Annotated in this window: 58 protein-coding genes and 1 tRNA gene (1 of these 59 running past the window's edge); 40 read left to right on the plus strand and 19 right to left on the minus strand. The window is 43.6% G+C overall.

Translation table 11 applies throughout. The annotated features are described in order from the left end of the window. The 13 genes from mraY to VRU48_RS08370 all read right to left on the minus strand — a co-directional run. Positions 1 to 330, minus strand: the beginning of a protein-coding gene (gene mraY, locus VRU48_RS08310) for a phospho-N-acetylmuramoyl-pentapeptide-transferase (RefSeq protein WP_330107458.1). The gene continues 918 nt to the left of window position 1, outside the view; 330 of the gene's 1,248 nt are visible here — the first part of the coding sequence; its start codon is at positions 328 to 330; its stop codon lies beyond the left edge, outside the window. After that, positions 330 to 1,787, minus strand: coding sequence for a UDP-N-acetylmuramoyl-L-alanyl-D-glutamate--2,6-diaminopimelate ligase (locus tag VRU48_RS08315; protein ID WP_330107459.1), 1,458 nt, complete (start codon positions 1,785 to 1,787; stop codon positions 330 to 332). Before VRU48_RS08315 ends, mraY begins: the two co-directional genes overlap by 1 nt. 166 nt (positions 1,788 to 1,953) lie before the next feature. Continuing rightward, positions 1,954 to 4,059 (minus strand): penicillin-binding protein, encoded by a 2,106-nt coding sequence (locus VRU48_RS08320; RefSeq protein ID WP_330107460.1) that lies wholly within the window; start codon positions 4,057 to 4,059, stop codon positions 1,954 to 1,956. Continuing rightward, positions 4,049 to 4,477, minus strand: a complete 429-nt coding sequence (locus VRU48_RS08325; RefSeq protein ID WP_330107461.1) for an FtsL-like putative cell division protein — start codon at positions 4,475 to 4,477, stop codon at positions 4,049 to 4,051. Before VRU48_RS08325 ends, VRU48_RS08320 begins: the two co-directional genes overlap by 11 nt. Then, positions 4,474 to 5,379: a 16S rRNA (cytosine(1402)-N(4))-methyltransferase RsmH gene (gene rsmH / locus VRU48_RS08330; RefSeq protein WP_330107759.1), complete on the minus strand. Its 906-nt coding sequence runs from the start codon at positions 5,377 to 5,379 to the stop codon at positions 4,474 to 4,476. The genes VRU48_RS08325 and rsmH overlap by 4 nt, the downstream gene beginning before the upstream one ends. Continuing rightward, positions 5,369 to 5,836, minus strand: coding sequence for a division/cell wall cluster transcriptional repressor MraZ (gene mraZ / locus VRU48_RS08335; RefSeq protein ID WP_199138405.1), 468 nt, complete (start codon positions 5,834 to 5,836; stop codon positions 5,369 to 5,371). Before mraZ ends, rsmH begins: the two co-directional genes overlap by 11 nt. A 230-nt stretch (positions 5,837 to 6,066) precedes the next feature. Further along, a complete protein-coding gene (locus VRU48_RS08340) occupies positions 6,067 to 7,257 on the minus strand; it encodes a phosphoglycerate kinase (protein ID WP_330107462.1) in 1,191 nt (396 codons plus the stop codon). 15 nt (positions 7,258 to 7,272) lie between these two features. Next, the gene (locus VRU48_RS08345; RefSeq protein ID WP_330107463.1) at positions 7,273 to 7,704 is read right to left on the minus strand and encodes a GNAT family N-acetyltransferase; all 432 of its coding nucleotides are present in this window, start codon (positions 7,702 to 7,704) and stop codon (positions 7,273 to 7,275) included. 89 nt (positions 7,705 to 7,793) lie between these two features. Next, a complete protein-coding gene (gap, locus tag VRU48_RS08350) occupies positions 7,794 to 8,804 on the minus strand; it encodes a type I glyceraldehyde-3-phosphate dehydrogenase (RefSeq protein ID WP_330107464.1) in 1,011 nt (336 codons plus the stop codon). Positions 8,805 to 8,951: 147 nt separating this feature from the next. Next, the gene (locus VRU48_RS08355) at positions 8,952 to 10,079 is read right to left on the minus strand and encodes an MraY family glycosyltransferase (protein WP_330107465.1); all 1,128 of its coding nucleotides are present in this window, start codon (positions 10,077 to 10,079) and stop codon (positions 8,952 to 8,954) included. Positions 10,080 to 10,143: 64 nt separating this feature from the next. Further along, positions 10,144 to 10,890 carry a glycosyltransferase family 2 protein gene (locus VRU48_RS08360; RefSeq protein ID WP_330107466.1) on the minus strand — a complete coding sequence of 249 codons (747 nt, stop codon included), beginning with the start codon at positions 10,888 to 10,890 and terminating at the stop codon, positions 10,144 to 10,146. Between the two features lie 104 nt (positions 10,891 to 10,994). Then, entirely contained in the window at positions 10,995 to 11,414 is a 420-nt protein-coding gene (locus VRU48_RS08365; RefSeq protein ID WP_330107467.1) for a hypothetical protein, read from the minus strand. Between the two features lie 299 nt (positions 11,415 to 11,713). Beyond that, positions 11,714 to 12,073, minus strand: a complete 360-nt coding sequence (locus VRU48_RS08370) for a hypothetical protein (protein ID WP_330107468.1) — start codon at positions 12,071 to 12,073, stop codon at positions 11,714 to 11,716. Between the two features lie 1,132 nt (positions 12,074 to 13,205). Between VRU48_RS08370 and VRU48_RS08375 the strand changes: the two genes are divergently transcribed. From VRU48_RS08375 to VRU48_RS08570, 40 genes are all read left to right on the plus strand, one after another. Next, positions 13,206 to 13,967: a polysaccharide biosynthesis/export family protein gene (locus tag VRU48_RS08375; protein WP_330107469.1), complete on the plus strand. Its 762-nt coding sequence runs from the start codon at positions 13,206 to 13,208 to the stop codon at positions 13,965 to 13,967. Continuing rightward, positions 13,967 to 16,369, plus strand: coding sequence for a GumC family protein (locus tag VRU48_RS08380; protein ID WP_330107470.1), 2,403 nt, complete (start codon positions 13,967 to 13,969; stop codon positions 16,367 to 16,369). Before VRU48_RS08375 ends, VRU48_RS08380 begins: the two co-directional genes overlap by 1 nt. 27 nt (positions 16,370 to 16,396) lie before the next feature. Beyond that, positions 16,397 to 16,903, plus strand: coding sequence for a UpxY family transcription antiterminator (locus VRU48_RS08385; protein ID WP_330107471.1), 507 nt, complete (start codon positions 16,397 to 16,399; stop codon positions 16,901 to 16,903). A 120-nt stretch (positions 16,904 to 17,023) separates the two neighbouring features. Beyond that, positions 17,024 to 18,808, plus strand: a complete 1,785-nt coding sequence (gene asnB / locus VRU48_RS08390) for an asparagine synthase (glutamine-hydrolyzing) (RefSeq protein WP_330107472.1) — start codon at positions 17,024 to 17,026, stop codon at positions 18,806 to 18,808. Continuing rightward, on the plus strand, positions 18,798 to 19,943 hold the full coding sequence (locus tag VRU48_RS08395; protein ID WP_330107473.1) for a glycosyltransferase family 4 protein: 1,146 nt from the start codon (positions 18,798 to 18,800) through the stop codon (positions 19,941 to 19,943). Before asnB ends, VRU48_RS08395 begins: the two co-directional genes overlap by 11 nt. Beyond that, positions 19,943 to 20,797, plus strand: a complete 855-nt coding sequence (locus VRU48_RS08400) for an ABC transporter permease (RefSeq protein ID WP_330107474.1) — start codon at positions 19,943 to 19,945, stop codon at positions 20,795 to 20,797. The genes VRU48_RS08395 and VRU48_RS08400 overlap by 1 nt, the downstream gene beginning before the upstream one ends. Positions 20,798 to 20,804: 7 nt before the next feature. Continuing rightward, positions 20,805 to 22,079, plus strand: coding sequence for an ABC transporter ATP-binding protein (locus tag VRU48_RS08405; protein WP_330107475.1), 1,275 nt, complete (start codon positions 20,805 to 20,807; stop codon positions 22,077 to 22,079). After that, on the plus strand, positions 22,066 to 23,169 hold the full coding sequence (locus tag VRU48_RS08410; protein WP_330107476.1) for an FkbM family methyltransferase: 1,104 nt from the start codon (positions 22,066 to 22,068) through the stop codon (positions 23,167 to 23,169). The genes VRU48_RS08405 and VRU48_RS08410 overlap by 14 nt, the downstream gene beginning before the upstream one ends. Next, complete coding sequence (locus tag VRU48_RS08415; protein ID WP_330107477.1) at positions 23,166 to 24,248, plus strand: DegT/DnrJ/EryC1/StrS family aminotransferase; 1,083 nt, start codon at positions 23,166 to 23,168, stop codon at positions 24,246 to 24,248. The genes VRU48_RS08410 and VRU48_RS08415 overlap by 4 nt, the downstream gene beginning before the upstream one ends. A gap of 2 nt (positions 24,249 to 24,250) precedes the next feature. Next, on the plus strand, positions 24,251 to 24,952 hold the full coding sequence (locus VRU48_RS08420; protein ID WP_330107478.1) for a WbqC family protein: 702 nt from the start codon (positions 24,251 to 24,253) through the stop codon (positions 24,950 to 24,952). Continuing rightward, positions 24,949 to 25,914 carry a hypothetical protein gene (locus VRU48_RS08425; RefSeq protein ID WP_330107479.1) on the plus strand — a complete coding sequence of 322 codons (966 nt, stop codon included), beginning with the start codon at positions 24,949 to 24,951 and terminating at the stop codon, positions 25,912 to 25,914. The genes VRU48_RS08420 and VRU48_RS08425 overlap by 4 nt, the downstream gene beginning before the upstream one ends. Next, a complete protein-coding gene (locus VRU48_RS08430; protein WP_330107480.1) occupies positions 25,898 to 26,449 on the plus strand; it encodes a GNAT family N-acetyltransferase in 552 nt (183 codons plus the stop codon). Before VRU48_RS08425 ends, VRU48_RS08430 begins: the two co-directional genes overlap by 17 nt. Further along, entirely contained in the window at positions 26,430 to 27,209 is a 780-nt protein-coding gene (locus tag VRU48_RS08435) for a phytanoyl-CoA dioxygenase family protein (protein ID WP_330107481.1), read from the plus strand. The genes VRU48_RS08430 and VRU48_RS08435 overlap by 20 nt, the downstream gene beginning before the upstream one ends. 11 nt (positions 27,210 to 27,220) lie before the next feature. Further along, positions 27,221 to 27,973, plus strand: a complete 753-nt coding sequence (locus tag VRU48_RS08440) for a class I SAM-dependent methyltransferase (protein WP_330107482.1) — start codon at positions 27,221 to 27,223, stop codon at positions 27,971 to 27,973. Further along, entirely contained in the window at positions 27,963 to 28,862 is a 900-nt protein-coding gene (locus VRU48_RS08445; RefSeq protein WP_330107483.1) for a glycosyltransferase family 2 protein, read from the plus strand. Before VRU48_RS08440 ends, VRU48_RS08445 begins: the two co-directional genes overlap by 11 nt. A gap of 37 nt (positions 28,863 to 28,899) precedes the next feature. Continuing rightward, on the plus strand, positions 28,900 to 29,349 hold the full coding sequence (locus VRU48_RS08450; RefSeq protein WP_330107484.1) for a cupin domain-containing protein: 450 nt from the start codon (positions 28,900 to 28,902) through the stop codon (positions 29,347 to 29,349). Continuing rightward, positions 29,333 to 30,085 (plus strand): class I SAM-dependent DNA methyltransferase, encoded by a 753-nt coding sequence (locus tag VRU48_RS08455; protein WP_330107485.1) that lies wholly within the window; start codon positions 29,333 to 29,335, stop codon positions 30,083 to 30,085. The genes VRU48_RS08450 and VRU48_RS08455 overlap by 17 nt, the downstream gene beginning before the upstream one ends. 1 nt (position 30,086) lies before the next feature. Then, positions 30,087 to 31,199, plus strand: a complete 1,113-nt coding sequence (locus VRU48_RS08460) for a DegT/DnrJ/EryC1/StrS family aminotransferase (RefSeq protein ID WP_330107486.1) — start codon at positions 30,087 to 30,089, stop codon at positions 31,197 to 31,199. 21 nt (positions 31,200 to 31,220) lie between these two features. After that, positions 31,221 to 32,378 carry a hypothetical protein gene (locus VRU48_RS08465; RefSeq protein WP_330107487.1) on the plus strand — a complete coding sequence of 386 codons (1,158 nt, stop codon included), beginning with the start codon at positions 31,221 to 31,223 and terminating at the stop codon, positions 32,376 to 32,378. Positions 32,379 to 32,393: 15 nt separating this feature from the next. After that, complete coding sequence (locus VRU48_RS08470) at positions 32,394 to 33,302, plus strand: glycosyltransferase (RefSeq protein WP_330107488.1); 909 nt, start codon at positions 32,394 to 32,396, stop codon at positions 33,300 to 33,302. Then, complete coding sequence (locus tag VRU48_RS08475; RefSeq protein ID WP_330107489.1) at positions 33,286 to 34,305, plus strand: glycosyltransferase family 10 domain-containing protein; 1,020 nt, start codon at positions 33,286 to 33,288, stop codon at positions 34,303 to 34,305. The genes VRU48_RS08470 and VRU48_RS08475 overlap by 17 nt, the downstream gene beginning before the upstream one ends. Further along, the gene (locus VRU48_RS08480; RefSeq protein ID WP_330107490.1) at positions 34,298 to 35,281 is read left to right on the plus strand and encodes a glycosyltransferase family A protein; all 984 of its coding nucleotides are present in this window, start codon (positions 34,298 to 34,300) and stop codon (positions 35,279 to 35,281) included. The genes VRU48_RS08475 and VRU48_RS08480 overlap by 8 nt, the downstream gene beginning before the upstream one ends. A 6-nt stretch (positions 35,282 to 35,287) precedes the next feature. After that, positions 35,288 to 36,271, plus strand: coding sequence for an acyltransferase family protein (locus VRU48_RS08485; RefSeq protein ID WP_330107491.1), 984 nt, complete (start codon positions 35,288 to 35,290; stop codon positions 36,269 to 36,271). Continuing rightward, complete coding sequence (locus tag VRU48_RS08490) at positions 36,268 to 36,975, plus strand: hypothetical protein (protein WP_330107492.1); 708 nt, start codon at positions 36,268 to 36,270, stop codon at positions 36,973 to 36,975. The genes VRU48_RS08485 and VRU48_RS08490 overlap by 4 nt, the downstream gene beginning before the upstream one ends. Positions 36,976 to 36,985: 10 nt before the next feature. Continuing rightward, positions 36,986 to 37,744 carry an FkbM family methyltransferase gene (locus VRU48_RS08495; protein WP_330107493.1) on the plus strand — a complete coding sequence of 253 codons (759 nt, stop codon included), beginning with the start codon at positions 36,986 to 36,988 and terminating at the stop codon, positions 37,742 to 37,744. Next, positions 37,741 to 38,889 carry a glycosyltransferase gene (locus VRU48_RS08500; protein WP_330107494.1) on the plus strand — a complete coding sequence of 383 codons (1,149 nt, stop codon included), beginning with the start codon at positions 37,741 to 37,743 and terminating at the stop codon, positions 38,887 to 38,889. The genes VRU48_RS08495 and VRU48_RS08500 overlap by 4 nt, the downstream gene beginning before the upstream one ends. Before the next feature lie 8 nt (positions 38,890 to 38,897). Beyond that, positions 38,898 to 39,881, plus strand: coding sequence for a glycosyltransferase family protein (locus VRU48_RS08505; protein WP_330107495.1), 984 nt, complete (start codon positions 38,898 to 38,900; stop codon positions 39,879 to 39,881). Further along, a complete protein-coding gene (locus VRU48_RS08510) occupies positions 39,878 to 40,909 on the plus strand; it encodes a glycosyltransferase family 4 protein (RefSeq protein WP_330107496.1) in 1,032 nt (343 codons plus the stop codon). The genes VRU48_RS08505 and VRU48_RS08510 overlap by 4 nt, the downstream gene beginning before the upstream one ends. Then, entirely contained in the window at positions 40,890 to 41,822 is a 933-nt protein-coding gene (locus VRU48_RS08515; RefSeq protein WP_330107497.1) for a hypothetical protein, read from the plus strand. The genes VRU48_RS08510 and VRU48_RS08515 overlap by 20 nt, the downstream gene beginning before the upstream one ends. After that, the gene (locus VRU48_RS08520; RefSeq protein ID WP_330107498.1) at positions 41,819 to 43,033 is read left to right on the plus strand and encodes a glycosyltransferase family protein; all 1,215 of its coding nucleotides are present in this window, start codon (positions 41,819 to 41,821) and stop codon (positions 43,031 to 43,033) included. Before VRU48_RS08515 ends, VRU48_RS08520 begins: the two co-directional genes overlap by 4 nt. Continuing rightward, positions 43,030 to 44,109 carry an acyltransferase family protein gene (locus VRU48_RS08525; protein ID WP_330107499.1) on the plus strand — a complete coding sequence of 360 codons (1,080 nt, stop codon included), beginning with the start codon at positions 43,030 to 43,032 and terminating at the stop codon, positions 44,107 to 44,109. Before VRU48_RS08520 ends, VRU48_RS08525 begins: the two co-directional genes overlap by 4 nt. Position 44,110: 1 nt before the next feature. Continuing rightward, positions 44,111 to 45,409 carry a glycosyltransferase gene (locus VRU48_RS08530; RefSeq protein WP_330107500.1) on the plus strand — a complete coding sequence of 433 codons (1,299 nt, stop codon included), beginning with the start codon at positions 44,111 to 44,113 and terminating at the stop codon, positions 45,407 to 45,409. Further along, the gene (locus VRU48_RS08535; RefSeq protein WP_330107501.1) at positions 45,393 to 46,208 is read left to right on the plus strand and encodes an FkbM family methyltransferase; all 816 of its coding nucleotides are present in this window, start codon (positions 45,393 to 45,395) and stop codon (positions 46,206 to 46,208) included. The genes VRU48_RS08530 and VRU48_RS08535 overlap by 17 nt, the downstream gene beginning before the upstream one ends. Continuing rightward, positions 46,201 to 47,352 carry a glycosyltransferase family 4 protein gene (locus VRU48_RS08540; protein WP_330107502.1) on the plus strand — a complete coding sequence of 384 codons (1,152 nt, stop codon included), beginning with the start codon at positions 46,201 to 46,203 and terminating at the stop codon, positions 47,350 to 47,352. The genes VRU48_RS08535 and VRU48_RS08540 overlap by 8 nt, the downstream gene beginning before the upstream one ends. After that, a complete protein-coding gene (locus VRU48_RS08545) occupies positions 47,339 to 48,796 on the plus strand; it encodes an exosortase Y-associated Wzy-like protein (RefSeq protein ID WP_431311626.1) in 1,458 nt (485 codons plus the stop codon). Before VRU48_RS08540 ends, VRU48_RS08545 begins: the two co-directional genes overlap by 14 nt. Beyond that, on the plus strand, positions 48,759 to 49,907 hold the full coding sequence (locus VRU48_RS08550; RefSeq protein ID WP_330107504.1) for an XrtY-associated glycosyltransferase XYAG1: 1,149 nt from the start codon (positions 48,759 to 48,761) through the stop codon (positions 49,905 to 49,907). Before VRU48_RS08545 ends, VRU48_RS08550 begins: the two co-directional genes overlap by 38 nt. Further along, the gene (locus VRU48_RS08555) at positions 49,908 to 50,531 is read left to right on the plus strand and encodes a class I SAM-dependent methyltransferase (RefSeq protein ID WP_330107505.1); all 624 of its coding nucleotides are present in this window, start codon (positions 49,908 to 49,910) and stop codon (positions 50,529 to 50,531) included. It abuts the gene before it with no gap. Positions 50,532 to 50,535: 4 nt separating this feature from the next. Continuing rightward, a complete protein-coding gene (locus tag VRU48_RS08560; RefSeq protein ID WP_330107506.1) occupies positions 50,536 to 51,399 on the plus strand; it encodes a glycosyltransferase family 2 protein in 864 nt (287 codons plus the stop codon). A 5-nt stretch (positions 51,400 to 51,404) separates the two neighbouring features. Continuing rightward, entirely contained in the window at positions 51,405 to 52,022 is a 618-nt protein-coding gene (gene xrtY, locus VRU48_RS08565; RefSeq protein ID WP_330107507.1) for an exosortase Y, read from the plus strand. Next, positions 51,997 to 52,551, plus strand: a complete 555-nt coding sequence (locus tag VRU48_RS08570) for a WcaF family extracellular polysaccharide biosynthesis acetyltransferase (protein WP_330107508.1) — start codon at positions 51,997 to 51,999, stop codon at positions 52,549 to 52,551. The genes xrtY and VRU48_RS08570 overlap by 26 nt, the downstream gene beginning before the upstream one ends. Positions 52,552 to 52,672: 121 nt before the next feature. On the opposite strand, the gene obgE is transcribed toward VRU48_RS08570, so the two are convergent. The 6 genes from obgE to VRU48_RS08600 form a co-directional block, all read right to left on the minus strand. Continuing rightward, positions 52,673 to 53,674 carry a GTPase ObgE gene (gene obgE, locus VRU48_RS08575; protein WP_330107509.1) on the minus strand — a complete coding sequence of 334 codons (1,002 nt, stop codon included), beginning with the start codon at positions 53,672 to 53,674 and terminating at the stop codon, positions 52,673 to 52,675. Between the two features lie 71 nt (positions 53,675 to 53,745). Further along, entirely contained in the window at positions 53,746 to 54,315 is a 570-nt protein-coding gene (locus tag VRU48_RS08580) for an adenylate kinase (protein ID WP_330107510.1), read from the minus strand. Between the two features lie 274 nt (positions 54,316 to 54,589). Then, positions 54,590 to 55,486, minus strand: coding sequence for a metallophosphoesterase (locus VRU48_RS08585; protein ID WP_330107511.1), 897 nt, complete (start codon positions 55,484 to 55,486; stop codon positions 54,590 to 54,592). Between the two features lie 193 nt (positions 55,487 to 55,679). Beyond that, positions 55,680 to 55,753 (minus strand) — tRNA-Arg (locus VRU48_RS08590). Positions 55,754 to 55,849: 96 nt separating this feature from the next. After that, positions 55,850 to 56,314 carry a peroxiredoxin gene (locus tag VRU48_RS08595; protein WP_330107512.1) on the minus strand — a complete coding sequence of 155 codons (465 nt, stop codon included), beginning with the start codon at positions 56,312 to 56,314 and terminating at the stop codon, positions 55,850 to 55,852. Positions 56,315 to 56,574: 260 nt separating this feature from the next. Then, complete coding sequence (locus VRU48_RS08600; protein WP_330107513.1) at positions 56,575 to 57,486, minus strand: SDR family oxidoreductase; 912 nt, start codon at positions 57,484 to 57,486, stop codon at positions 56,575 to 56,577. Positions 57,487 to 57,671 lie beyond the last annotated feature (185 nt).

Here is a 57,671-nt window from a genome sequence, read left to right on the forward strand (position 1 = left end):
CATCCAAACCGTGGTAACCAGCATCAAAATCACATACACGTTGGTGATGTTGGCAAACAAGAAAGTCGGAATAAAAATACCCAGCAAAATCATGATACCGCCCATGGTTGGCGTACCTTGTTTTTGCATCTGGCCTTCCAAGCCTAAATTCCTTACGGTTTCGCCCACTTGTTTGCGGTGCAGAAAATCGATGATCCTACGGCCATAAACGGTAGTGATGATCAGCGAAAGGATAATAGACAAAGACGACCTGAAAGTAAGGTATTGGAACAACCTCAATCCCGGAAAGTCATAGTGCTTATGCAGATATTCGAATAATAAATATAACATTAGTTAATGAGGTTAAATTGTTCGTTCAATACTTCTTTATCGTCAAAATGATGTCTAACACCCTTAATTTCCTGGTACTTTTCATGTCCCTTGCCTGCTACCAGGATAATATCGCCGGGCTTGGCCAAATGGCAGGCCGTTTTAATGGCTTCTTTCCTATCGGTGATGCTCAAGGTTTTACGTTGGTTGGTTGGCGACACACCTTTCTCCATTTCGGCAATAATGGCTTGTGGCTCTTCAGTGCGCGGATTGTCTGACGTGAGGATTACCTTGTCGCTCCAGTCGCAGGCCGTTTGGGCCATCACCGGGCGTTTGGTACGATCTCTATCGCCACCGCAGCCAATGACGGTAATCACCTGTTCGGTTCCTTTTCTGATATTGGCAATGGTACTCAATACATTCTGAACCGCATCTGGCGTATGTGCATAGTCTACAATACCGATAATGCCTTGTTTAGACACGATATAATCGAAACGACCTTCGGCTCCGTGCAGGCTGCTCAGCACCGTTAGCACTTTGAGCCTATCTTGTTCCAACAAAATTGCCGTAGCGTAGGCTGCCAACAGGTTATAGGCATTAAATGAACCTACCATTTTGAAGTAAACATCCATATCGTCTACATTCAGGTGAAGGCCACTGAATTTGTTTTCGATGATTTTGGCTTTAAAATCGGCCATTTGCTTTAAGGCATAGGTCTTTTTATGGGCCTTGGTATTTTGCAACATCACCATTCCGTTTTTATCGTCGGCATTGGTTAGGGCAAAAGCATTTTTGGGCAAACCGTCGAAAAATTCCTTTTTCGCTTTGAGATAATTGTCAAACGTATGGTGAAAGTCAAGATGGTCGTGCGTAATGTTAGAAAAAATGCCGCCTGTAAACGTCAATCCCACAATACGGTGCTGTACTACCGCGTGCGAGCTTACTTCCATGAAGCAGTATTCGCAACCGGCATCAACCATATCGGCCAACAACTGGTTAAGCGCAATTGGATTAGGCGTAGTATGCGTAGCCGGTACAATGGTGTCGTTGATGTGGTTCTGAACGGTAGAAACCAAGCCAACGCCATAACCCAGGCCACGAAACAACTGGTAAAGCAGAGTAGCAATGGTTGTTTTGCCATTGGTTCCGGTAACACCTACCAGTTTCAGCTGTGCTGACGGATTGCCATAAAAATTACTGGCCACCATCCCCAAGGCCGCTGAAGAACTTTCTACTTCTACGTAGGTTACTTGGCTATCTACTTTGGCAGGCATGGTTTCGCAAATCACCACCACGGCACCCGCCGCCACAGTTTGCGCAATGTATTGGTGCCCATCAACCACTGTTCCCTTCACCGCAAAAAACAAGGTACCGGCTTTTACCTCCCGCGAATCAAAGGCCAAGGCCTTTACTTCCTGATTGGGTTTACCTACCAAGCTTTTTATTGCTACACCATATAATAAATCTTGCAACTGCATCTTGTTTTAATTTTGAAGGAATGAGTTTTGAATGATTGAATAGTTTACCATTCTTTCATTTTAACATCCCCTCATTCTTTCATTTTTAATTTTGAAGGAGTGAATTGTGGATGATTGAATGGCTTATCATTCTTTCATTTTAACATTCTCTCATTCATTCATTTTATTATTGTAATTCTATTTGCACCATTAAACCTTTGCCAATCTTGCTCCCCGGCTCTATCGATTGCGCCGTTACCTTGCCGCTACCCCTCACTCTTGTTTTTAATCCGGCGTTGCCCAAAAGATACATGGCATCTTTAAGCCCCATGCCTTTTACATTAGGCATTACGCCTTTTACCGGCTCGGCTTCCTGATAGGCAATGCCATTGCTGGTATCAACCGTATTGAAATAGTCGGATTTTGCGGCGTAAAGTGTTTTAATGCCAAAAGCATTGTATACTTTCTTGGTTGCTTTGCTTTGGCCGGCTTTGGCTTCTGGAGGCGTAGTGTTGCCTACCATGCGGTCTTTTACGCTGCCAAACATCTGCACATCGCCTGCATAAATGCGATCTGCCACTTCCCTAAACACGGGACCAGAAACCAACGCTCCGTAATAAGCGCCTTTCGGGTCGTTAATCACTACGATCATCGAATATTTTGGATTCTCGGCCGGAAAATAACCTACAAACGATGCCTGGTATTGTTTTTTGGCTTTATAGCCCAAATTGCCATCGGCAACCTGCGCTGTTCCGGTTTTACCAGCAATTTTATACAAAGGATTGTAAACCACCTGCTTGCCACTGCCTTCGGTTACCACACCTTCTAGCATTGACTTGATTTTGGTCAAGGTTACATCCGAACAGATTTTTTCGTTGATTACCCTTGCCTTAAACTGCTCAATTGGATTGCCCAACCTTCTGATTTCCTTCACAAAAATTGGCGCAATGTACTTTCCGTTGTTGGCTACTGCATTGTAGAACGAAAGCATTTTTAAAGGCGTAAGCTGCATTTCGTAGCCATAAGCCATTTGTGGCAAAGTGAGGTTTTTGTTCCAGCTTTTATTTTTCGGGTTCTTTACTACTGGTCGTGCCTCGCCTGGAATTTGCAGCTTCATGAACTCGTTCAAATGCCAATTGTACAAATGATCGGTAAATTTTGCCTGGTCTTCTTTATAGGCTCTGTTCACCAATTCGGCCACCGCCGCATTCGACGATTGTTCAAAAGCCTTTTTAACGGTCACCGTACCGATGCTACCGTGCGAATCGACTACTATTTTTTTATTGCCCGGAACTTGGTAGCTACCCGTGCCCACCATCGTGTTGGTATCTACATATTTATCCTCAAGCAGGGCCATATACGAGGCCAGCTTGAAAGTAGAGCCCGGATCCTGGTTACCGGCAATGGCATAATTGAATTGCTCCTTATATTCGCCTTCGCCCACCTTGGTGTAATTGGCTACCGCCCTGATTTCGCCAGTGGCCACTTCCATTACAATGACGGCACCATGATGCGCATCGCTCTTGATCAATTGTTTTTTAAGAGCATTTTGGGCCAAATCCTGGATATTGATATCAATGGTCGAAATAATATCGGCTCCTTCTTTTGGCGCCACTTCCGCATCGCTGTTTACCGGTTCATACACACCGCCGCTAATGCGCTGCATCAGCTGTTTGCCACTCTCGCCATTGATATAATTGCCATAGGCACCCTCTAAGCCCACGCCATTTTTTACGTTTTCGTTTTTATAGCCGATAGTTCTGGCTGCCAAATCCTTAAATGGCAAAATCCTTTTGTTGCGTTGCGTAACGGTGAGGCAGCTCAAACCATTTTTGGTTTTGATTAGAGGAAAAGTCTTGATTTCTTTCAAATCCTGATAAGAAACCTTTCTTTTAAGCAATAAGCTATGCACGCTATCCTGTCTTGCTTTGCGCAACAGCCGAGAATAGTCCTTGGCGCTTTTGTCGCCAAAAAACTGCGACAGCTTCATGGCCAGCGAATCTACTTTCGAATTGAAAAATTCATTGTCTTGGATGCTACCAGCCACCATATCCATACGCAGTTCGTATTCGGGTACTGAAGTAGCCAACAAACTGCCGTCGTTAGAATAGATGTTGCCACGCGCAGCTTCAATGGTAAATTCCCTAATCGATAAACTATCAGCCTTAGCGCGCCATTTGTGTCCCTGCACATATTGGATATCGCCCAGCCTCAACAATACAGCAAGGGCGAAAAGTACGATGAGCCCGAAGGCCAGGTACACACGCAACAATATGTTTGCTCTAATGTTCATTATCGTTGATTATAATTTTTTTAGGTGGTTCAATCAGCTCTTTAATCCCTAGCGTATCTACTTTTTTAGCTACTTCGGTCAATTTGCTCTTAAACATCAAATCGGCCTTTAGCGACTTATATTCCCAACTCAGTTCTTTTACTTCTTTACTTAACTTATCTATGTTTCTTACGTTCTTTACCGCCATGTGGCTGTTCGCGATGTAAACCATGACCAGCACACAGAGGAAAATCAAAAAAGGCAACATATCGGTAGCCGCCTCCTTGCTCACCACCCCTTCGGTAAACAGCTTTCTAAAAAAAGCCAGCGTACTGCTTTCTTTAGGCGGCTCTTCAGAAAGCCTTGGCTCTTCCTCCTGCTCCAAACGCCCTTGCTCTTCTTCCGGCTCTTCTACCTTTTTTTTGAATTGGTTGTTCATAGCTTTTCTCCAATCCTCAATTTTGCGCTTCTGGCCCTGCTGTTCATCGCCACTTCTTTTTCATCGGCCATTACGGCTTTGCGCGTAATCACCTGAAAAGGCTTTTGCTCATTGCCAAAAAAATCCTTCTCCACTTCGCCCTGAAATTTGCCTTTGGCCAAAAAGTTCTTTACCGGCCTGTCTTCCAAAGAATGGTAAGACATTACCACCAAACGACCTCCTTTTTTGAGCACCGAGGCACTTTGTTCCAAAAAGTTTTCCAGCATATCGATTTCGGCATTCACCTCGATTCGCAGGGCCTGAAAAACCTGGGCCATGTATTTATTTTCTTTTCCTTTCGGAATATGTTGCGCAATCACCGATTTAAAATCGGCCAAGGTCACAATCGGCTTATCCATGCGAGCCGTTACGATGGTACGCGCCAGCGACTTGGCATTCTTCACTTCGCCATAGATTCCAAAAATCTTATGTAGCTTGTCTTCCGCATAAGTATTGAGCACTTCGGCCGCTGTTAAGGCACGCTGCTTGTCCATACGCATATCCAAATCGGCATCAAAACGCGTAGAAAAACCACGGCTCGGCTCATTGAACTGATGCGAAGAAACACCCAGGTCGGCCAAAATGCCATCCACCTCTTTATAACCCAACAAACGCAGGTTGTTTTTCAGGAAACCGAAGTTCTGATCCACAAACACAAAGCGCTTGTCGTCTATTTTATTTCTTTGGGCATCAGGATCCTGATCAAAAGCGATCAGCACACCGTCTTTATTCAAATGCTTTAAAATTTCGCGCGAGTGGCCGCCGCCACCAAAAGTTACATCTACATAAACACCGGCCGGATTGATAGCCAAGCCATCAATACACTCTTGCAACATTACCGGCACATGGTAATTAGTTTCCATCATCCCTCCTATCTCTGCCGCCCATTACTTCTTCGGCCAGATTGGCGAAGTTTTCAGGCTCGTTGTCCAACAATTGATCGTAGGCATCTTTTGACCATACTTCGATTTTATCGAACTGGCAGGCCAACACCACGTCGCCAGCAATGCCCGCAAACTCCAACAGGGATTTCGGCAAAAGCACCCTTCCTGAAGCATCCAAGCTCAATTCGCTGGCACCACGGGTAAAGAAGCGGATAAACTCTCTTGTTTTTTTCTCGTAGGGATTCAGCTTGCTCAGCTCAGCCACGATTCCTTCCCATACTTTTTTAGGATAAATGACCAAATGCTTCTCAAAACCGCGATTAATAACGAGGCCTTCTTGCTCCACATTAGGCAATTGTTTTTTCAGACTAGAAGGCACCATCAAGCGGCCCTTCTGGTCTAACTTACAATCGAATTCTCCTAACAGTTGAATCATTTTACCACCTACACATTTTATGTAGTGTAAAAATAAATACTTCTACCACAATTTACCACTTCCTACCACAAAAAGTTTTCAACATCTTAGAAATTCCCATTTTGTCCCATTTTTATCGTTTTTTGGGCAATTTTAGGGCATAAAAAAGGTGGGAGCCCAGACCAAAACTGAACTCCCACCTTAAAAATTAGTGCTTTCGAAGCCTAAAAAGCTTCTTAAGCTCGATAAAATTATTCCTGAATTGCCTTCACGCCCGGCAATTCTTTGCCTTCCATGTACTCTAAAAGCGCACCGCCTCCGGTCGAGACATAGCTTACTTGATCTTCGAGGTTGAACTTGGCAATAGCCGCCGCCGAATCGCCACCGCCAATTAAAGAAAATGCTCCATTTTTGGTGGCTTCTACCACGGCCAAGGCAATGGCTTTGGTGCCTTGCTCAAAGTTCTCCATTTCGAAAACGCCCATCGGGCCATTCCACAACAATGTTTTTGATTCTTTGATGGTTTTGCTGAACAACTCTACCGTTTTCGGACCGATATCCAAGCCCATCCAGCCTGCCGGTATCTGACCGGTATCTACCTGGCTTTTAGCAGCTTCATTATCAAACTTATCGGCAATTACCGTATCAACCGGCAAAATCAGGTTTACGCCTTTGGCTTTGGCTTTCTCCAGCAATTCCAAACACAAAGGCATCCTGTCTTCTTCCAGCAACGAGGTTCCGATTTCTCCGCCTTGCGCCTTGGCGAAAGTATAGGCCATGCCACCACCAATAATCAGGTTATCAACCTTTTCTAACAGACTTTCAATCAACAAAATCTTATCAGAAACCTTTGCCCCACCCATAATCGCCGTAAACGGCTTAGCAGCGCCATGGTTTACCTTTTCGGCATTTTCAAGCTCTTGCGCCATCAGGTAACCGAAATATTTATTGTTTGGAAAAAACTGCGCGACGATGGTAGTTGAGGCATGCGCACGATGCGCGGTGCCAAAAGCATCGTCTACATACACATCGCCCAATTTGGCCAATTTCTCGGCAAAGGCTACATCGCCTTTTTCTTCTTCGGGATGGAAACGAAGATTTTCCAGGAGCAATACCTCGCCAGGGAACAAGTTTTTGGCTTTGTTTTCGGCTTCTTCGCCGATGCAGTCGCTGGCAAACTTAACGGTAAGGTCAAGCATCCTCGACAAATCGCCCAAAATGTGTTTCAAAGAATATTTATCGTCGGGACCGCCTTTTGGCCTGCCCAAATGCGACATCAAGATCACCGAACCGCCATCGTTTAATATTTTATTGATGGTTGGCAATGCTGCACGCATCCTTTTGTCGTCGGTAATGTTAAAGTCTTTATCTAACGGCACGTTGAAGTCTACCCTGATCAGGGCTTTTTTATCCTTGAAATTACATTGGTCGATTGTCTTCATCTCTTTAGTATAGCTTTAGTATAAATTTAAAATCATTTCGTAATGTGGTCCCACGCCCGCTATTTCAAACTCCTCGCCCATAAGCTGAAAGCCTAGCTTTTGGTAAAATCCGGTAGCCGATGTACGGGCGTTGCACCAAATATACTGTGCATTTGTGTTTTTAATGTAAGCAATTGCAAATTTAACAAGCTCGGCACCGTAGCCCTTGCCTCCAAAGCCCTCATCGGTAGCCATGCCACGCAGCTGATAGCCATCCTCCTTGCCGTCTTTATAGTTTTTCGGAAAAAAAGAGGCAATGGTGGCAATTTCATCACCCATATAATAAGCCAAGTGGAAAGCACCTTCTACGTGATCTGTAGGAAAAACACACTCGGCTGGCGCTATGCCGTTTCTCAATATCTTGCTCCTGAGCCCCAAAGTAAGCTCGGCGGGAATAAACTTAATCATATCTTTAATTTTGAGTGGATGAATGAGTGAATTTTGAATGATTGAATGATTGAATGTTCAAAAACTCACCCTACCACTCACCCATTCTTTCATTCAACTACCTTAACGTTTTGCGTTTCGCTAATCTTAACAACCAAATCGACCAATCTGTTCGAGTAGCCCGATTCGTTATCGTACCAGCCTACCACTTTTACCAAATCGCCCACGATAGAAGTTAGCTTCGAATCGAAAACGCACGAATAGCTGTTGTCGATAATATCTACCGAAACAATCGGATCTTCGGTGTACTGTACAATGTTTTTTAACTTTCCGCCAGCGGCCTGCCTAAACGCTTCGTTAATTTCGGCGATGCTGGTTTTTCGTTTAAGGATACAGGTAAAATCGGTAAGTGAACCATTCAAAACCGGTACGCGGATACCCGCGCCACCCAGCTTTCCATCCAAGTGTGGGAAGATGTGGGTAATGGCTTTAGCTGCTCCCGTACTGGTGGGAATGATCGATGAGGAAGCCGCCCTCGCCCTGCGCAAATCGTTGTGAGGCGCATCGTGCAGGTTCTGGTCGCCCGTCATAGAGTGTACCGTGGTAATATAGCCATCTTCTATGCCCCAATTATCGTCGAGCACCTTTACCATCGGCGCTACGTTATTGGTGGTGCAAGATGCATTCGACAAAATAGGCGAACTGAGGTCGATTTGTTCATCGTTAACCCCAATTATCACCATCGGAATGCTGGCATCGCTGGCCGGAGCCGAAATAAGCACCTGTTTAGCACCTGCCTGCAAATGCAGGGAAGCATTGGCCTGGTTGGTAAACTTGCCCGTCGACTCGATAACCAAATCAATTCCTAATGATGCCCAAGGCAACTGACTAGGATTTGCCATGGCAAAAACCTTTATTTTTCGGCCATTGATGATCAGATTTTCTTCGTCGTGCGCCACTTCTCCCTTAAAAACACCATGAACAGAGTCGTATTTGAAGAGATGAGCCAAGGTTGCAGGCGCTCCGAGATCGTTGATGGCTTCAACTTCCAGCTGGCGCGCTAAAGCGGTACGCAAGAAAGTGCGCCCAATCCTGCCGAAACCATTAATAGCAATTTTCATGAGAATACAATTTATGCTTGGGTTGCGAAGCCCTATTGGTCCTATTTGCACTGTTCGCAAACAGCCCAGACAATAGTGGTTTCACAGCGCAAAACTACCTATATTCTTTGAAAGGAACTGTCTTTTATCTGTTTTTAATTGCCCTTTTTAACGTTTCGACGACATAAATGTGTCTTTAAAAATCACGTCGGCCAGCTTATAGTTGCTATCGGCCCTTTTGCCAATGGCATAAGTAACAATGGTATTCATCACCACGCATATGGTAATGAGAATGCTGATGAGGATAAAATTTCCAAAACGCTGCATGGCTACGGCAAAAAAGACCATGGCTACGCTAAATGAACCCAATGTCCATACAATTTGGTTGGCACTAAAGCCCAAGCGCTGCAAACGGTGGTGAACATGGTTCCTATCGCCTTTAAACGGAGATTGCCGATGCAACATCCTAATGAAGAATATACGGAGCGAATCGAAGATGGGAACCAACAATACCGCAACCGCAATGGCAGGTGCCGAATAAAAATAAAGCTTTGGAGAGCTTCCTATTTTGTTGAGTTCTATAAATTTAATAGCCAAGGCAACAGACACCAGGCCCACAATCAGCGCGCCGGTATCGCCCATAAAGATTTTTGCCGGCGAATAGTTGAATACCAAAAAGCCGCAAATGGCCCCCATCATGGCAAAAGCGATAAAAGCATAAGGCAAGGCATTGGCCACGGCGAAAAAGATACCAAAGCTCAAGGTAGCCAGCACCCCCAGCGTTCCCGCCAGCCCATCCACCCCATCGATGAGGTTAAAGGCATTGTTGACAAAAATGATGACCACAATGGAAAACAGGCTGCCCCAGAATATATTGACTTCCCATACCAAAAACACGCCGTACAGGCTGGTCAGCCTAAATTCGCCGAGCACCACCAAAATAACAGCCACCACAAGCTGCAACATGAACTTAACCTTGGCACTTACCCCATACAAATCGTCTTTTAGGCCCAAGGCAAACAGCACAATGCTCGAGGTGAGCAAAAAATTAGCCTGCTTGTAATTGACCATTGCCGCAAAAAGCAAGGTAGTGATGGCAAAGCTGCAAAAAATAGCCACCCCGCCCAATCTCGAAATATGGAGCTTATGCGATTTCCGATAGCTATCGGAGCGATCGAACAGGCGATACTTGATGGCAGTAAATATAATAGAAGGAATGCCAGCGATAGAAAGCGCAAACGACAAGCCGACAACGGCAATATAATACATTACATGTGTTTGCAAAATCGCGGTCATAATTTAGGAGCAAGATAACTTTTGTAAATAAAAGATAAAAATATTAATTGACAGTTAAATTCGACTAAATCAATAAAAACTGGGAGATTTTACTCAACTTCTTAAAAGCTAAGGTAAGCAATGATATTGGAACTTGATTGGCTTTAAGCGCCCGATAATCATTAACCAGGGCATGGTAACGATGCTTCATGGAGGCATTGCTCATTCCCCCCACCCGCATGTTGACCATCAATTCATCCAAAAAAACAGCCTTCACCTGATATCGGTATAAAAACCTCAGCATCAATTCATAATCGGCCGCGGTACCAAAATTTAACGAATAGTTGCCATAGCGTTCAAACAATTCGCGCTTCAAATAAAGCGTAGGGTGCGCAGGCATCCAACCCAGCTCGATCGCTCTTTTGGTAAACGGCTTTGAAATCCATTTCCTAATTATCTTCCCTGTTTCGGGATGGATATAATTGAGATTGCCATAAACGCCATCCGCATCAGCAACCACCAAGCGCTCAACCATTTTCGAAATCACCTGAGGACTGGCCAGCATATCGTCGGCATTCAATATGCCCAACACCTCCCCGGTAGCCAAGCTAATTCCCTTGTTCAGCGCATCGTACATGCCTTTGTCTTTTTCGGAAACCAGTTGTGCAATACGATCCCTATATCGGTCGATAATGGTCAAGGTCTGGTCGGTAGAGCCTCCGTCTATCACAATGTATTCGATGTTGCCATAATCCTGCGCCATGACAGAAGACAGGCAATCGTCGATATATTTCTCGCCGTTATATACTACCGTGATAATGGATACCTTCATGAATGCGCCTCAATTTAGAAATATGCGTAAAGATAATTAATGCCGGACAATTCTAGCATCTTACCCAACAACGCCAAGACCGAAGCGCCAAAAACAGCTACTTTTTAGAATTTAAAATTTGTTCTTAGCAGCCAAAAACCGCCCGCACCGAAAGCAAGCAGCAAGAACCAGGTTCCATTATCCAGCGGACAGGGCGTAACTCCCGAATAGGTTCTCAAATCGCCTTGAACGATGACATTGCCAGGCTTTTCAATAAAGCAGATCTGGCCTGTAGAATGCATGTTCGAAGTAGTATTGATAATGCCACAACCCGTCGAGTTTTCGTCCACTTCGTAAATGTAATTGCCGGTATCGTAATAATGATAGGTGCCTCCCCAATTTGAATAGGTGTCATCCTTAAGGTAATGCGTATAAAACAATGATTCCGTATAAGAAAAGCATCCGTAGTTTGAACCTGGATTTCCGGCAAAAAGCTTCTCGGCAAAAAGAATATTGAGGATCAGAAAGAAAATCAGGCGCTTCAAATCAAGTAATGTTTACCCATTAATTGGCAATGGATATGCCATCGACATAGCGCACAAGGCTCCACTGCGCAACGATTCCGGATGCAAACAAGCCCTACTTGGCTAAGGGCTAGATTCTCGATCTGATGCCTTAAAACAACCTAAGCGTTGCTGTTTCCCAATTTTCTGAAAGAATTAAAAACACTCGTGTACTTTTGAGAAAAACAATACACTACAGTACCCCGTTTTTACACGCAAGAACCAAAATCAACATCAAGCCAAAACACAGTAAACCAATCATTTAAACTATAAAATCATTGTTACATTGAAGCAACAGGAAGAATCCGCTTTCTTAAAAAGAACACCCCTACGCCACCAGCCACTACCAACATCAAACCCACATAATCGTCGATAGGGCAATTGTTCACCGTCGAATAGGTAACCACATAGCCCCAAACCGCATCGTCAATCCTGCAAAGCGAAGTACTTACATCCACACAATAAACCGCAGAACTCAGCACCCTCGGCATGTAGGCGTAATTGGGATAGCCCATGTCATTTCCGTCGCGAGTCTGATAGATATAACCTGAAGATTGATAAATACAGCCTGTGGCCGCATAGGCCTGGTTGCCGGCCAATAAAACAAAGGCCACGGCCATGAATTTGATGAGGTTGAGCATAACTTAGATTGATTCTTAGCTAAGCCCAACAAATATGCCTACAGGCCGATTCGGCCACTACGGAAATAAGAAAGCCACTCCAGACACCCTGCGGCGACCACTTTTGCCCAAAACCGTCAAATATTGAAAAAAATCAATTCAACACAAGGGACTTAATTCCCCATAATTACACGTTTTGAGAAAAAAAATACACAACAAAAACAAATGATTAATTTTTACAGAAAAAAATATTCTTTATAATTAATTTTTTACACCTATAAGTTAATCGCAAGAATAAAAAGTCACACACCCAAATGAGCAAGCACACAACACGACGACCGATTGGATTGATTTAGCGAAACAGCAACAGCACTCTCTCACAACCCCGAGCACCAACCCGCAAAAACAAATTAATTATTTATTAAAAAAATTAACCTAAATCAGGTCATCTCACAATTTCCTTAAACAAACCAATAATCAACAGAGAATATATGAGGAAAAAATTACACGTTTATACCCAAAATTCCCCAATTACAAAAAAAATCAAACTAAGCAACAAGTGCTCTATTTTTCAAGAAAAAGAACGAAAACGCCCCAACGATTAAAACCCCAACCCACACATAATCGTCTATTGGGCAATTATTGTAGTTTGTAAAGCTATAAAGCCTATTTTTCGTACTACAATTTCCATTGATGCAACATCTTGTACCAAGATCGGTATAATTCACAAACCGCTCACAATCTGTAGAGGAAGGATCATAAAGCCTTGAAGGCCCTGTATAATTAGCATACGCATAGCCCCCAGGCCCTGCAATGTAATAAACATCGTTATTATTGTCATTCGAGCATCCAGTTATCGTAGAATATTGCGCAGCACTATATAAGGCTGAAAATAAGAGCAATACCAAGAATACAAACTTCTTAAGCCACCCATTTAAATATTCATTTTCCAAGAGCATGTCGATTTATTTACCCATGTAAATTCAACTCGCATGCCAGCTTAATTATTGGTAGTCGCTAAATATTGCACAAGCATACGCCACAACAATTGTTTATTTTGAATTTTATAGCCATCTTTATGCTTGATTAATTCTAGATTATACCATTGAAATATTTAACTAACCTCTTATTGTTTCTTGTCGCATTCACATGCTTGACCTCCTGTGCCGTACGCAAAGGAAAAACGCTCTTCAACGCACCTTCAGACATCGTAACCGACACCATCAAACAGGTTTATGTAGTAAACGACCAGGGGCTTGGAGACCTCTATTACCGCATTAAAGTGAATGATCTTTTGGCGGTACGAAACATCCAGAACAAAGAATTTGGCGCAACAAGCGCAACAGTGGCGGCAACAGTAACCACTACGGGCGCAGTAAACGCATCGGGCAGCAACATTGTTTCTTATCAGGTAGATGCAGATGGCTCTGTAAACCTGCCTGCCATAGGAAGAGTGAATGTTGTTGGGCTTACCCGAAGGGAGGCAACCGCGAAACTGCAGCAGATTTATTCGGAGAAATTATTGGTCGACCCTATCATAGAGCTTACCGTAGTGAATGTTAAAGTAACGCTACTGGGCGAATTCAACAAACAGGGCAATTTTTTGCTCGAACGCGACAATACCACATTAATCGATATTTTGGGAGAAGCTGGTGGAATTTCTAAAAACGCAGACCCGAAAACCTGCAAGATTATCCGTGGCAACAGAAGCAACCCTGAGGTTATTTACGTAAATCTTAACGACATCAACAGCTTGGGCAGTAAAAAACTGGTTTTGCAGAACAACGACATTATTTTGATCCAACCTACAAAAAGTGCCGCTTTGAGCGAAAAACTGCAAAGCTTCAACAACATTGTACAGCCTCTCCTTGTTGTAATTAACCTTGCCGTATTGATCTATACTTTTACCAGATAATGAACAACCCTGAAACTGCACCTAACCCGAAATCTGTAAGACAGGATATTGATTTTTATAAAATATTCAAGGTCTTTTTAAGCCGCTGGTACTGGATTGCCGGTTGCGTAGTTATTGCATTGATTATTGCAAGGATCGATCTTTTATTTACCCCGCCTATCTACCAAACCAGCGGTTCGTTAAAGCTGCAGGAAAGCAATCCGACCATTAATACCATGGCCAACATGCCTTCTACCCAGGTTTACAACTACACCGACAAAATACAGGCCGAAGGCTTTGTAATCCGCAGCAACGACGTGATTATGAACGCCGTATCTAACATCGACTACAAAATATCCTATTATTTAAAGGGAAGGATAAGAACAACCGAGCTCTATCCGCAAAAGCCGTTTAAGATAGAAATACTGCAACAGGATTCGGTAAATTTCGACCGGTCTAAATATTATGCGGAAGCCATCAACGCCAGTACTTTTTCCTTGTCGCTAGGCGAAAAAGGCACTAAAAGCACCATCCGTTATGGCGAACCCATCAAAATGGGCAACATGGTTTTTAAGATCACGAGCCCTATTCCAGCAGGCTCTTATAGCTTTAAGTTCAACACCAAGGAAGATTTTATTGGCCGCGCGAGTGGCATCAGCACCGGCGAGGCCGCCCGTTTTACCAACATCATGTACATTGGCTTAACCGATGCAAACCCTGTTTTTGCAGCCGACATGCTCAATGCCATCATGAAAGAATACGTGGCTTATGATGCGGCCCAGAAAAGAAGATCGGCAAGGCAGACCATTGAATTTATTGACAACCAGCTGAAACTGGTAAACCGCAAGGCCGATACTGCCGGCAATAAACTGACCGATTACAAAGTCAAAAACAAAATCATCGACCTGAACAGCAGCACGCAGGTTGACATGACCAAATTGAGCGATTTTGAAAGGCAAAGATCTGTGATCAACATCGAAATGGTAGGCATTAACCAGCTTGAAAACCAAATCAACAGCAGCAGGGGTAAAATAGACATCAACATGGACTTGGAGGGCAATGTAAGTGCCCTGCTAGGCGGGCTCATTAGCCAGCTTAATACTTTTATTTTAAGCAGAGAATCCAAACTTACCCAGTTTAGGCCCAACTCTCAACCCATACAGGAATTAGACGATCAGATTGCTGCTCTTAAAGCCTCGATCAGGAGCAATATCAATTCGCTTAAAGAACGCAACCTCAAAACGTTAAGGTATATCGATTCGCAGATTGGCCAAGCCAACCAGAACATCAGCAAAATACCAAGCAAGGAAAGAGATTTTGTGCAGTTCCAAACCAATTTCGATGTCAACAACAAGGTACTCACCTACCTTTCTGAAAAGAAACTGGAATCGGAAATGAATGCGGCCGCTATTGTTCCGGGCGCGGCCATTGTAAACCTGGCCTATCCTTCTTATGCGGCAATTTCGCCACAACCGCAACGCCTTTACTCCTTTGCGGCCATGCTGGGGCTTGCCTGTGGTTTTGGACTTATTTTATTGGTTCGCTTCCTCAATCCCTACATCTACGACAAGGAAACTGTTGAGGCTTTAACCAACACCCCGATTATCGGCGTCATCAGGAAATTCCCGGAATACATAGACAAGGACAACAGACAGGCGCTTTCGCTATCGAAACCTAAATCGGTATTTGCCGAATCGGTGCGCTCGGTTAGGACCAACCTCAGCTTTTTGGCCAGCCACAAAAAGAGCAAAACCATTTGTATCACTTCAGAAATCTCTGGCGAGGGAAAATCGTTTGTAACGGTAAACCTCGCAGGAACGATGGCACTCATCGATAAAAAAATCATATTGATTGCGGCGGATTTGCGCAGATCTAAGTTGCATAAGGTATTTGGCAGCAACAACAAAGTGGGCTTGAGCTCTTATTTAGCGGGTCAAAAGACATTAGAAGAGGTTATCATCCACGATGATGTGCACAATATCGATTTCATTCCTTCAGGTCCTGTGCCACCAAACCCTTCGGAGCTATTGCATACCGATGCGATGAAAAAACTACTCGAAATTCTGGCGCCACAGTACGATTATGTGCTGGTAGATACGGCTCCGGTGGGCTTGGTTTCTGATGCCATTCCGCTCATCAGGCAATCTGACGTGAACCTGTTCGTCATCCGCTCGGGCAAATCGCAATACAGGGCCGCCGCTATTCCGGAAAGGCTGTCGAGAGAATATGGATTAAGCAATATGGCCATCGTGCTCAATGCTTTTGGCGACGACGCCCTCCACTCCAACTATTACACTACCGATTATGCCAGAGGAGGCGGCAACAGCACCTATTACTACTCTGATTATTCTGGCTATGCTGGTTCTGGCTATTATGACGACCCTAAAAAATGGTGGCAGTTTTGGAAAAAGAAAGACGAATAAGCGCTTACCGCCTATCTTAACACGTGTATGATAGACAGCACCTACAAATGGTACCCCCTATATACAAGATCAAGGGCCGAAAAAAAAACCCTCGAGGAATTAACCAGGAAAAACATCACTGCGTATTTGCCCCTAAAAAAGGTGATGAAGCAGTGGAGCGACCGCAAAAAAATAGTTGAAGAGCCCCTGCTAAAATCCTACATTTTTGTGTTCATTTCGGCAAAAGAGCATGCCGAAGTGCTGATGACCTATGGCGTAAGTCGTTTTATTTACTTTTCGGGCGAAATTGCCACCATCGCCGAAAAACAAATAGAAGACCTTAAGTTGTTGTTAGCCAACGCCAACGACCTTGAAGTGATTGAACACGACATTGCTTTAGGCGAAAAAGTTTTAATTAAGGCAGGGCCTTTCAAGGGAATTATGGCGGAATTAGTATCTTTAAAGAACAAAAGAAGTATAGTTTTACGTTTGCAAAACCTGGGCTATTCTATCCACATCAACACTTCGATGGCTTTCATACAGCCTTTGAAATAAGCCACAGGAAAACAGAAAGTTACAAAAAACAGCTGTAACTGAGAGGGCGAAGCTGTGCCTGGTCTGCACTTGCCATAAGTTGGGCATGTGTTTTGCATAAGCCTGAGAAACCAAAACTATATGTGTAGAATTGCTGGGGTTATTGCCAAAAACTTCTCTGTTCCTCAATTGCAAAACCATGTGACCTTAATGTGCGAAAGCATGAAACATGGTGGGCCGGATGATTTTGGAGTTGTTGTTGACGAAGAGCGGAAAGTATGCCTAGGTAACCGAAGGCTTTCCATACTGGATTTGAGCCAAGCTGGCCATCAACCCATGCTGAGCGACAATTCGCAAATCGTAATTGCCTATAATGGCGAAATCTACAACTTCAAGCTGCTCAGGAGCGAACTTGCCCAGCACGGATTTAAGTTCAAATCGGAATCAGATACCGAAGTTATCATCAAAGCCTACGAATTTTGGGGCGAAGGCGCTTTTGAAAAACTGAATGGCATTTTTGCCTTCTGCCTGCACGACAAACGCAAGAACTGCGTTTACCTGGTAAGGGACCATAGCGGCGTAAAACCGCTTTACTATAATGCCAACATCAACCAGTTGGTTTTTGCATCGGAAGTAAAAGCTTTTGCCCACTCGGGCTTTAGCCTAAACGAGAACTGGAAGATCTACTATTTGGCGTTCGGGCATATTCCCGAGCCATTTACTACGCTTAAAAACGTATACACCTTGCCAAAAGGCAGTTTTCTGAAATATGAGCTGACCGATGGTTCATTTAAGATCAGTCCTTATTTTGAATTTAGTGCGGCCATTGAAATCATTGATGAAAACGAAGCGATTGTGAGAATTAGGGAAGAATTGACCAAAGCCATCAAGCTGCAATTGATTTCTGATACAAGCATTGGCGTTTTATTTAGTGGCGGCCTTGATTCTTCTATCATTACCTTATTGGCCGACAATTATACGAAAGGAAACCTCACTTCTATTTCGGCCAATTTTAACGAGATAGATTTTTCGGAAAGTCCGCACCGCAGGGCTATTTCTGAACGCGTTTTGGCCGACAAGCACGAACACCTGATTACCTACCGCGATTTTGTGTACAATTTCGAAACGGTAATGAAATGTATGGACCAGCCCACCAACGACGGCATCAATACCTGGTTCATCTGCAAATGCGCCAAAGAAAATGGCATCAAATCAGTGCTTTCTGGCTTGGGTGCCGATGAATTGTTTGGGGGCTACCCTTCTTTTGACCGGATCAGGAAAATACAGAATATGGGCAGCTTGAGCAAGGCGCTGATCAAATCGGCCCGTTTCCTTAAAAACACCAAGCTAAAAAGGCTGTATTACCTAAGCTTTCAATCGCCTGTTGGCGAATACCTGTGCCTGCGCGGGCTGTATACGCCAGACGTTATCGCCGAATTGCTTGGCCTGGATATTCAAACAGTGATCAATTGCCTCCAAAATATTCCGTTAAACGATAGCATCCGCTACTTGAACGACGAAGAAAGGGCAAGTTGGTTCGAAATGAACATGTACATGCAGAACCAGCTGCTCAAAGATACCGATTTTATGAGCATGAGCCATGGCGTAGAAGTTAGGGTTCCGTTTCTTGACGTTAACTTTATCAAATTGGTCAGTTCTATCCATCCTTCCATCCGCTTTGGCGAAAATCAGAAAAAGCGGTTGCTGATAGAGGCCTACAAAGATGAGCTGCCATCTCAGATTTGGAACCGCTCTAAAATGGGCTTCACTTTTCCGTTTCAGGAATGGATCAGGAAGAACAAGGAAATTGCCTCGCCAGACCGTTACCAAAACAAGAAAGCAAAAAAACTGATGCACGCTTTCGGCGAAAATAAATTGCACTGGACCTCGGCCCTTGCACTTTACAAAATATTTAATGCCTCTTAAAAAAGTACTTTTTTTAACATTAAAGGTTTTTGGATTTACCGGTGGCATAGAAAAGGTATGCCGTACCATTTGTAGAACGCTTTACGACCTGAGTGAGGAAGAACTGGTAGACCCCATGACGTACTGCATGTACGACCAGAGCTACGACAGGGACTCGAGGTACCTCAAAAAACATCAATACAGAGGTTTTGGAGGCAACCGCAAGTACTTTGTGGTGAAATCTTTGCTTACAGGCCTCAAATCTGATGTGGTTATCCTAAGCCATATCAACCTGCTTTCTGTTGCCTACCTCATCAAAAGGCTTAGGCCGAGCACCAAGGTTTATCTCATTGCCCATGGCATAGAAATTTGGCGCAAACTGCCCGAAGCCAAGATCAAAGCGCTTAAGCGTTTAGACAAAATTATTGCGGTGAGCCATTTTACCGCCGAACAAATCAAGAGCGCACACCACCTGAGCGAGCAAAAAATAGAGGTACTGAACAACTGCCTCGATCCTTTTTACCATTTCCCATCGATCTTTTCTAAGCCCGAATCGTTATTGCACAGGTATGGGCTGCGCAAAGACCAGGTTATTTTAATGAGCTTATCGAGGCTTGTGGCTACAGAAAAATACAAGGGCTACGACAATACGATAGCCATTTTGCCACGATTGGTCAAGAACAATCCCAACTTGGTTTATCTCCTGGCGGGAAAATCGGACGAAGAAGAACATGCACGGCTCGAAAAACTCATCGAACAACACCAAATCAGAGACCACATCAAACTGATTGGTTTTGTTGATGAAGCCGAAATTACCGACCATTTTCTGCTTTCGGATATTTTTGTAATGCCCAGTAAGAAAGAGGGCTTTGGCATTGTATTTATCGAGGCTGTAGCCAGTGGCTTGCGCGTAGTAGCCGGCAATAAGGATGGCAGCGTTGATGCGCTTAAAAATGGCGAGCTTGGCTATTTGGTAGATCCAGACAATCTCAATGACATAGAGGCTACCTTGAAAAAGATTTTGCTCTCTTTGCCTAACCAGGAGGAGAAAATGGTTTTGCAACAAAAAGTATTCGAAACCTTCAACTACGAAAAATATAGAAACGGCATCAAGAACCTTATTTTTAACGGTGCTGTAAAACCAGCTGATTCTTAATGAACAAAACGCAAGAAAATTGGGAAATCGTTCCTTCCAATAATTTGTTTGACCTGAAACTCGCAGAAGTTTGGGCCTACCGCGATCTATTGGTGCTTTTGGTAAGGAGGGACTTCGTTTCTTTTTACAAACAGACCATTCTGGGCCCATTGTGGTTCTTTATCCAGCCTTTGTTTACCACCATCATTTTCACTTTTATATTCGGCAATTTAGCAGGAATACGCACTGATGATGTACCAAAGCCCTTATTTTACATGGCTGGCATTACGGCTTGGAACTATTTTGCCGACTGTTTGACCAAAACCTCGTCGGTATTCAAAGACAATGCACCCATTTTTGGCAAAGTATATTTCCCGAGGCTCATCATGCCCCTCAGCATCGTAGTGAGCAACTTGGTTCGCTTTGGCGTACAACTGATTTTGTTCTTTATATTTATGGCCTATTATTGGGCCGAAGGCGCACATTTTGGACCGAGTTGGGCTATTTTATTGTTTCCTTTGGTCGTGCTGTTGATGGCTTTACTAGGCTTGGGCCTGGGCATGATCATCTCGGCCATGACCACCAAATACCGCGACCTTTCATTCCTGATCAATTTTGGCGTTCAATTATTGATGTATGCCACCACGGTGATTTACCCTTTGTCTACCGTAGTAAAAAAATACCCTGAGTATGCTTGGCTCATTAAAATCAACCCAATGACTACCTTGATCGAAACTTTTCGCTATGGCTTTTTGGGCAAGGGCACATTTAGCTGGGATGCCTTGAGCTATACCACCCTCAGTACGCTTGTTATCCTTTTGCTAGGCATCGTCGTATTTAACAAAGTAGAAAAAAACTTCGTAGACACCGTTTAATCCATCCATGTCGAACATTGCAATCAAAGTAGAAAACCTGAGCAAAGCCTACCAGTTAGGCCAAATAGGTACCGGCACTATTAGTCGCGATTTGGAGCGTTGGTTTGCGCGTGTACGTGGCAAAGAAGATCCATTTTTAAAAATAGGCGAAACCAACGAACAGCATACCAAAAGTACGAGCGATATTGTTTGGAGCTTAAGAGATATCAATTTTGAAATAGAACAAGGCGATGCGGTAGGCATTATTGGCCGAAACGGCGCAGGCAAAAGCACTTTGCTTAAAATTTTGAGCAAAATTACCGCGCCAACTACCGGCAAGATAAGCGGACATGGCCGTATTGCAAGTTTATTGGAAGTAGGCACAGGCTTTCATCCCGAACTAAGCGGGCGCGAAAACATCTTTTTGAACGGCGCCATTTTAGGCATGCGCAAAAAGGAAATCAAGCGCAAGCTGGACGAAATTGTCGATTTTGCGGGCATAGCGCGTTACTTAGATACTCCTGTAAAGCGCTACAGCAGCGGCATGTACGTACGCTTGGCTTTTGCCGTTGCGGCGCATCTGGAAAGCGAAATATTGATTGTAGACGAAGTATTGGCCGTAGGCGATGCCGAATTCCAGAAAAAATGCCTGGGCAAAATGGGCGAAGTAAGCAAAGGCGAAGGCCGAACCGTACTGTTTGTGAGCCATAACATGCTTGCCGTCAATTCGCTCTGTAACACCGGAATTCTATTAAAAAACGGAACTCTCCAACAAAAGGGCGACATTGCAGACATCATCACACAATACGTTACCGACGTAAAATCGGCTACCTACAAAGATGTTAAAGTTGAGCAGAACAATTTCACCATCGATACCATCCATATCCATCAAGATACCATACAGGGAGAAGAAAACGAGAACCTTGAAATTACTTTAGATACCACTATTTGTATAAAAACACATAGCCATCTCGATTTCGAGCGCATCAACGTTAATTTATTCTTTAAAACAACCGAAGGCATCGTGGTATTTGCCACCTGCTCGGCAGCCGAGCCTTACTACAAGGGCCAAAACACCTATAACTGCGTTATTCCGGCCAATATCTTTAACGACAACGTATACACCATTGATTTAATGGTGGTCGACCATAACTCAAATGCACTGGTAGAAATCAGCGAATTGATCAGCATCGAGTTTACGGAGGCCAAGCGCCAAGGCAGCTGGATGGGGAAATTTCCGGGACTGATGAGGCCTGCTTTCTTTGATTGGGAAAAAACACACGTTTCTTATGACAACATTTGAAGAAGCACTGAAAAACCTGCTTGAGGCAAGCATTTTTAATCAGCATACCGAAAACAATTACGACGAGTTGCGATTTGGCCCGTATAAGCAAATCCCATTCAAGCAAAAAATAAAAAACACCGTAAAAAAGGCCATCGGCTACGGGAAGAAAGAGGCTGTAGACATTAATATTAAAGAAGTACGTCCTTTTATTGCGCAGCTGGAAAAAATCTGGAAAAACCTAGGCCCTACCGATCAGGATTTGTTGGTTCATATTGTAGCTTACCGATTGTTGGGTTACGAAAAAATCGTGTTGCCACTTAACAATGCAGCTTATAAGCAAGCGCTAAAAACCGCCGAAGGCCTTGTTTCGGGTACAGACACCTACAATCCGGATTTTTTGCATTTCATCCTTCAAAAATTTGACCTTAAGCCAATCGGCTATAACATTGAGCTTTTTTTTAGTTCGGTAGCTATCGCCATCGATTTCATTGTAGAACAATATACCTACAAGCTCGAGGGCAAAAATATTGTAGAAGCCGAAGCTGGAGATGTAGTACTCGACGTTGGCGGGTGCTGGGGCGATACCGCTCTATACTTTGCGCATAAAGTTGGATCAAACGGCCAGGTTTTTTCGTTCGAATTTATTCCGCAGAACATCAAGCTCCACAACATCAACACCTCGCTAAACCCGGCATTAAAATCAAGAATCGGTCTGGTTCCGCAACCTGTTTCAGATGTGAGCGACGTGATGGTTTATTACAAGGATTTTGGGCCTGCTAGTACCATCGACTTTAAGCCTTTCCCAGATCAAACCGGGAGTGTAAACACCATCAGCATAGACGATTACGTTCATAACAATGCCATTAGCCGCGTTGATTTTATCAAGATGGATATTGAGGGTGCAGAACCTTACGCACTAAAAGGAGCGATCAACACCATCAGAAAATTCAGGCCTAAACTGGCCATTGCCATTTACCATAGCATGAATGACCTCGTATCTATTCCAAATTGGATTTTAGACCTTGACCTTGGCTATGAGCTCTTTTTGGGCCACTATACCATCCATGCCGAAGAGACCATTATTTTTGCAAAAGTAAAAAGCCAATGATACCTGTTACAAAACCTTTTCTGCCACCAAAGGAAGAAGTTTACCAATTACTTGACCAAGTGTGGGAAAGGCAGTGGCTCACCAATAATGGCCCTTTGGTAAACGAGTTTGAAGACCAGCTCAAAAAATACCTGGGCTTGCCACACCTGTTGTTCGTCAACAATGGTACGCTGGCCTTGCAAATTGCCATCAAGGCGCTGGGGCTTTCTGGAGAAATCATTACCACCCCGTTTAGCTTTATTGCGACCAGCAATTGTATTGTTTGGGAAGGTTGCAAACCTGTGTTTGTAGATATTTGTGCAGATTCCTTCAACCTTGATCCGAGCCTGATTGAAGCGGCCATAACACCTGCAACCACAGCCATATTGGCTACCCATGTTTTCGGCAACCCCTGTGCTATCGACGAAATTGCTAAAATTGCCACCAAGCACAAGCTAAAGGTAATTTATGATGCGGCGCATTGTTTTGGCTCCTCCTATCAAAACCAGTCTGTTTTTGCCTATGGCGATATCAGCATCACAAGTTTTCATGCCACCAAGCTTTTCCATACGGTAGAAGGAGGAGGCCTATTCAGCAATTCGGTTGCCCTGATAGAGAAAATGGCATTCTTGCGAAATTTCGGCTATAATGGCCCACATACCTTTGCCGAAGTAGGCATCAATGGCAAAAATTCAGAATTTCATGCAGCCATGGGCCTGGCCAACATCAAGTATATCGACGAAATTCTGGACAAACGAAAATCACTGAGCAACTATTACCGCGGGCAGCTTCAGGATATGGGCCTTCAGTTTCAGGAATTGAACACCCATAGCAACTACAACCACTCTTATATGCCAGTGGTATTTCAAGACTCAGCAAGCACCTCGAAAGTAGTCGAGGCATTGGAAGCAAACCATATTTTTCCGAGAAGGTATTTTTATCCCTCGCTAAATACCATTCCGTTGTTCAATGCCAGCGAAAGTTGTCAGGTAAGCGAATCCATTGCATCCCGCATTTTATGTCTGCCCTTATACCATACCCTTACACCAGCCGATATCGATTTTATTGTGCTCACCATTAAGCAAAGCTTAAGCAGCTAACGATGCAGCTTGCCATTATGCAGCCTTATTTTCTGCCTTACATAGGATACTTTCAGCTAATGAATGCTGTAGATCAATTTGTAATCTACGACAATATCGAATACACCAAAAAGGGCTGGATAAATAGAAACAGGATATTGGCAAATGGCAAAGACGAATACATGACCATTCCCTTAAAAAGCGATTCTGATTTCCTGTGCGTCAATCAGCGTATGCTTGCCCACTCCTATCCTGACGATGCCACAAAAATACTGCGAAAAATTGAGGCTTCTTACAGCAAAGCCCCTTTTTACAAAGATGCCTCCGAGGTATTGGCCCAGGTATTGACAAGCAGTGAGCGAAACCTGTTTGGCTTTATTCTTAACTCCATTAAAACCATCAATACTTATTTGAACATTGATACAAAACTGGTGATATCATCAGACATTACCATTAATCACGAGTTAAAAGGAGCTGAAAAAGTAATTGCCATCTGCAAAAAACTACAAGCCAAGCACTATCTTAATCCAATTGGAGGATTAGACCTGTACAACAAGGAAAAATTTAAAACCGAGGGCATCGAACTGGCCTTTTTAAAGTCGAATGCCACAAGCTATGCCCAATATGGCAACGCTTTTATACCTTGGCTTTCCATTATCGATGTGATGATGTTTTGTCCCGTTCATCAAATTAAGGAAATGCTGTTGCAATACGAACTGCTATGATTTCAATAGGCGGCTATTTTGAGCTAGAGCTCCAAAAGAGAAAAAAGCAATTACATGCCGATAGCGTAAAGCTGAATACGGGTCGGAATGCCTTGGCATATATTTTAAAAAACCAAGGCTATACCAAACTCTATCTGCCGTATTTTGCATGCGATGTATTATTGCAGCCCCTCAAAGCACTTCAAATCCAATACGAACACTACCCTATCGACCATAACCTGGATCCGATTTTCGATTTCAGCAAGATCGGTCCGAATGAGGCCTTTCTTTACATCAACTATTTCGGTTTAAAAGGCAATCAGCTTGCCGAAATTAAGCAGCGTGTTCCCAATCTTATTGCAGACAACTGCCAAGCCTATTTTGAAAAACCCATGTCTGGCGTCGATACTTTTTACTCGCCAAGGAAATTTTTTGGGGTACCCGATGGAGGCTATGCCTATTGTACAAAAAACACATTCGCCGTTTTGGAAAAGGACATTTCCTACCAGCGGATGGAGCACCTTACCAAGAGGATCGACCTCGGCGCCGAAAACGGCTATGCCGACTTTAGGCACAATGAAATGCTATTAGACCAGGCGCCAATCAGGCAAATGTCTGAACTTAGCGACCGCCTGATGCAGGCTGTTAACCATGCAAAGGCAGGCAAGATACGGAGGCAAAATTTTATGCACCTGCACGAACAGCTTAAGCAAAGCAACCAGTTTCCCATTAGCCTTGGGCAAGAGGCAATCCCCCTGGTTTACCCTTATTGGCCAAAGGCAGACGGCTTAAGAGAACACCTGAACAAGCACAAGATTTATACCGCCCAATATTGGCCAAATGTTTTAAGCTGGTGCGATAGTTCTACTATTGAATACCAGCTTGCCTCAAATGTCATACCTTTACCAATAGACCAGCGGTATAACAAATCGGTTTGCAATACAATCACTCGCATAATATTCGAATATGTTAATAACAGGTAACAAGATTACATTAAGGGCTGTTGAAAATGCAGACCTGGTGCATTTCCATCAATGGGCAAACGATCCTGATATCCAATACATGTTAGGGGGTTGGCATTTCCCGACAAATCTTAACGATCAAGAAAAATGGTTCCAAACCTTAAACTGTAACTCGCTCAACCAGCGGTTTACCGTAACAAACAACGATGGGGTTATCATCGGGATGGCCAATCTGGTCAATATTAACTTTAAAGATGGCAATGCCGAGTTGGGGCTGATCGTCGACAAACGGTTTCAGGGACTTGGCTACGGAAAGGAAATAGTGCTCAGCCTTGTTAAATATGCCTTTAACGAATTACGCCTAAACCGGATAGAAACCACCGTGATAGCCTATAACCAACCTTCGTTAAGCCTATTTGCCAATTGTGGCTGGACCAAGGAAGGCGAGTTGAGAGATTGGTACTACAGAAAAGGCAACTACCATAACAAGGTCGTGCTGTCTATCCTCCACAAAGAATACGCAACTTACCTGCAAGATGGAAAAATATACAGCTGATTTGGGCGTTGATGGCTTTTCGATTGTGCCAAATGTGTTTAGCCATTCTTTTCTAGAAAAAATAAACGAGGCATTTGAAAAAAGCTACCTTGTTTGCAGGGCGGCGCAGGTAAAAAATGGCGTGGCCGAAATTACCGATGGCACCTTGCACCACCTGTTGGTAACCGACCCGATTTATTTGGAACTGTTGCAACAAATTATCGATTCTCCGTTATATCCCGCCATGGAAAGTTTCTTTAACGGTAAATTTGTGCTAAATACTTTTGGCGGGGTAAAAAACCTCAAATCAAAGCCGTCTTATGTGGCAAACATTCATCGCGATATCCGTTTTTTTAGCGGAGATTTCCCTTTGATGATGCAACTGCTCATTATGCTCGACGATTTTACCATCGAAAACGGAGCTACCTTTTTGCTTGGGGGCTCGCATCAGGCAGATGCAAAACCAGGCGAAACCGATTTTTATCAAAAAGCGTCAAGGGCCATTGGCAAACGGGGTGATGTACTGCTGTTCAACTCCAACTTATGGCATGCCGCAGGTATCAACACCACAGATACAGAGCGCAGGGCACTGACCATCAATTTTACCAAGCCGTTTATGAAACCTCAGCTGGATTACTGCAGGGCCCTTGGCTACGATTTTGTAGAAACCCTACCCACTGAACTGCAACAGGTACTGGGCTATTTTGCCAGGGTTCCATCCAACCTTGACGAATGGTATAGAAAACCCGAAGAAAGATTTTACAGGCCTAACCAAAGTTAATATACAGCAGCATGACAACAAGGAATTACAATAGCGAATTAAAAGACACATCTGACCATAAATATGCCTACAACTTCGATTTTGATGTGATGCACCATTTTATGATCAAGTCTTTTGTGCCATTTTTTAAAGACGGCAATTTATTGGAGCTAGGCAGCTTTAAGGGAGATTTTACGCAGAAGCTTCTTCCCTTTTTTAAGGATATTACCTGCGTTGAAGCTTCCAATGAAGCCATTGCAACGGCCAAACAAACAACCCTTGCCGGAACCTCGGTTAACTGCATCCATTCTACATTTGAAGAGGCCTCGCTTCCAACAAAATACGACAACATTGTACTGACGCATGTTTTGGAACATTTAGACAATCCGGTCGAAATTCTTAAAAAAATCAACGACGAATGGCTCTCGGCTACCGGCCGGTTCTTTTTGGTTTGTCCAAATGCCAATGCGCCATCCAGACAGATTGCCGTAAAAATGGGCCTAATATCGCACAATGCAACCGTTACGCCTGCCGAGAAAGAGCACGGCCATAGAATAACCTATACCTTGGATACGTTAGAAAGAGATGCCAGACAAGCAGGGCTTAAAATAGTCCACCGTTCTGGGATTTTCTTTAAGGCCCTGGCCAATTTCCAATGGGACAGGCTACTCGAAACCGACATCATCAGCAAAGAATACCTGGAGGGATGCTATGAATTAGGACAACAATACCCCGATTTGTGCAGCAGTATATTTTTGGTTTGCGAGAAGGGAAATGGAAGATAAGCCATTGCTTTCAGTCTGTCTTTTAACCTATAACCATGCGCCTTATATTGCGCAGGCCATTGAAAGCGTGCTGATGCAACAAACCGATTTCAAATGGGAGCTCATCATATCCGACGACTGCTCGAACGATGGAACCAGGGAAATCATGTTCAAATACAAGGCTGCCTACCCAGACCTGATTACACTCATCTTAAACGAAAAAAACCTGGGCGCCTATCAGCATTGGGTAAACCTGCTAAACACGCCCAAATCTAAATACATTGCCTATTTTGAGGGCGACGATTATTGGACCAGTCCCAGCAAGCTGCAAAAACAGGTCGATTTTCTAGAAGCAAATCCTGCTTACACTTTTGTAGGCCACCATGTTAAAACCCTCGATCAGCAAACCGGAACGCTATCAGATTACATGACTTACGAATCAAATCCGATACGCCTCCGCGATACCATTTTTGGGCCGCCTATCCATACCTGCTCTTATGTGGCCCGCAACGGGATGGGTTTCCCCGAAGGCATAAAAAACCTGCCAGCTGGCGACGATGCCCTGATTTGCCATTGGGCATCGAAAGGACTTGGGCATTCGATACCAGAATTTATGGCGGTTTACCGTCATTCCAGCGCCGGTACCTGGTCTACACTTCAACAGAACGAAAAGGATTTCAGGACCTTTATTATACACCTGTGGATTTTTAAGCACTACAAGCCCTTGCTTAAAACACAAGCCGTACAACTGGGCAAAGAATTTCTTTCCATTAAAAAAAACGAACCTGCCAACCTTAAAAGATTGTCTGTTAAGAATTGGGCCACACTTTTGCTGCCCTTGTCTATTGCTTTCTTTGTCTTGAGTTGGCAAAATCTCAAAAAGTGGTTTGGCATAAAAAAGGCAAGCTAGCTATTAAAACAATCTCAAAAGCGCTTTTTAAACAGCTATGATTGAACAGATTACCCATCACAACAACCTGCTGGCCATTATCATTAGGGCCAATTACAAGAAAGAAGGCATCTCCTTTTTTACGCCTGGCGATTTCTCACAGCAACTGGGCTACATGAACAGGGCAAAGGGCTATGTAATCGATCCGCATGTGCATAACCTCGTCGAACGCAAGGTAACCCTAACCCAGGAGGCGTTATACGTTAAAACAGGAAAAGTCAGGGTAGATTTTTACGACGATGATCGCACCTACCTGGAAAGCAGAATTGTAGAAACTGGCGACGTTATTTTATTGGCCGCCGGCGGACATGGCTTCGAAATGCTTGAAGACACCGAAATGATCGAAATCAAGCAAGGCCCTTATTGCGGCGACGAAGACAAGGTACGATTTGAGCATAAACCCGAAAATATAAACCTGATTTCAAACAAAAATGAGCCAGAACTTTAAGCTTTACAGTCAATATTACGACCTCTTGTATCGAGATAAAAACTATCAGGCAGAGGCCAATTACCTGCACCAGCTCATTAAACAGTACCGTCCTCAAAGTACCGAGTTGCTGGAATTAGGCTCTGGTACGGGCAAGCATGCCTATTTACTGGCCAAATTGGGCTACCATACACTGGGCTTGGAACGCAGTGCCGAAATGGTCGAAATTGCCAACAAAACCCCAATGGAGCATGTTGCCTTTAAAGTTGCCGACATAACCGATTTTCAGCTAAACAAGTCTTTTGATGTGGCGCTGTCGCTTTTCCATGTCATCAGCTACCTTACCGATAATGATAGTCTAATCAATACGTTCAAGAATGTCAATCGCCATTTAAATCAAGATGGCTTATTTATTTTCGATGTTTGGCATAGTCCGGCAGTAAACTTTCAAGTACCAGAAAAACGCAGCAAAACACTTCAAGACGAGCATATTCATGTTACACGCCATGCAGCACCGGTAATTGACCGCGAGCATAACATAGTAGAGGTAAATTACGAGATAACTGTTGAAGACTTGAAAAACGGTCAGAAGACTACCTTTGGCGAGAACCACCCTATGCGCCATTTTAGTAAACCCGAAATAGAATTATTGGCTTATGCCACAGGATTTGAAGTTTTGCATGCCGAAGAATTTTTAAGCAAGGCTCCATCTTCGGTCGAAACCTGGGGTGTTTGCTACATATTAAGAAAAAAGTAAGATGAACCCTATTCCAGTTAATACGCCCCTGCTAAACGGAAACGAGCTCCAATATTTAACGCAATGTATAGAAACCGGTTGGATCAGCAGCGAAGGCCCTTTCATCACTAAATTCGAAGCGCAATTTAGCAACTATATAGGCTGCTCGCATGGCATTGCGGTAAGCAACGGCTCTGCGGCATTAGATATCGCGATTAAAGCCCTGAATATTGGCCCTGGCGACGAGGTCATCATGCCGGCTTTTACCATCATCTCCCCTGCGCAGTCTGTAGTTACTGCAGGGGCATTGCCGGTTTTGGTTGATAGCGATGCCCTGACCTGGAACATGGATGTGAACCAAATAGAAGCCAAAATTACGGCCCAAACAAAAGCCATCCTCGTTGTACATATTTACGGTTTGCCGGTTGATCTTGATCACATACTTGATTTGGCCAAAAAATATAAGCTCAAAGTAATAGAAGATGCGGCCGAAATGCATGGCCAAACCTATAAGGGCAAAATGTGTGGCAGCTTTGGCGATATCAGCATCTTTAGTTTTTACCCCAATAAGCACATTACCACCGGCGAAGGCGGCATGCTGCTCACAAACGACAGCGAGCTGGCCGAAAGGTGCAAAAAACTTCGGAACCTATGCTTTGAGCCCAATGGTCCGCGTTTTGTACACCACGAACTTGGCTGGAACTACCGGATGACCAATCTGCAGGCGGCCCTTGGCTTGGCACAATTAGAGCAAATTGACCATTTTATTGACAAAAAGAGGGCCATGGGCGCTTCCTATCAACAAGGGCTTTTGCCACTCAAGGCCAAAGGCTATCAGCTACCCCTTGAAAAAACCGAGTATAGCGAAAACATTTATTGGGTATTTGGCTTAGTTGCCCCAAGCCCGGAAGAAAAAGAAAGAATGGTTAACCTTTTAACCGAAAACAAAATTGGAACACGTCCTTTCTTTTGGTGCATGCACGAACAGCCAGTCTTTCAAAAAATGGGATTGTTTAAAAATGAAAGCTATCCCGTTGCCGAGAAATTGGCCAGAAATGGCTTTTACGTACCCAGTGGCCTAGGCTTAAGCGAGCCAGAACTGGCAACCGTGGTTTCGATATTTAACCAGTTCTAAAGAGATTACAAGGCAGCAAAAGTGGTAGGCATTATTACACTCAACCAAGATACATTTACCAATCCGACCCTGTATTCGATGATGGCCAAATTGAATGCAAAGAAAATTCCAGTGTGTTTGTTTTGTGGCTACCAAAGCAATCCCATTCCCGAAGCATTGGATCTTACCACTTACTTCGATGCGCCAAAAGGATTAAAACTGCCCAGAAAACCCCATAATCTCTTTAACTATTTGAAGACCTTTTTTAAGGTGGTTTCGCATATTAAAGAGAAAAGAATCAAGCATTTGATTGCGGTTGATGCGGCCGGATTGATTTTAGCCGGACGGATTAAAAGGTTTTCAAAAGACGTAGAACTTCACTACTGCTCTTTCGAAATCTTTTTCGCCGACGAAATCAAGAATTCTCCTTCACTGGTCAGCATGAAAGGCAAAGAGATTTTCTATTCCAACAAACTATCCTCTATCATCATTCAAGATCCCGTAAGGAAGCAGTTGTTGGCCAAAGAAAACCGGATAAGCCCCCAGTTTAAAAACTGGCACTTGATACCCGTAGCCCCTATTGTAATTGCAACTGGCCAAACCAAGTTTACCAAAGCCGATTTTGGCTTAAAAGAAACAGATACCGTCTATATCCATTCGGGCAGCGTGGGCCGCTGGGCCGGTATAAACCTTATTATAAATGCGCTTGAAAAAGGGCTTCCCGAATATACTTATATCTTTATCCACAATAAAGGCAAGTTTAACCCTGAAGACCCAAGCTATATCCAATTGCGCGAACTTCAAGCAAAGGGCGCTCCCGTGGTTTTGCACGACACCCTGTTTGAAAGCTACGAAGCCTACTGCTCTTTTTTAAAGCTATTCGACTATGGCATTGTGCTTTACGAAAGCGACAATGGCGTGCTTACCGGCATGAATATACAGGAAATTGGCCTTGCATCGGGCAAATTTGCCTGCTATATGGCCTTGGGGTTGCCAAGCGTACTTTCCAATTGTAAAACCTATGCCCAAATTTTAGAAAATCATGCAATTGGTGTAATTGCCAATGAGCAACACGATCTTCACTACCACATTGTGCAGCATAGCCTTCAGCAGGTCAAACCGGCTAATTGCCTCAGGTTTTATGATGAAGTGCTCGATCCCGATCGGCCGATAGACATTTTTATAAATACGATAAACTAACAGCACTTGGATCAAATGCCGTTTAAAATCTCTTATGTTTTTTGCACCAGAAACCGCCTGCCTTACCTCAAGTTTACGCTTGGCCGATTGATAGGCCAGTTACAAGCCGATGAAGAAATTATTGTGGTTGACGGCAATAGCACCGACGGAACCCAAGCCTACCTGGACCAGCTGTTTGAGGCAAAAAAAATAAACCAGTATGTTACCGAGCCCGACCGCAACCAGGCCCATGGCTGGAACAAGGCTTTATTAATGGCCAAGGGAACCATCGTCAAAAAAATAATAGACGATGATGTGTTCGACTTCAGGTCGATCAGAAAATGCGCCGATTACATGCTTGCTCATCCTAAGGTAGATGTAGTGATTTCTAACGATTTATCCTCCAGGTTGGATAATCCCACCGAAATTGTCAAGAACACCCGCCTCAGCCAATACACAAACTGGGCAACCAAACAAACAAGCTCTTTTACCTTTGGCGACGTGCACCTGTTGCTTCGGAAAAGTGCTTTGGCGCTCATTGGCCTTTACAATACCGGCTATGTAATGATCGATTGGGAATATTCGCTTAGGATCAGTTATTTGCAGGCAAACATCGTGTACTATACCGGCTATAACGCACTTTCTGTTTTTCAGGAGCAAAGTGTATCTGGACTAAAGAAAAACGACGAAATAGCCATACAAAGCAAAAGGGCCATGTTTTTTTACGACTATGCTGGCGACGATGCGGAAATTACGCTATGGTCTAAAATTAAAATCGCCATTGGCAAGAGGATTTTCTCTGCAAACGCCCCGTCAATGGACCAAAAAGAAATCGACAACATCAAGCAGATTTACGAAAGGCTCTATCAGGCCATCGAACAAATCAACAATGCCGAAGAATTCGATTTTATAACCGCAGCAAAGATCAATGAAACCAAAAGTTAAGATTAAATTCCAAAATGGACTATCATTCGAAACTTTTAAAAAGGATGTTTTCGATGTAAACCTGGTTTCTGAGGAATTTGACTTCATAGAATCGGCAACGCCCGACTTTATTGTTTTCGGCCCTTATGGCAACGACATTCCTCCTGTTGGAGATTATGTCCGGATTGGCTATTTCTGCGAAAACATTACGCCCGACTTCGAAAGTTGCGACTGGGCCTTTGGCATTCCGCTAGAAGAAGAGTTTAACAACCCAAAATACAGTCGCATTCAGTGGCACGGCATTGCGCCCAGCCAGTTGGTCAAGGCACCAAACAGAGATTTAGACGACCTTTTACGCCAGAAGAAACATTTCTGCAATTTCGTATACTCTAACCCGGTGCCATACCGCGAAGAGTTTTTTAGGCAATTGTCTAAATACAAAAAAATAGATTCGCCCGGCAAATCCATGAACAACATGGCTTGGCCTCAAAACAACAATACCGATTTAAAATGGGATGTGAAGCGCGATTTTCTGAAAGCGTATAAGTTTACCATCTCGTTCGAAAACTATGTTTATCCGGGCTACCAAACCGAAAAGCTTTATGATGCCATGTTCTCAGACAGCTTGCCCATTTATTGTGGCAACCCTTTGGTGGGCACCATATTTAACGGCGATAGTTTCCTGAATACCACCGATTACATTTTGCCCAAGCATAGCTCGCTAATCAATTGGCTACAGGCAAATAGCCAAAGCAATTTTGTGGACATCAGGCCTCAGTTTTACAAAAATCCTTACCACCGCCTCTGCAGAAAAGCGAAGGCCATTGGCAGAAACCTAAAAATGAAGCTCCAATTTAACAACCTGGATTTCAGTCCGCTTATCGACAGGATCATCGAGCTCGATCAAAAAGACGACCTCTACCTGCAATACCATTCCAAGCCATGGTTAGCCGATGGTGCCTTTGAGGCCCTTGAACAAACCAGAGCGCGCTGGTCTACAATTTTTTCATCAAAAAATGGCTAATCCCTTAATTTCGGTCATCATTCCGGCTTACAATGCTGAAAAATATATTGGCGATACCTTAAATTCGGTTCTAAGCCAGACCTATGCCCACCTTGAAATCATTGTGGTAAACGACGGCTCTACCGACGAAACCTTGGCCAAGGTGCAGTCATTCAGCGACGATAGGATTAAGATTGTAAGCCAAGTCAATAGTGGCGCCAGCAGTGCAAAACAATTGGGGCTAGCTCACATCCATGGCGAATTTGTACAATACCTTGATGCCGACGACCTTTTAAGCGAGGATAAAATAGAGGTTCAGGTAAAGGCATTGGCCAATCATCCCCATAAAATTGCAGTATGCAGCACCGTGCATTTCCATACAAACGAATCGTATACCGAGCAATTGCCTTCTCCTTATGAAGACGGTTTTCTTTACAGCACCGACGACCCCGCATCTTTTCTGATTAATTTATGGGGTGGCAATGGACAGGGCGGATCAATGATTCAGCCCAATGCCTTTTTAACCCCTGCAGCCGTTATCGAGAAAGCTGGTCCATGGAATTTAACCATATCGCCATGTGCCGATGAGGACGGAGAATATTTTTGTCGGGCGATATTAGCGAGCGATGGCCTGGTTTTTACACCCAAGGCCTTGAATTATTATCGGAAATTCGACAATAAAAATAGCCTCAGCGCCTTAAAAAGCTATCAGTCGCTGTTAAATCTGTATCGTTCTACGTTGCTTAAAGCCGATGCTTTGTTTGCCCATACACGCAACGAAACCGCCAAATTTGTGATAGCCCGCCAACTGATTGAACTTGCAGTGAGTACCTATCCCAAACATGCCTCCTTATCAAAGCAGATTAGGCAGGAAGTAAAAAAACTAGGTAATTATAGCTACACGCCAATAAGTGGTGGACCAACAGCGCGAAAACTATCTTTGTTATTGGGCTGGAAACTGACCCGCCTACTTCAATCGATCATCACTGCTAAATAAACGCTCTTGAGTACCAAACAACCCGACACCAAACTTTTATCGATCGATATTTTAAGAGGCATAGCCGCGTTGGCCGTTTGCTTTTTTCACCTAACAGGGAGCACCGGCCTTTCTAAAAACACGGTTGCGCTTGGCAAATATGGTTTCTTGGGGGTTGAGGTCTTTTTTGTGATCAGTGGCTTTATCATTCCCTACAGCATGTATAAAGCAAAATACCAGTTTAGTCTGTTTGGACGCTTTCTGGCCAAAAGGCTACTGAGGATACATCCTCCGTATTTGGCTACGCTCTTAATGACCATTCTGTTAATCTACTTGGTTAGAAGGCCCTACATGCCCTCGTGGCCCTCAATGATAAGCCATGTCTTTTACCTCGATCAGCTATTCCATTACGAATCCATATCGCCGGTATTTTGGACTTTGGTGATCGAAATACAGTTCTATATTTTTATCGGCTTATGTTTTTTCATCATCAATAATAAATCGACCGCACTATTTGTTGGCTTCATTCAAATTTTATTGCTCATTTTTTACCTTAACAACTGGGGCAATCTTTTTGGATGGATTGGCCTTTTTGTGTTGGGCATGATATTGTTCAGGTTCAAATACCTACAATTGCCCAAGTTTGTTTTTTGGACGCTTATTTTTCAATGTGCCCTATTAATCGGCTATAAAATCGGTATTGCCGAAAGCATCGCGGGTATACTTGCCGTTTTATATATCAATTACATTTCCATTCGCAGCAACGATAAAGCGTGGGTTAAGCCCTTGTTGTTCTTAGGCACCATCAGCTATTCGCTATACCTTATCCATTGGGAATTGGGAAGAACCGTTGTTGCCATAGTCAGACATATTCCTGTGCTGGGAGGCTTCGAGCTTTTCAGGGTGCTGATTGGCGTACTAAGCAGTATCTTATTGGCCTTTATCGGTTATCGCCTCATCGAAAAACCCGCTATCCAACTTTCAAAAACCATACCGCTAAAAACCAAATGATAGCCGTAGTTACTTCTTGTATTTATCCTGTTGCAACAATTGACAATGAAAAGAGAAGCCACGTTTCGTTAAGCGAACGCGAGCAGCAGACCATCCAAAGCATAGCCGAATTGGTGAAAAAAGGATTCTCGAAAATCATTATTGTCGACAATGCTGCCGTGGCCTATGATTTTTCTACAATTAAAGCCTTGGCTCCCCATATTGAGGTTGTTCAGCTCAAACAATACCAGTTTCAGAACAAGGGCATAAATGAATTGCTGATGCTTTTGGCCATTGTTGACGAGCTTCCGGAAAACGAAGTTATTTTTAAACTGAGTGCCAGGTACTGCCCCAATGAACATTTCAGCAAGAAATTTGATCCCAATTGCGACTTTAAGGTTAAAGGATACGATTTTGATCAGAAGAGAGGGACGATTTCTACCAGGGCCTATTTTGTAAAAAACAAAGCGGTTTATAAAGATTTCCTGCTCAAAACACTAAACGAAGTTTTTCTTTACCCGCAGAGGATTGTTGGATTAAGAAGTTTAGCCAACCTGTTTTCAAGCATCTTTAAACCCAGCTTTGCCCCTCGTTTTAATACTTCGATTGAATTTGCAGCGGCCAGGGTGCTTAAACACGAAAAATATAGTATAAAATTGGTCGATAGCATTGGCATTGAAGGCATTGTGGCCGGATCTGACCTCAACAGTCAAATTATTGAATAACCGGCACCCCATGATGAACCGCATAAAAAATTCGTTGCTTTTTAGGTTAAAACGATACTTTAAGCATTACGGTCGCAAAAACAGGATAAAGGCTACGGCCGCTTCCAAATTGAGTATCGGCGAAATAGATTCTTTAGAACTGCTCGAAATCTGCAAAAACTCGGGTCAGGCCATCGAAACTATTTATGACATAGGTGCCCATGTTGGCGTTTGGGCCCTTTTGGCCAAATCTGTATTTCCAAAAAGCAAAGTCGCCTGTTTTGAACCGCTAAGCCAGCACCTTCACCTGTTGCAGGCCAATATCGAACCACTAGAAGGTGTAAAGGTCTATCCTACCGCCCTAGGTGCAGCAAATGCAACACTTAGCATCAATATAGCCAACAGAAGCGATTCTTCGAGCATTATGGAACTTACCGAGCAGCAGTCTAAAATATTTGGCGTTGTTAAAGACACTACCGAAACCATCCAGGTAGCCAAGCTCGATGAATTTGTTAGGCAGCACAACATACCCCTACCCAACCTGATGAAGCTCGATATACAAGGCTATGAACTGGAGGCTTTGAAAGGTGGTATCGAATGTATGAAAGCCTGTAGGTTCGTTATTTTGGAAGTAAGCTTCCTAGAATTTTACAAAGGCCAGCCCCTGTTTGAAGAGGTGATTGCGTTTATGGCATCCCACCAATACAAAACCATCGCCCTTGGCTATAACACGGCCACGGGATGCCGCATTGAACAATGTGATATCTTATTTGAAAATAAAGCATTTTGAAAATATTCCTCTCTTTCCTCCAATCTAAACAGCAACACCCTATAGCCGCCTATAGTTTTTGGGAATACTATATAAAAAACGGAATTGAAGAAGCCGGCCACGAGTGGATAGAATGTGCCGACATAGACTGGGCCAAAGGACTGGTACCCCAACCGAAAGCGGAATTTAACGATTGGAAGAATGCTTCATGGGAAAAAACGATCAAATTCCTGAAACAGAACAGACCCGATGTATGGCTCAGCTACCTCTACCCAGAACAAGTAGATACAGGAGCCATTGAGGAAATAAAGAAAATGGGCATATTTTGTATCAATTTTTTCTGCGACAACATCAGGCTGTTTAAAAAGGCGCCACAAGCCTTTGGCGTATTCGATTTGAATTGGGTACCAGAATATGAAGCCATTGGCATGTACGAAAAAGCCCAATTCAGGCATATCAATCTGCCCATGCCCATGTGGGTAGCCCCCGCCTTTAGAACGGTACCGACAGCAGAAAATGGGCGGGTTTCTTTTATTGGTTCAAAAGACATCCAAAGGCAATTGTTTTTTGAAAAATTAATCGAGCTCAATCCGGCAATAGCACTCGATATTTATGGCCAAGGCTGGCAGGAGGACAAAACCACCAGCCAAAACAGGGTACCAAGCAATACGGTACTTGACAAAATCGGCAATCAGTTCCGCTTTGTGGCCAAACACGGCCTCAAGGCCTATAAAAACAAACTGTCTTTTGGCACGTTTAATCCGCAGGCAAGCACGGCTTTAAAGGCACTGATTAGAACCAAGCCCGATTTTGAACAATACATCCGCATTACAAGAGAAAGCGAAATTACGTTGGGCATTAATCGTTATCCAAGTTTCGACTATCCGCTGTATCGGCCAAATACCTACTCGAGGCTAAGAGATATAGAAGCGCCCATGCTAGGTGCATGCTATTTAACCGAGTGGGCCGAAGGTCTGGACAAGCTTTACGATATGGGCACCGAAATCGAAACCTTTAGAAACGAAGAACAACTGATCGAGAAAATAAAAGAATTGGCAAGCAATCCCTCAAAAAGGGCGATGTTAAGAACAAATGGACAAAAAAGGGCATTGAGCAAAAATTCTATCGTAGAATCGCTGTCCCAGATCAAGAACCTGCTGACCTAACCATTAAAATGCAAGAACGATTATTGCTGTACTTTAAAAAACCCAAATTAACCGATCGTTGGATTTATGGCGACAGGTATTTGAGGCGGTTCATTAAATTTTTGTCTGGAAAAAAGAAGATTGGAAGCCTGGAAAGGGTCTTTTTAAACCTCTGCAAAGGCCTTGAACTGCTCGGCATACCTTACCACAAAAACCTGCCCTTTAGCCAGATCAGGTCAAACGATAGGATCATTGCTTTGGGCATGGGCCCTCAGGTGCTGGCGGGCTACAACCAGCCCAATAAAATAATAGCCGGCATTGGATTAATGACCCATCCTTCCAATTGGCCCACTTTGTTTAAAGACTATCCCATTGCAACCTATTTGCAGCATTCTGAATGGTCGGCAGCAATTTACAACAGATGGTATGGTCCAAACAGCAGCAAAATATGGCCAGTAGGCATTGATACCGCTTATTGGCAACCCCAAAACACAGCAGCTCAGAAGACCATTCTTGTGTATGTCAAATTTTTATGGGATCGGGAGCTGAACGAAGAAAATCTATTGAAGCCAATCCTAAAGTTCTTGACGCAAAATAAAATCGACCATCGGCTAATTACCTACGGCAACTATATCCTTGAGGAGTATAAAGAGCAATTGACCAACAGCAAAGCGATGATTTTTCTGTGCGAACACGAAAGCCAAGGGCTGGCTTATCAGGAAGCCATGGCTATGGATGTGCCCATTTTTGCCTGGAACCAAGGCCTATGGTTAGATAAAAACCTACCCGCCTGGGGCGAAACCGAACCTGTAGCCGCCAGCGCCGTTCCTTATTTTGACGAAACGTGTGGCGATACCTTTAAGAATATAGAGGAGTTTGAACGCAAATTCCCTGCTTTCTATACAAATGTTGAGGCCCATGCCTTTCAGCCCAGAAAATATATCCTTGACCATTTAACACTCGAAAAAAGCACAGCACGAATGCTGGAAATCATCAAAGAAGTATACCAATGAGAATTCTTTTAATCATGGACCCCGGCATTCCTGTTCCTCCCCCAGCCTACGGCGGACACGAGCGTCTGGTTTATATGTTTGCCGAAGAATATGCAAAGCTAGGCCATGAGGTAAGTCTGCTAGCCGGCCCAGATTCGGCTATTTCTGGCAAAACTTATGCTTTCGGACAGAATAACCTGCAAAGATCAAAACGACAGAAACTGAAAGAACTGCTTTTTGTATGGAAGTTCTTGTACCAAAGAAAGAAGGATTTCGACTTGATCCATAATTTCGGCAGACTGGCCTATCTCCTTCCAATACTACAAAGCCCCGTAAAAAAAATCATGACCTACGGCAGGCCCGTTGCACAGCAAGGCATTAAAAAGGTGACTTCCCTGCCAAACCAAAACCTGATTTTTACGGCATGCAGCAATTATTGCGTAAATACGGGCAATGTAGCAGGCAGGTGGGAAACTGTTTACAATGCCATCGATTTTTCAAAATACCAGTTGCAGGAAGCAACAGCTACCGATGCTCCGCTGATGTTTCTGGGTAGGCTAGATCAAATCAAGGGGCTACACACGGCCATAGCAGTAGCCAAGGCAACCAACAATACCCTCTGGATTGGAGGCAATATTCCAGATACGGCCGATAATTACCAATATTATAAAGAAACATTGGAACCCCAATTTGACAACAAACAGATTATATACTTGGGGGCCTTAAACGACGAACAGAAAAACCATTACTTGGGGCGTTCAAAGGCACTGCTCTTTCCTATTGAATGGGATGAACCCTTTGGCATGGTGATGGTTGAGGCTATGGCTTGTGGCACACCTGTAATTGCATTCAAACGGGGTTCTGTACCCGAGGTTATACAAGAAAACACCACAGGTTTTATAGTCCATACCAAGGAAGAAATGATCGATGCCGTCGGTAAACTTGACCAAATAACTAGAAAAGCATGTAGGACCGCTGCTCAACAACGATTCGATTCTCCAGTCATTGCCAAAGAATATTTGCACTTACATGATCAAGAAAATAATTAAAAAAATCAGGTACGAACTCCAGTTTACCAATACAGATTATTACGCCCGGTTTTCTGACAAGTTCAACAAAAATTATTACCAGCGCAAGCTCAGAAACAGGATCGACAAACTCCCTCCAATAGCACTCGATACGGCAAATGCGGTATGTACCATTTGTATGCTTGCCAACCATCGTAATTTTACGGAATCAATGGCTGCGCTTTACAGTTTTTGCTTTTGGGAAAAAAGGGTTCACCTGCATTACCACGAGGATGGTTCGCTTTCGGAGCAAGAGATTTTAAAATTAAGGGAAAAGTTTCAAGGCATCACCATATTCAGAAGAAAGGAGCAAAATGAGCTGGTATCAGCTTACCTGAATGCAAGGGGGCTAACCTATTCGGCCAAGCTGAGGGAACAGTTTGTTTTTGCCTTGAGGCTTTTTGACATGCTGATTGAAAAGAAAAGCAAATATGTGATGCAATGCGACTCTGATGTGCTTTTCTTTAAGCGACCAGACGAAATCCTAAACATTGTGGCCACCAACAGCCATAACGGCTGTTACAATTTGGATGTAGACAACGTGTACACCTTTAAAAAAGATGTGCTTGAAAAATACGTCAAGGTACCCATGGTTAATCGGTTCAATGCAGGACTCTTTCTACACAATTTAGATACCTCCTTTTTCGATTTTATAGAATTGGTTATCAAAAACCAGCCCGAGAGTTTTTCTTCGTGGCACCTAGAGCAGACGCTTTTTGCCATGCAGGTGAGTATTCTGGGTAATTTCTTGCCGCTGCCCATTCAGTACGACCTGGCGCGGAAAGAACATGCCAAAAAAACGCCCCTGGTTAGCGAGCATTACGTGCACAGCACCGGCTACGATTTCCACAAAGATTTTATCTTCAAGTTATATCCGCAATACAGCAAACAGTGATTGTGATCATTACATCGGGCCAGCCTTCGCTCAATCCACGCTTGGTTAAAGAGGCCGATGCACTTGTTGATGCCGGTTATGAAGTAACGGTTATTTATCAATACTGGAATGATTGGGGAACAGCGCTCGACAAAAAGCTATTGGCCGGCAAAAAATGGAAAGCCCATTTGGTAGGCGGATCGCCTATAACCGGAAAGATACAGTATCTGAAATCAAGGTTGAGCTTTAAAATTGCCCGATTCCTCCTTAAAAAATTCGGTTTCAAGAACGCGCTACTAGAACAGGCCATAGGGAGATGCACCCCTATGTTAATCAACAAGGCCAAAGCCATAAAGGCCGATCTTTACATAGCCCACAACCTGGCCGCCTTGCCAGCAGCCGTACTGGCCGCCAAAAAGAACAAGGCCAAATGTGGCTTTGATGCCGAAGATTTCCACAGGAACGAAGTGAGCGACAATCCGTCCGATTTGGATGTTGCGCTTAAAACACGCATAGAAGACAAGTACTTGCCCCAGCTCGATTACCTTACTACGGCAAGCCCATTAATTAGCGATGCCTATAAAAAACTATATCCAAATAAAGCTCCATTAACCTTGCTCAATGTATTTCCCAAACAGCACCTGGTTAAGCAAAAGGCTAACGATTCTCCAGCATTAAAACTGTTTTGGTTTTCTCAAACCATCGGTATCAATAGAGGCCTAGAAAATGTGATAAAAGCAATTGGCAAAAAGAACGTCGAACTGCATCTATTGGGAAATCATGACGATTCTATACGAGCATATTTTACAGCATTGGCCAGTCAAAGCGGCTTAAGCCAAGATCATATCCATTTTTACAAACCTATTCCTGCCGATGAAATCTTCGCTTTTGCCACACGCTTCGATATCGGTTTGGCTACCGAGCTTAGTACCCCCAAAAACCGGGATATTTGCCTCACCAATAAAATATTCACTTATGTGCAATCGGGTTTGGCTGTTTTAGCATCAGCCACCACGGCACAATCGGCATTTTTGCAACAGTTCCCTGCCATGGGTGTGGTTTATGGGCAAAACGATATCCAATCGCTTTCATTGGCCATAGACAACTACGCAAATGACCGTAATCTTTTGGCCAATCATCAAGCCAATGCATCGGCCTATGCGCTCAACACGCTCAATTGGGATTACGAAAAAAATAAATTGCTCACCCTGGTTCATGCTACACTAACTTGAAAAACCATTTAAAAGCTTTGGATGGCGTTAGGGGCTTAGCCGCATTATACGTATTGATCCATCACGCACGTTTGGCACTAACCCAATCTTACCAAAGCGGGCTGGCCATACACCCCGAAAAATATGAGTGGTATGACAAGGTCCTGGTGTATTTTTTTAGCTTGTTCAAATTCGGGCATGAAGCCGTTATCATTTTCTTTGTGCTTTCCGGTTTTGTGATCCACCTCAAGCAAGCCAACAGCAATTACAACTTTAGCGATTTCAAACTGCTTACTTACCTTAAAAAAAGAACCATCAGGATATACCCTACCCTATTGGTTTCCTTTTTATTGTGCGCACTTGTTGACGGTATCATCTTTAAGTTCATCTCCCATGATGTAGGTTTATTTTCCAATTACACGTTCAGCAGTTTTTTATACAACCTGTTTCTCATACCCGATGCACCGATATGGGGCTATAATTTCCCCGTTTGGTCGTTAAAGCACGAATGGTTTTTTTATTTGGTTTATCCGCTTTTGTTGTGGCTTGCCAGTAAAAACTCTTTTTTCTCTTTAGCAGTCATTGCAGGCCTCTATTTCAGTTATTTGCTGGGTTTTAAAATTCCATACATAGGTCCGGTTGCCTACACCCTGCTCGTGTGGTCTTTGGGCAGCCTATTGGCGGTGCTTTATCACAATTCGCCCAAGTTGTTAAAATATATGCCCTACCTGTTATTGCTGTGTGTTGCATATCCGTTTGTAAGCAGGGCTGATAGCAACTATCCGGTTTTAGACCTTTGTTTTGGCTTGATTACCACAGGTTTTCTGTCGTTGATATTATTGGGCAAAGCTCCGATGATGAGCAATTTACTCATCAAAACCACATGGATCGGTACATTCTCTTATTCCTTGTACCTGTTGCACTCTCCGTTGTTAGACTTGTATAAGGCAATGATTATCAATTTGGAGCCCAGCCACAATTTGCCCTATCATTTGTGGTATGTAATATTGGCCATCGTAACCATTGTACCGATTACCTATTTCATCTATTACTTTACCGAACGTATTGCCATTAACTACAAAAAAAGATCGCTTTAACTTGAAACGCCTTTTGATCATTTCTCCGCACTTCCCGCCCGCCAACGCGGCAGATATGCAACGTGTAAGGATGAGCCTGCCCTATTTTGCAAGCCTGGGCTGGGAGGCAGCAGTAATTACGGTCGACCCACAATATGATGATGCGGTAAAAGACGAACTCCTGCTGGCTTCTGTACCTGCCGATATCAAAATCCACAAGGTGAAAGCCTTATCTAAAAAATGGACCAGTAAATTGGGTTTGGGAAGCCTAGCCCTAAGGTCGCTTTGGTTTTTCAGGAAAAAGGGCAATCAATTGTTGAAACAGCAAAAATTCGACCTCATCTATTTCTCTACCACCCAGTTTCCGGTATGTATTTTGGGCAATTACTGGAAAAAAAGATTTGGGGTTCCCTATGTGATCGATATGCAGGATCCATGGCATAGCGATTATTACAAGAATAAACCCAAATCAGAGCGCCCTAAGAAATATTGGTTCTCTTATCGCTTGCACAAATACCTGGAGCCAAAAGCGATGCAACAGGTAGATGGCCTCATCAGCGTATCTGAAAATTATATCCAAACATTGCATCAGCGTTATCCCCAACTCAAAACCAAACCAGCAGCCGTTATTACTTTTGGTGCTTTTGACATCGATTTTGAGATTGCCCAACAAAACAGCAAACAACTCGAGCTGGTTTTTCAACAGGCAACAGACAAAATCAACCTAATTTATATAGGTCGCGGTGGTTTTGACATGAAGCCTGCCTTGCAGACCTTATTTGGCGCATTTAAACAGGGTCTTGCTTTACAACCGGACTTATTTGGTAATGTACATTTTCATTTTATTGGCACCAGTTACGCTCCAAAAGGCAAAGGCGTACCAACAATAGCTCCGGTGGCCACAGCAATTGGCATTGCCGATTACGTAACAGAACATACCGATAGGATAGGTTTTTACCAAAGCCTTAAAAATATGCAACAAGCCGATGGATTGGTGATCATCGGCTCCGATCAGGCGGCCTATACCGCATCCAAGCTGTATCCGTACATCCTGGCCAAAAAGCCTTTGCTGGCCACGCTACATCCCGAAAGCAGTGCAACCAAAATCATGAAAGATTGCCATGCCGGCCATCTATTATACATTAACCAAGCTGTTGATGTGGCTATGCAAACCATGGCTTCGTATTTAGAATCTATCCATCAACATGTTCCTCCTCCTACCCGCTGGGAAGCATTCGAAGCGTTTACCGCGGCGCATACGACCCAAAAACAGGTAGAACTTTTTAATGAGGTTATAGCAAACCATGCAGTTCCTTTATAAATTTATCCTCAGAAGACCTTTCTTCAAAGGACAAGACAGGCTTTTCAACTACCTTTTTACGCGCCATAAACTGGGTAGCCAAACCCTTACGGTAAAGCCTATCGAAGGTAATTTCGAGATCAATTGCGATCCATTAACCTGGATCGGTGCCAAAATCATCTACACGGGCAATTATGAACCGGCGCTTAAAAAGGTCTTCCGCTCCGTTATCAAAAAAGGCGACCATGTATTAGACGTTGGGGCCAATATTGGTTTTCATACACTTTATTTTGCCGAACTGGTTGGAGCAAACGGCCAGGTGCGTGCATTTGAACCAGTTCCTAAAAACTTCCAGGCTTTAACAGCTAATATCGGCCTGAACAGTTTTAACAATATTGAGCCCAATAAAATTGCCCTGAGCAATAAGGAAGAGCAACTTTATATCCAAGCCGATGAAAACAGCGAAAATCCAGGGACTTTTAATCTGTTCGAGCTCAATGGCGATACCTTGATCCATTGTTATAGAGGCGATGAAATTGTAGGCGAAGACAGGGTCGACTTTATCAAAATTGATGTAGAGGGCTACGAAAGCTTTGTGATTGAAGGCCTGCTCGAAACCATTAAAAAAAACCGGCCCAAAATTATATTCGAATACGACAAACATTATCACAAAAAAACTGGTCTGCCCGAAGATCATATCTTTTCATTGCTTCAGGGGCTCGACTATCATTTTTTGCATGTATATAAAGATGGTCCTAAACCGATTGAGCAGTTTAAAAATCTCCAATCAGGTAATATTTTAGCACTTCCCCATGCGTAAAAAACTGGCCATTATCAGTACCCACCCTATCCAATATTATGCACCGGTATTTCAATTGTTGGCCAAGCAGCTTAAGCTGAAGGTTTTTTACACCTGGGGCGAACAGTCGTTGCATAAATACGACCAGGGCTTTAAGCAGCATATCGTTTGGGATATTCCCTTGCTTGAGGGCTATGATTACACCTTTTTGATGAACACGGCAAAAGACCCTGGCACCCATCATTTTAAAGGCATTATCAATCCAGGCTTGGTAGATGCGATACAGGATTTTGCTCCTGATGCTATTTTAATTTACGGCTGGGCCTGGCAAAGCCATTTAAAGGCGCTTAGACATTTCAAAGGCAAAATTCCGGTTTATTTTAGGGGCGATTCTACGCTGCTCGACCAACAAAATGGCCTTAAGCACCTGCTGAGAAAGTTGTTTCTTAGATGGGTTTATAGCCATGTGGATTATGCTTTTTATGTAGGAACAGCAAACAAGGCCTATTTTAGGTATTTTGGCTTGAAAGAACGGCAATTGATTTTTGCCCCACATGCCATTGATAATGCACGCTTTGAGCTTTCGGCGAGTGAAGAAGCCAAGGCATTAAGAGAAAATCTAGGCGTAGGTATCAACGACATACTGATTCTCTTTGCTGGCAAATTGGAAAGCAAAAAAGCGCCTTTGTTTTTATTACACGCCTTTCAACAGCTGAACAATCCAAATCTTCACCTCTTGTTTGTGGGCAACGGACAGCTAGAACAAACGCTAAAAGATACCGTAAAGGCCAATACTATCAATAATGTGCATTTCATGGATTTTCAGAACCAAACACAAATGCCCTCAATTTATCAATGCGCTGATCTTTTCTGCTTACCTTCTCAAGGGCCCGGTGAAACATGGGGCCTTGCCGTCAATGAAGCCCTAGCCAGCGGACTTGCGGTTCTGGTCTCGGATAAAGTAGGCTGCGCTACAGATTTGGTCGATTCCACTGTTGGCGATTGCTTTAAAAGTGGCGATATAGGCGATATCAAACAAAAATTGATAGCTTTAACTGCGCAAAAACAAACCTTAGCCAGCATGGGACAAAACGCCAAGCAAAAAATCCAAGAGTGGAGCTTTGAACATCAGGCTCAAGCCATAGTAGAATATGTTAGCAGATAGATACCAAAACAATTCCAAACAAAAAGTCCTTATCCTGATTTATTTACCCTGGATAATTTCTTTCATTGTGCAGATAGATCCTGTTGTTTCCTACTTAACGGCTTGGCTGGGTTCTTTTTTTATTTTCTATTGGACCCTATTTTCAAGGCTGAGGTTTATTCCATTAGACTTGCCCTTAAGCAAGCAGGTTATGCGGCCTATTGTATTGATACAGCTTATTTTTGCGGGCTTTATGTGCACCACTTCTATTTTTTACTTTTTAGACCATATGGGCTACGAGTATTTTAATAAAGTAAGCATTTTACCTTTTAAGGCTACGCAACAAACTTATTTCATTGCCGAATGCCAGCGTCTTTCCTTATTGGCACATGCCGCATTGGTTACCGGAATGATTCTCAAAATCAAGCAGTACCCCATCATTAAGCATCGGCTCAACATTAATCTCGATTTTTTCCTCATCTGGCTCTGCGTGGCCTGTTATCTTCTGGGCGCCGCTACTTCCCGTATACACAGTATCAGCCAATTTTCGTTCGGTTTGATCAATATTTCCATTACCTGTAGCGCCTTTATATTCGTGAGAGGCATTGTGAAGCGAAAAACCGGCTTCATGCTATTTGGAGGTGGTCTTTTCCTCGTCAACTTCCTGGCCTCAACATTAACCGGCTATAAGGAAAGTATCATTATCAATGTGATCATTATCGGCTTTTTACTCTACCCCTATTTTAAAAAGCTTATTTTAACGCTTGCCATTCCAACAATCTATATCCTGCTGTATATTTTGCCCACATTTGCCAGTATTGTGCGTTCACAATCGTGGTCGGGCCAAAAAAGCGCACAAGAAGCCCGTACGGAAGCATTTAATGCCGTATTGGTTAGCGACGAAGCCGATATCAACGAAACCAATTGGGCCTTTCTTACCTTGCGACTGAGCGAAATAGACATGTTTACACAATTTGCCAAACATGTTCCGGGCGAACGAGACTATTATGGATTCGAGATCATTAAAAATTCTGTATTGGCCATCATTCCCCGAGCAATTTGGCCTAATAAATTCGTCACAGAAACGATTTCGATGGAGCGTGTATACGACGCTGGCGTCGCCAATAGAAACTCTAATGTATCGGCCAAGACCAGACCTGTAGTAGATGGTTATTTAAGTGCCGGAGGCATTGGCGTATTTATCTCTATCTTTCTTTATGGCATGATTGCCCAATCGCTCTGCAACAAGGCCGAAGAATGGTTTGGAGGCTATGAACTGGGCTGTATCGTAATATTCAATGCCATTTTTCAGAATCTTTGGCGGGGTAATAATTTTGAATTCCTGCTCAACAATATCTTTTACGGCTATTTGGCCATGTATGCCATTTATTGGATTCTTAGGCGATCCAATACTTTAATAGAACTCGATGTTTACGAAGATACTGCAGATCAGCGCCGCGTATAAGCCAGCCTATATTTATGGCGGACCAACCATGTCGGTGGCCAAGCTCTGCGAAGCGCTGACAAAAGCGAATGTGCCTATCGAAGTACTCACCACAACGGCCAATGGCCAAACCGAGCTCAAGGTTAAACCCAACGAAGCGCAAAACGTAGATGGTGTAGCCGTGAGCTATTTTAAACGCCTAACCAAAGACCATACGCACTTCTCACCTGCTCTGTTAAAAGCCTTAAAATCTAAAATCAAGCAAGATAAACAGGTGGTTGTGCATATCCATGCCTGGTGGAACCTGGTATCGCTATTGAGTTGCCAAGTGGCCAAATGGAACAAGGTTCCGGTAGTTTTATCGCCACGGGGCATGCTTACCGATTATACTTTGGGCAACAGAAATGCCAGCTTCAAATCCATCATCCATCGGTTTATGGGCAAAAGGCTCTTGCGCTATTGCCATATCCACGTAACCAGCGAAAAAGAAAAACAAGACGTTTTACGTTTCATCCAGCCCAAAAGCACTACGGTTATTCCCAACTTGGTAGAACTAGGCAAAAGTGAGGTGGCAAAGCCAAAAAACATTACTTCAGCACAATTCAGGCTCATCTTTTTGTCGAGGATAGAAGAAAAAAAAGGTTTGGAACTACTACTCAAAGCTTTGGCGAATGTTTCATTCGATTGGTCGCTGAGCCTAGCCGGTTCTGGCACAAACGCGTATGTTGAAAGCCTGCAATTGTTGGCTCAACAACTAGGGATAGCTTCTAATATTAGTTGGATCGGACAGGTAAAACCTGAAGATAAATTCGAGGTATTGGCTCAACACGACCTCATGGCATTGACTTCTTATAATGAGAATTTTGCCAATGTAGTGGTAGAAAGCCTTAGCGTAGGTACACCAGTATTGCTCTCAGACCAAGTAGGTCTGGCCGATTATGTGCTGGAAAAAGAGCTGGGCTGGATCTCGACATTAAACATCGAAAACATTGTCGAGCAATTAACCAAGGCTTATCAAGCCAAAGCACAACGCGAACAGATCAGACAAATTGCACCAGACCTAATCGCAACGGATTTTAATCCGGCCCAACTGGTCCAAAAATACATTTCACTTTACCAAAAAGTACAATAAATGGCAGATTATAAAGATTACGGCTACCAAAATGCTTCGGCCACACACGCCCACCAATATATTGTAGCACCCATTATCAAACTGCTTGACAAAGCCAGCAACTGCTGTATTTTAGACCTGGGTTGTGGCAATGGAGCTTTGGTCGAAACACTGGTTAATCAGGGTTTTAATGCCTACGGAACCGATGCTTCGGCAACAGGCATTCAAATCGCTTCCACATTTTCGGCCGATCGTTTTGCCATCCAAGACCTCTCGAGCGACGACCTGCCCGAAAAATTTGCACAGCTTCGGTTCGATACCATCGTTTCTACCGAAGTAATCGAACATTTATACGACCCGAGAAAATTTATACAATTCTGCAAAACCATTTTACAAAAAAACGGTGGCGGATCGATTATTTTAAGCACGCCTTACCACGGCTACCTCAAAAACCTCTTGCTGGCCATTGCCGGCAAATGGGACAGCCATGCCAACCCGCTTTGGGATGGTGGCCATATCAAGCTATGGTCTAAGGCTACCTTAAGCCAACTGCTGGAAGAATATGGTTTTAAGGTAACCGATTTTGTAGGCTGTGGCCGAATTCCCTATGTTTGGAAATCGATGGTGATCAAAGCAACAATCTAATTTGATGAACAAGGAATTCAGTTTTATCATTCTTACCTTTAACGAAGAAGAGCATTTGCCAAGATTGCTCCAATCTATAGCGGGTTTAAATGCGCAAACTTTTATTCTCGATTCGGGCAGCACGGACCAAACTTTGGCCATTGCCCAACAGTTTGGCGCACTAGTTAAAACCAATGCTTTCGAAAACCACCCTAAACAATGGGATTTTGCCCTAAAAAACTTCGAAATCAGCACGCCTTGGATCATTGGCTTAGATGCCGACCAAATTGTAACGCCAGAGCTTTTTAAACAGCTTGAAAGTTTCCGCGACAGTGATTACGCCAACATCAACGGCATCTATTTTAACCGGAAAAATTACTTTAAGGGGAAATGGATCCGGTTTGGCGGTTTTTATCCCAAATACCTGCTCAAAATGTTCAGAACCGGTGTTGGTTTTTCCGACCTGAACGAAAATATGGACCATCGTTTTATTGTTCCGGGGCAAACCGCCATCTGGAAGAAGGGCCATATCCTGGAAGAAAACCTGAAGGAAAACAAAATCAGCTTTTGGATAGCCAAGCACAACCGCTACAGCGACCTGATTGCCCAAGAGGAAATAGAACGGCTCAACAAACAGCGCGAACAGACGCTGAAACCTAAATTATTCGGCAATCCAGACGAGCGGAATGCCTGGCTCAAAAGATTATGGTGGAAATTACCCTTGGGTTTGAGGCCTTTTTTCTATTTTAGCTATCGCTTAATTTTTAAATTGGGCTTTTTAGACGGGTCTACAGGCATCTTGTTTCACTTTTTACAGGCTTTTTGGTTCCGTTTAATCGTCGATGTGAAGATTAAGGAAATACTAAAGGAAACGCATTCAACAAAATAATCGATATGGAACAGCAGCTTGACAAGAAAAAAGCTAACCGCACGGCCATCTTATTTGTAGTTAAACTCTTGTTCTTCTACTTTTTGTTTAGTCAGGGTAATTTGTACATGAACAGTGCAACCAGTGTAGGCGGACGCTTCTACAATCCGTTTTTAGCCGAGCACCTCAACTATGTTCAAGGCTTAAGAACGGCGCTTATTGCTCCGGCAACCTGGATCATTAAGCTCTTTGGCTTTTATGCCATCCACAATGGCACCGATGTACTGGTAGTTGATGGCCCCTACCTGCGTGTTAACTATGCCTGTTTGGGGCTTGGTGTCATGTCATTCCTCACCGCCTTTGTGATTGCTTTTCCGGCCAAGCTCAAAGCCAAATTTAGGCTCTTGGTTTTTGGACTTATCCTCATTTATGTGCTCAACATGCTGCGCATTGCGGCTTTAGGTGTACTATTGGGCTTTTTCAAATCACAGCGCAATAACTTTACCTACCACCACGAGGTATTCAATATCTTGGTTTACATTATTATTTTCTTTGTACTTTATTATTGGGTAAAGAAAAACACGGTGAGGCCAACTTTATCAAAATCAGATACGCCCATTGAACCAGCAAACCCAGCTTCATAAGAATTTCGACAAAAAGGATTTTAATCCAGGGGCCTCGGCTTTGAAGATCACCTGTTGGTATTTAACCAGCATGCTCTTCTTTCGCTCGGGTTTGATGCCTATCAGTTCGGTATTGGTGTTTTTGTTGCGCCTTTTTGGAGCCAAAATTGGTAAAGACGTCAGGATAAAGCCTTATATCTATGTACATTACCCCTGGAAACTCAGTGTTGGCGATTATTCTTGGCTAGCCGAATGCAGGATAGAAAATCTTGACCAGGTCAATATCGGCAACAATGTGTGCGTTTCGCAACAAGCCATGTTGCTTACCGGCAACCACGATTACAAAAAGACGGGATTTGACCTGATAACCAAGCCTATTACTTTAGAAGATGGGGTTTGGATTGGCGCCAAAGCCATCGTTTGTCCGGGTATCAAAGCCCATTCTCATGCCGTGCTTACCGTAGGTTCTATTGCCACCAAAGATTTAGCGGCCTATTCGATCTATCAAGGCAATCCAGCAGTTAAGGTAAAAGACAGGACTATTAGCTAGCTAATTGGTTCATTAGTTCATTGGTTCATTGGAAACTGTTAACTGCGAACTGTTCAATGGTCATTAGGCATTGGTTCATTCAGAAACTGAAAACTGCCAACTGAGGATTGAAAACCGCCAACTAGCTCTCCGCGTTAATCGCCTCCCAAAGCATATCTTTCAGGCTTACCAAACCTTGTTGCGCTACCGATGAGATAAACACGGTTGGCACCTGAGGCAGTTCGGCCTTCATTTCCTCTTTCAATTCGTCGTCTAACAAATCAGACTTGGTAACTGCCAAGAGATGTGGTTTCTGCATCAATTCCGAATTATATTCTTTCAGCTCTTTTTTCAGGATTTCGTATTCTTCGGCAATGCTTCTGCTGGTATCGGCCGGTACCATAAACAACAATACCGAATTGCGCTCTATGTGACGCAAAAACCTAAAACCCAAGCCCTTGCCTTTCGAAGCACCTTCAATAATGCCTGGAATATCGGCCATGACGAAGGATTTGCCGTTTCTGTAAGATACAATACCCAGGTTAGGCACCAATGTAGTAAAAGGATAATCGGCAATTTCTGGCTTCGCCGCCGAAAGCACTGATAACAAGGTAGATTTTCCGGCATTGGGGAAGCCCACCAAGCCTACATCGGCCAGTACTTTCAGCTCCAGCACCATCCATTCTTCTTTTCCGGGCTCGCCGGGCTGTGCAAAACGCGGGGTTTGCTGCGTAGGACTTTTAAAATGCCAGTTGCCTAATCCACCTCGGCCGCCAGCCGTTAATATTTTGGTTTCGCCGTCTTGGGTAATTTCAAAAAGCACTTCGCCGGTTTCGGCATCGCGTGCAATGGTACCCAATGGCACTTCTAAGATTTCGTCTTTGCCCGTGCGGCCGGTCTTTTGTCCACTGCCACCGCTTAGGCCATCTTCTGCTATGATATGCTTACGGTATTTGAGGTGGAGCAAGGTCCAGAACTGCGAATTTCCTTTGAGGATGATGTGTCCGCCCCTGCCGCCATCGCCACCATCGGGGCCACCGGTTGCCGTTAGCTTATCGCGGTGCAAATGTGCAGAACCTGCCCCTCCTTTGCCAGAACGGCAACATATCTTAACATAATCTACAAAATTTGATCCTTGCGACATAATAGCTCCTTTAAAATAAAAAAGCGGAAAGAACCTAACCTCTTCCCGCTATTCCTTTATCTATTTATAATTTAATACTGATCAATAACCGCACAAAGGCTGTTAAAAATGGTTTCGATTTCGCCGATTCCATTAATTTTGGTCAGTTTTTTTTGTTCATCGTAGTAAGGCAACACCAAAACGATTTTATTGAAATACTCGTCGATACGTTTTTGGATCTTGTCTGCCTGGTCGTCAACCCTGCCGCTTTCCTTTTGGCGTTGCGCCACGCGCTTGGTCAGTTCGTCTTTGTCGACATCAAGGGCAATTACGCCTGCAATTTTGCTTCCCTTGCTCTCTAAAAACTTGTCTAATTCTACAGCTTGCGGAATAGTTCTCGGAAAACCGTCGAACACAAAGCCTTTGGCCTGTGGATTTTTATCTACCTCTTCTTCAAGCATGTCGATAGTGATTTTATCTGGCACCAATTCGCCATCAGCGATCAACTTACTCACTTTTTTGCCTAGCGGCGTTTGATTTTTAATGTGTGCTCTGAAAAGATCTCCAGTAGAAATGTGGACTAACTGATACTTGTCTATCAGTTTCTGAGATTGGGTGCCTTTGCCTGCACCTGGAGGGCCAAAGAGAACTAAATTCAGCATTAAGGTCTAGTTAGTTAAAACTCCCAAAAGGAAGATTATTACTGGTTAAAAAAACATAAATCAACCCGTTTAAGGCTAATCCTTTGCGGCTGCAAATATATAAATATAAATCGGGTGTTCATGTATTTTTTTAAACTTTGGATAGAGCAAACGAGTGCGTGCCAATGGCATAGCCGATAAATACGCTATACTTTACATAGCGAAGACAATAGTGCCGGCATCCGCACCCAGCGTCTTCTGATTGGGAAAACTACCTGGTGTTTTCTGAAATCTTTCAATCAAGCTTAAACTTATATGACTTTGTACGTCCGCTACCCTTGATCTCAAAACTATTGGGATAGAGCTCCAAAATGGCGTATGCGTTTTTATCGGCTGTTTCTACCATGCCTTCAAGCGTTACACAAGGCAAGCCCAAATGGTAGCCAAAAGCTCCGCTGTGGTGGTGGCCTGCTATTAGCGCCTTGATGCAACTGTATTTGGCAACTACCTTCAGTATTTCATCGCTGTTTAAGGCGGTAAGGCCCTTGGCAAAATCGAGCGGGTGATGAGAAAATATCAGTACTTTCTGGTTACGAGCCTGTGCTTTGGCCAATAAACTATCCAACCATTTCAGTTGTCGAGAGCTGATTCCGCCATTGTATTCTTCGGCATTTACACCTTTAACTGCCTTAATACTATCCATCATTGTCTTCAGTTCCTTCTCTTTCCATGTTCCCGAAACATTAGTGTAAGAGGCAACTTCGTTGGTATTTAACATGATAAATAGCCAGTCTTTTTTGGCAAAAGAATAATATTCGGCCGGCATGCGAAGCTTTGCGTACAAGGCCTTGTTTTCTTTGATGCTCTGATAATCATGATTTCCTGTGGTATTGTAAACCGGATTTTTTAGGCCTTTCAAAATGGGCAGTACCGAATCAAGGTCTTTGGGATTTCGGTCTGTTATATCGCCCAAGTTAATAGCAAACTGGACTTTTTGCTTGTTGAGGTCTTCAACGCAGGCCTTGAGTTTACCTAGCGAGTTTCTGTAATAGCGCGAGCCTCTTGTATCGGCATCTGCATATTGAATATCGGCCATAAGGCCAATTTTAAGGATGGGTTTAGGCTGTTGTGCCTTCGCCGTAAAGCTCGCCAAAACGGCCAATACAGCGAAAAGTTGAGTTAGTTTATTCATAAGTAGTTTGGGGGTAGATTTATTCAAATGTGGCCCATAGTTTTGATTTAAACAAATGAATATGTTAAATTATTTAATCGATAAGAAAATAGGCGAATTTGCCCAACAGCACGGCGCCCTAGTGCGAAGCTGTAAAAATTAAGGCACAAAAAAACCGGAACAAAATCTCTAAAAGAATTTCATTCCGGTTAAGTGCACTCGTAGGGATTCGAACCCCAAACCTTCTGATCCGTAGTCAGATGCTCTATCCAATTGAGCTACGGGTGCATTGCCGTTTCTAACGGACTGCAAAAGTAAGGCATCAAATTCAATTTCACAATTTTTATTCAAGAAAAATTGAATTATTTGCCAAAATTAAATCAGCTACGCTTCTACAGCCTGTTTAATGGCGTTAAAATCAGGTAGATCGCCTGCCGATTCCAAAACTTCCGCATAGGCAATATTTCCTTCTTCGTTGATCACAAAAGCTGCTCTTTTAGAAACACCTTTAAGACCGAAAACAAATTCGTTGTAAAGCGCATCGTAGGCTGGCGAAACTTCTTTGTTGAAATCGGAAAGCAAAGGAAACTGATAAGCCTGGTCTTCTTTAAACTTGGCCAGGGTGAATGGCGAATCGACCGAAATACCCACTACACCGGCATTCATGCCTTCGTAATAGCCAAAACTGTCGCGCATGGTACACAATTGTGTGGTGCAAACACCGGTAAAGGCCATCGGAAAAAAGTGGACCACCAATTTCTTGCCTTTGTAATCGGCCAGGCTTACTTCTTTAAGCTCTGTATTCAATAATTTAAAATCTGGGGCTTTATCGCCTACTTGTAGTGCCATATCTTGTTTTTTGTTGTAAAGTTGAAATGTTGTGAGGTTGTTATTGTTAAATTGTTGTTATTGACTGGATTGTTCCCCCCCTACGGACAACCCCTCCACCGGAGGGGAATGGGAATGGTAATTATCTTTATTGTTAAATTGTTATCATTGTTGAATGGCTATAACCGCCGTCCCGTTAATTGATTGCCCGACGACTTCTCATTGTCAAAACACCAAATGAACCAACGACCAATGAGCTAATCAGCCAATGAACCAATGAACTAACGCCCCCTAGCCTTCAGTTGTTCGTCCACAATCGCCAATCCTTCCTCAAAACTATGCGGTTGATACTGAAGTTGGGTCATGGCTTTGTCTAAAATAAAACCTGTGCGCACCGGGCGTTTGGCAGCCTGGTTTAAAGTAGCGGCGCTGATTTCATTGATGAGGCTTTTGTCGAGGCCCCAAAAATCAGCCACGCGAGCCACCAGCTCCGAAATGCTCATCATGTCTTTGCCCGAAACGTTAAAAACGCCTTGCGCCTCGTGTTCAACGGCCAACAGGCAACAAGCGGCCAAATCTTCGGCAAGTGTTGGCATGCGCCATTGGTCGTTTACAATATTTAATGGGCTACCTTTCTCCAAGGCGCCTTTGGCCCAAAGCACAATATTGCTCCGGCTCATGTCGCTTACAATGCCATATACAATAATGGTACGCAAAATAGCCCACCTGATGTTCGATTTTTTGAGCAGTTCTTCTGCCTCCAGCTTGGTTTGTCCGTAATAGCTCAACGGATTGGGTTCGGCTTCTTCATCGTAAGGGCCGTTGGCACCATCAAAAATAAAATCGGTTGAAAGATGCACCAGCTGGATATCAAATTCTCCGCAAACCTCGATTAAAGTCTGCACAGCCTCAACATTGAGTTGATAAGCCAGTTCCTTTTCGGTTTCGCAGGTATCTACATTGGTCATGGCGGCCGTGTGGATAATGGCATCGGGCTTATACAAGGCTATTACCTCGCGTACTTCCTTCGGGTTGAGGATATCCATGGTGGCATAAACATAGCCAGTATCAACCGGATAACGATTGTCGCCCTTAGCAGTAGCGATCAGCTTTACGCCACCTTGGTTTACGACCTGTTCAGTAATTTTTTGGCCCAGCAGACCATTGCTTCCAGTAACTAATACGGTTTTCATCGGCTATATTTCTATGTTTATGCAAATGTATTCGTTACTAAGCTAACCTCCCAATTAAAAAAGAAAATGCATGCTATCGTATAAGCTGATTTTTTTCGTGCTTATTTTGGCTTTAGGCCAACCGAAATCTGGTTTTATTAAACCGAATAAATACCGGAGCCTAATCAACTGATAATTAACAGTTA

Source organism: Pedobacter albus, from assembly GCF_036324255.1.
Classification (GTDB): domain Bacteria; phylum Bacteroidota; class Bacteroidia; order Sphingobacteriales; family Sphingobacteriaceae; genus Pedobacter; species Pedobacter albus.

What these genes read in the sequence shown, in the direction of transcription:
- VRU48_RS08315 (WP_330107459.1), bottom strand. Translation starts at nt 1,787, where the DNA reads ATGCAGTTGCAAGATTTATTATATGGTGTAGCAATAAAAAGCTTGGTA.
- VRU48_RS08320 (WP_330107460.1), bottom strand. Translation starts at nt 4,059, where the DNA reads ATGAACATTAGAGCAAACATATTGTTGCGTGTGTACCTGGCCTTCGGG.
- VRU48_RS08325 (WP_330107461.1), bottom strand. Translation starts at nt 4,477, where the DNA reads ATGAACAACCAATTCAAAAAAAAGGTAGAAGAGCCGGAAGAAGAGCAA.
- rsmH (WP_330107759.1), bottom strand. Translation starts at nt 5,379, where the DNA reads ATGGAAACTAATTACCATGTGCCGGTAATGTTGCAAGAGTGTATTGAT.
- mraZ (WP_199138405.1), bottom strand. Translation starts at nt 5,836, where the DNA reads ATGATTCAACTGTTAGGAGAATTCGATTGTAAGTTAGACCAGAAGGGC.
- VRU48_RS08340 (WP_330107462.1), bottom strand. Translation starts at nt 7,257, where the DNA reads ATGAAGACAATCGACCAATGTAATTTCAAGGATAAAAAAGCCCTGATC.
- VRU48_RS08345 (WP_330107463.1), bottom strand. Translation starts at nt 7,704, where the DNA reads ATGATTAAGTTTATTCCCGCCGAGCTTACTTTGGGGCTCAGGAGCAAG.
- gap (WP_330107464.1), bottom strand. Translation starts at nt 8,804, where the DNA reads ATGAAAATTGCTATTAATGGTTTCGGCAGGATTGGGCGCACTTTCTTG.
- VRU48_RS08355 (WP_330107465.1), bottom strand. Translation starts at nt 10,079, where the DNA reads ATGACCGCGATTTTGCAAACACATGTAATGTATTATATTGCCGTTGTC.
- VRU48_RS08360 (WP_330107466.1), bottom strand. Translation starts at nt 10,890, where the DNA reads ATGAAGGTATCCATTATCACGGTAGTATATAACGGCGAGAAATATATC.
- VRU48_RS08370 (WP_330107468.1), bottom strand. Translation starts at nt 12,073, where the DNA reads ATGCTCAACCTCATCAAATTCATGGCCGTGGCCTTTGTTTTATTGGCC.
- VRU48_RS08380 (WP_330107470.1), top strand. Translation starts at nt 13,967, where the DNA reads ATGAACAACCCTGAAACTGCACCTAACCCGAAATCTGTAAGACAGGAT.
- VRU48_RS08385 (WP_330107471.1), top strand. Translation starts at nt 16,397, where the DNA reads ATGATAGACAGCACCTACAAATGGTACCCCCTATATACAAGATCAAGG.
- asnB (WP_330107472.1), top strand. Translation starts at nt 17,024, where the DNA reads ATGTGTAGAATTGCTGGGGTTATTGCCAAAAACTTCTCTGTTCCTCAA.
- VRU48_RS08395 (WP_330107473.1), top strand. Translation starts at nt 18,798, where the DNA reads ATGCCTCTTAAAAAAGTACTTTTTTTAACATTAAAGGTTTTTGGATTT.
- VRU48_RS08400 (WP_330107474.1), top strand. Translation starts at nt 19,943, where the DNA reads ATGAACAAAACGCAAGAAAATTGGGAAATCGTTCCTTCCAATAATTTG.
- VRU48_RS08405 (WP_330107475.1), top strand. Translation starts at nt 20,805, where the DNA reads ATGTCGAACATTGCAATCAAAGTAGAAAACCTGAGCAAAGCCTACCAG.
- VRU48_RS08410 (WP_330107476.1), top strand. Translation starts at nt 22,066, where the DNA reads ATGACAACATTTGAAGAAGCACTGAAAAACCTGCTTGAGGCAAGCATT.
- VRU48_RS08415 (WP_330107477.1), top strand. Translation starts at nt 23,166, where the DNA reads ATGATACCTGTTACAAAACCTTTTCTGCCACCAAAGGAAGAAGTTTAC.
- VRU48_RS08420 (WP_330107478.1), top strand. Translation starts at nt 24,251, where the DNA reads ATGCAGCTTGCCATTATGCAGCCTTATTTTCTGCCTTACATAGGATAC.
- VRU48_RS08425 (WP_330107479.1), top strand. Translation starts at nt 24,949, where the DNA reads ATGATTTCAATAGGCGGCTATTTTGAGCTAGAGCTCCAAAAGAGAAAA.
- VRU48_RS08430 (WP_330107480.1), top strand. Translation starts at nt 25,898, where the DNA reads ATGTTAATAACAGGTAACAAGATTACATTAAGGGCTGTTGAAAATGCA.
- VRU48_RS08435 (WP_330107481.1), top strand. Translation starts at nt 26,430, where the DNA reads ATGGAAAAATATACAGCTGATTTGGGCGTTGATGGCTTTTCGATTGTG.
- VRU48_RS08440 (WP_330107482.1), top strand. Translation starts at nt 27,221, where the DNA reads ATGACAACAAGGAATTACAATAGCGAATTAAAAGACACATCTGACCAT.
- VRU48_RS08445 (WP_330107483.1), top strand. Translation starts at nt 27,963, where the DNA reads ATGGAAGATAAGCCATTGCTTTCAGTCTGTCTTTTAACCTATAACCAT.
- VRU48_RS08450 (WP_330107484.1), top strand. Translation starts at nt 28,900, where the DNA reads ATGATTGAACAGATTACCCATCACAACAACCTGCTGGCCATTATCATT.
- VRU48_RS08455 (WP_330107485.1), top strand. Translation starts at nt 29,333, where the DNA reads ATGAGCCAGAACTTTAAGCTTTACAGTCAATATTACGACCTCTTGTAT.
- VRU48_RS08460 (WP_330107486.1), top strand. Translation starts at nt 30,087, where the DNA reads ATGAACCCTATTCCAGTTAATACGCCCCTGCTAAACGGAAACGAGCTC.
- VRU48_RS08470 (WP_330107488.1), top strand. Translation starts at nt 32,394, where the DNA reads ATGCCGTTTAAAATCTCTTATGTTTTTTGCACCAGAAACCGCCTGCCT.
- VRU48_RS08475 (WP_330107489.1), top strand. Translation starts at nt 33,286, where the DNA reads ATGAAACCAAAAGTTAAGATTAAATTCCAAAATGGACTATCATTCGAA.
- VRU48_RS08480 (WP_330107490.1), top strand. Translation starts at nt 34,298, where the DNA reads ATGGCTAATCCCTTAATTTCGGTCATCATTCCGGCTTACAATGCTGAA.
- VRU48_RS08490 (WP_330107492.1), top strand. Translation starts at nt 36,268, where the DNA reads ATGATAGCCGTAGTTACTTCTTGTATTTATCCTGTTGCAACAATTGAC.
- VRU48_RS08495 (WP_330107493.1), top strand. Translation starts at nt 36,986, where the DNA reads ATGATGAACCGCATAAAAAATTCGTTGCTTTTTAGGTTAAAACGATAC.
- VRU48_RS08505 (WP_330107495.1), top strand. Translation starts at nt 38,898, where the DNA reads ATGCAAGAACGATTATTGCTGTACTTTAAAAAACCCAAATTAACCGAT.
- VRU48_RS08510 (WP_330107496.1), top strand. Translation starts at nt 39,878, where the DNA reads ATGAGAATTCTTTTAATCATGGACCCCGGCATTCCTGTTCCTCCCCCA.
- VRU48_RS08515 (WP_330107497.1), top strand. Translation starts at nt 40,890, where the DNA reads ATGATCAAGAAAATAATTAAAAAAATCAGGTACGAACTCCAGTTTACC.
- VRU48_RS08535 (WP_330107501.1), top strand. Translation starts at nt 45,393, where the DNA reads ATGCAGTTCCTTTATAAATTTATCCTCAGAAGACCTTTCTTCAAAGGA.
- VRU48_RS08540 (WP_330107502.1), top strand. Translation starts at nt 46,201, where the DNA reads ATGCGTAAAAAACTGGCCATTATCAGTACCCACCCTATCCAATATTAT.
- VRU48_RS08545 (WP_431311626.1), top strand. Translation starts at nt 47,339, where the DNA reads ATGTTAGCAGATAGATACCAAAACAATTCCAAACAAAAAGTCCTTATC.
- VRU48_RS08550 (WP_330107504.1), top strand. Translation starts at nt 48,759, where the DNA reads ATGTTTACGAAGATACTGCAGATCAGCGCCGCGTATAAGCCAGCCTAT.
- VRU48_RS08555 (WP_330107505.1), top strand. Translation starts at nt 49,908, where the DNA reads ATGGCAGATTATAAAGATTACGGCTACCAAAATGCTTCGGCCACACAC.
- VRU48_RS08560 (WP_330107506.1), top strand. Translation starts at nt 50,536, where the DNA reads ATGAACAAGGAATTCAGTTTTATCATTCTTACCTTTAACGAAGAAGAG.
- xrtY (WP_330107507.1), top strand. Translation starts at nt 51,405, where the DNA reads ATGGAACAGCAGCTTGACAAGAAAAAAGCTAACCGCACGGCCATCTTA.
- obgE (WP_330107509.1), bottom strand. Translation starts at nt 53,674, where the DNA reads ATGTCGCAAGGATCAAATTTTGTAGATTATGTTAAGATATGTTGCCGT.
- VRU48_RS08580 (WP_330107510.1), bottom strand. Translation starts at nt 54,315, where the DNA reads ATGCTGAATTTAGTTCTCTTTGGCCCTCCAGGTGCAGGCAAAGGCACC.
- VRU48_RS08585 (WP_330107511.1), bottom strand. Translation starts at nt 55,486, where the DNA reads ATGAATAAACTAACTCAACTTTTCGCTGTATTGGCCGTTTTGGCGAGC.
- VRU48_RS08595 (WP_330107512.1), bottom strand. Translation starts at nt 56,314, where the DNA reads ATGGCACTACAAGTAGGCGATAAAGCCCCAGATTTTAAATTATTGAAT.
- VRU48_RS08600 (WP_330107513.1), bottom strand. Translation starts at nt 57,486, where the DNA reads ATGAAAACCGTATTAGTTACTGGAAGCAATGGTCTGCTGGGCCAAAAA.